General features: G+C 41.4%; 63 protein-coding genes and 3 riboswitches (2 of these 66 only partly in view). Of the genes, 47 read left to right on the forward strand and 16 right to left on the reverse strand.

The window, feature by feature from the left end:
• Window positions 1-1,048 carry the 3' portion of an MFS transporter gene (locus LQ216_RS10090; RefSeq protein ID WP_230129182.1) on the forward strand. It extends 164 nt beyond the left edge of the window, so the window shows 1,048 of its 1,212 coding nt (coding positions 165-1,212); the start codon falls outside the window, past its left edge; it ends in the stop codon at window positions 1,046-1,048.
• Between the two features lie 587 nt (window positions 1,049-1,635).
• On the opposite strand, the gene thiE is transcribed toward LQ216_RS10090, so the two are convergent.
• From thiE to tenA, 5 genes are read right to left on the reverse strand one after another with little or no spacing between them, the layout of a single operon-like run.
• The gene (thiE, locus tag LQ216_RS10095; protein WP_230129183.1) at window positions 1,636-2,259 is read right to left on the reverse strand and encodes a thiamine phosphate synthase; all 624 of its coding nucleotides are present in this window, start codon (window positions 2,257-2,259) and stop codon (window positions 1,636-1,638) included.
• Window positions 2,237-3,055 (reverse strand): hydroxyethylthiazole kinase, encoded by an 819-nt coding sequence (thiM, locus tag LQ216_RS10100; RefSeq protein ID WP_230129184.1) that lies wholly within the window; start codon window positions 3,053-3,055, stop codon window positions 2,237-2,239. The genes thiE and thiM overlap by 23 nt, the downstream gene beginning before the upstream one ends.
• Window positions 3,056-3,070: 15 nt before the next feature.
• Entirely contained in the window at window positions 3,071-3,868 is a 798-nt protein-coding gene (gene thiD, locus LQ216_RS10105; RefSeq protein WP_230129185.1) for a bifunctional hydroxymethylpyrimidine kinase/phosphomethylpyrimidine kinase, read from the reverse strand.
• Window positions 3,837-4,358: an energy coupling factor transporter S component ThiW gene (gene thiW, locus LQ216_RS10110; protein ID WP_230129186.1), complete on the reverse strand. Its 522-nt coding sequence runs from the start codon at window positions 4,356-4,358 to the stop codon at window positions 3,837-3,839. Before thiW ends, thiD begins: the two co-directional genes overlap by 32 nt.
• Window positions 4,359-4,381: 23 nt before the next feature.
• Entirely contained in the window at window positions 4,382-5,071 is a 690-nt protein-coding gene (tenA, locus tag LQ216_RS10115; protein WP_230129187.1) for a thiaminase II, read from the reverse strand.
• Window positions 5,072-5,156: 85 nt separating this feature from the next.
• Window positions 5,157-5,255, reverse strand: a riboswitch (TPP riboswitch).
• Between the two features lie 56 nt (window positions 5,256-5,311).
• Window positions 5,312-5,418, reverse strand: a riboswitch (TPP riboswitch).
• 139 nt (window positions 5,419-5,557) lie between these two features.
• A riboswitch (SAM riboswitch) is annotated at window positions 5,558-5,662 on the forward strand.
• Window positions 5,663-5,796: 134 nt separating this feature from the next.
• On the opposite strand from tenA, the gene LQ216_RS10120 reads away from it, so the two are divergent.
• Window positions 5,797-5,961, forward strand: coding sequence for a Fur-regulated basic protein FbpA (locus tag LQ216_RS10120; protein ID WP_230129188.1), 165 nt, complete (start codon window positions 5,797-5,799; stop codon window positions 5,959-5,961).
• 99 nt (window positions 5,962-6,060) lie between these two features.
• On the opposite strand, the gene LQ216_RS10125 is transcribed toward LQ216_RS10120, so the two are convergent.
• The 3 genes from LQ216_RS10125 to LQ216_RS10130 form a co-directional block, all read right to left on the reverse strand.
• Complete coding sequence (locus LQ216_RS10125) at window positions 6,061-6,852, reverse strand: PAS domain S-box protein (protein WP_230129189.1); 792 nt, start codon at window positions 6,850-6,852, stop codon at window positions 6,061-6,063.
• Window positions 6,853-7,010: 158 nt separating this feature from the next.
• Entirely contained in the window at window positions 7,011-7,142 is a 132-nt protein-coding gene (locus LQ216_RS20360) for a hypothetical protein (protein WP_290369259.1), read from the reverse strand.
• A 13-nt stretch (window positions 7,143-7,155) separates the two neighbouring features.
• Entirely contained in the window at window positions 7,156-8,373 is a 1,218-nt protein-coding gene (locus tag LQ216_RS10130) for a helix-turn-helix transcriptional regulator (protein WP_230129190.1), read from the reverse strand.
• 218 nt (window positions 8,374-8,591) lie between these two features.
• On the opposite strand from LQ216_RS10130, the gene LQ216_RS10135 reads away from it, so the two are divergent.
• On the forward strand, window positions 8,592-8,762 hold the full coding sequence (locus LQ216_RS10135; protein ID WP_290369260.1) for an aspartyl-phosphate phosphatase Spo0E family protein: 171 nt from the start codon (window positions 8,592-8,594) through the stop codon (window positions 8,760-8,762).
• A gap of 319 nt (window positions 8,763-9,081) precedes the next feature.
• Here LQ216_RS10135 and LQ216_RS10140 read toward each other — a convergent pair whose 3' ends face one another.
• Window positions 9,082-9,582, reverse strand: coding sequence for a GNAT family N-acetyltransferase (locus LQ216_RS10140; protein ID WP_230129191.1), 501 nt, complete (start codon window positions 9,580-9,582; stop codon window positions 9,082-9,084).
• Between the two features lie 146 nt (window positions 9,583-9,728).
• Here LQ216_RS10140 and LQ216_RS10145 point away from each other — a divergent pair, with 146 nt between their 5' ends.
• From LQ216_RS10145 to LQ216_RS10170, 6 genes are all read left to right on the forward strand, one after another.
• Window positions 9,729-10,433 (forward strand): GDSL-type esterase/lipase family protein, encoded by a 705-nt coding sequence (locus tag LQ216_RS10145; protein ID WP_230129192.1) that lies wholly within the window; start codon window positions 9,729-9,731, stop codon window positions 10,431-10,433.
• Window positions 10,434-10,590: 157 nt separating this feature from the next.
• Entirely contained in the window at window positions 10,591-10,878 is a 288-nt protein-coding gene (locus LQ216_RS10150; protein WP_230129193.1) for an AbrB/MazE/SpoVT family DNA-binding domain-containing protein, read from the forward strand.
• Window positions 10,871-11,302: a PIN domain-containing protein gene (locus LQ216_RS10155; protein ID WP_230129194.1), complete on the forward strand. Its 432-nt coding sequence runs from the start codon at window positions 10,871-10,873 to the stop codon at window positions 11,300-11,302. Before LQ216_RS10150 ends, LQ216_RS10155 begins: the two co-directional genes overlap by 8 nt.
• Window positions 11,303-11,382: 80 nt before the next feature.
• Window positions 11,383-11,877 (forward strand): DinB family protein, encoded by a 495-nt coding sequence (locus LQ216_RS10160; protein WP_230129195.1) that lies wholly within the window; start codon window positions 11,383-11,385, stop codon window positions 11,875-11,877.
• A 126-nt stretch (window positions 11,878-12,003) separates the two neighbouring features.
• On the forward strand, window positions 12,004-12,594 hold the full coding sequence (locus LQ216_RS10165) for a M15 family metallopeptidase (RefSeq protein WP_230129196.1): 591 nt from the start codon (window positions 12,004-12,006) through the stop codon (window positions 12,592-12,594).
• Between the two features lie 81 nt (window positions 12,595-12,675).
• Window positions 12,676-13,188 (forward strand): acyl-CoA thioesterase, encoded by a 513-nt coding sequence (locus tag LQ216_RS10170; protein WP_230129197.1) that lies wholly within the window; start codon window positions 12,676-12,678, stop codon window positions 13,186-13,188.
• Window positions 13,189-13,314: 126 nt separating this feature from the next.
• Here LQ216_RS10170 and LQ216_RS10175 read toward each other — a convergent pair whose 3' ends face one another.
• Entirely contained in the window at window positions 13,315-13,950 is a 636-nt protein-coding gene (locus LQ216_RS10175; RefSeq protein ID WP_230129198.1) for a Bax inhibitor-1/YccA family protein, read from the reverse strand.
• Window positions 13,951-14,121: 171 nt separating this feature from the next.
• Here LQ216_RS10175 and LQ216_RS10180 point away from each other — a divergent pair, with 171 nt between their 5' ends.
• Both LQ216_RS10180 and LQ216_RS10185 read left to right on the forward strand, forming a co-directional pair.
• Window positions 14,122-14,298, forward strand: a complete 177-nt coding sequence (locus tag LQ216_RS10180; RefSeq protein WP_230129199.1) for a hypothetical protein — start codon at window positions 14,122-14,124, stop codon at window positions 14,296-14,298.
• 381 nt (window positions 14,299-14,679) lie between these two features.
• Window positions 14,680-15,723 (forward strand): M42 family metallopeptidase, encoded by a 1,044-nt coding sequence (locus LQ216_RS10185; RefSeq protein ID WP_230129352.1) that lies wholly within the window; start codon window positions 14,680-14,682, stop codon window positions 15,721-15,723.
• Between the two features lie 43 nt (window positions 15,724-15,766).
• Here LQ216_RS10185 and LQ216_RS10190 read toward each other — a convergent pair whose 3' ends face one another.
• The gene (locus LQ216_RS10190) at window positions 15,767-15,886 is read right to left on the reverse strand and encodes a 3-methyladenine DNA glycosylase (RefSeq protein WP_230129200.1); all 120 of its coding nucleotides are present in this window, start codon (window positions 15,884-15,886) and stop codon (window positions 15,767-15,769) included.
• A 141-nt stretch (window positions 15,887-16,027) separates the two neighbouring features.
• On the opposite strand from LQ216_RS10190, the gene LQ216_RS10195 reads away from it, so the two are divergent.
• The 5 genes from LQ216_RS10195 (at window position 16,028) to LQ216_RS10215 (ending at window position 22,159) form a co-directional block, all read left to right on the forward strand.
• Window positions 16,028-16,327, forward strand: a complete 300-nt coding sequence (locus LQ216_RS10195; protein ID WP_230129201.1) for a DUF3817 domain-containing protein — start codon at window positions 16,028-16,030, stop codon at window positions 16,325-16,327.
• A gap of 196 nt (window positions 16,328-16,523) precedes the next feature.
• Window positions 16,524-17,330: a cyanophycinase gene (locus LQ216_RS10200; protein ID WP_230129202.1), complete on the forward strand. Its 807-nt coding sequence runs from the start codon at window positions 16,524-16,526 to the stop codon at window positions 17,328-17,330.
• A gap of 2 nt (window positions 17,331-17,332) precedes the next feature.
• The gene (gene cphA / locus LQ216_RS10205; protein WP_230129203.1) at window positions 17,333-19,948 is read left to right on the forward strand and encodes a cyanophycin synthetase; all 2,616 of its coding nucleotides are present in this window, start codon (window positions 17,333-17,335) and stop codon (window positions 19,946-19,948) included.
• 313 nt (window positions 19,949-20,261) lie between these two features.
• Window positions 20,262-21,740, forward strand: coding sequence for a UDP-N-acetylmuramoyl-L-alanyl-D-glutamate--2,6-diaminopimelate ligase (locus LQ216_RS10210; RefSeq protein ID WP_230129204.1), 1,479 nt, complete (start codon window positions 20,262-20,264; stop codon window positions 21,738-21,740).
• A 92-nt stretch (window positions 21,741-21,832) separates the two neighbouring features.
• Entirely contained in the window at window positions 21,833-22,159 is a 327-nt protein-coding gene (locus tag LQ216_RS10215) for a DUF3243 family protein (protein WP_230129205.1), read from the forward strand.
• 123 nt (window positions 22,160-22,282) lie between these two features.
• Here the strand turns inward: LQ216_RS10215 and LQ216_RS10220 are convergent, their stop codons facing one another.
• Window positions 22,283-23,152: a glycerophosphodiester phosphodiesterase family protein gene (locus LQ216_RS10220; protein ID WP_230129206.1), complete on the reverse strand. Its 870-nt coding sequence runs from the start codon at window positions 23,150-23,152 to the stop codon at window positions 22,283-22,285.
• A gap of 116 nt (window positions 23,153-23,268) precedes the next feature.
• Here LQ216_RS10220 and LQ216_RS10225 point away from each other — a divergent pair, with 116 nt between their 5' ends.
• The 8 genes from LQ216_RS10225 to LQ216_RS10260 all read left to right on the forward strand — a co-directional run bounded on the left by LQ216_RS10225 (window position 23,269) and on the right by LQ216_RS10260 (window position 26,739).
• Entirely contained in the window at window positions 23,269-23,487 is a 219-nt protein-coding gene (locus LQ216_RS10225; RefSeq protein WP_230129207.1) for a DUF1659 domain-containing protein, read from the forward strand.
• Between the two features lie 34 nt (window positions 23,488-23,521).
• Complete coding sequence (locus tag LQ216_RS10230) at window positions 23,522-23,740, forward strand: DUF2922 domain-containing protein (protein ID WP_230129208.1); 219 nt, start codon at window positions 23,522-23,524, stop codon at window positions 23,738-23,740.
• An 80-nt stretch (window positions 23,741-23,820) separates the two neighbouring features.
• Window positions 23,821-23,979 (forward strand): YvrJ family protein, encoded by a 159-nt coding sequence (locus LQ216_RS10235; RefSeq protein WP_230129209.1) that lies wholly within the window; start codon window positions 23,821-23,823, stop codon window positions 23,977-23,979.
• A gap of 70 nt (window positions 23,980-24,049) precedes the next feature.
• On the forward strand, window positions 24,050-24,394 hold the full coding sequence (locus LQ216_RS10240) for a hypothetical protein (RefSeq protein WP_230129210.1): 345 nt from the start codon (window positions 24,050-24,052) through the stop codon (window positions 24,392-24,394).
• Between the two features lie 279 nt (window positions 24,395-24,673).
• Entirely contained in the window at window positions 24,674-24,898 is a 225-nt protein-coding gene (locus LQ216_RS10245; RefSeq protein WP_230129211.1) for a hypothetical protein, read from the forward strand.
• A complete protein-coding gene (locus tag LQ216_RS10250; RefSeq protein WP_230129212.1) occupies window positions 24,876-25,100 on the forward strand; it encodes a hypothetical protein in 225 nt (74 codons plus the stop codon). The genes LQ216_RS10245 and LQ216_RS10250 overlap by 23 nt, the downstream gene beginning before the upstream one ends.
• A complete protein-coding gene (locus LQ216_RS10255) occupies window positions 25,078-25,383 on the forward strand; it encodes a hypothetical protein (RefSeq protein WP_230129213.1) in 306 nt (101 codons plus the stop codon). Before LQ216_RS10250 ends, LQ216_RS10255 begins: the two co-directional genes overlap by 23 nt.
• 45 nt (window positions 25,384-25,428) lie before the next feature.
• The gene (locus tag LQ216_RS10260; RefSeq protein ID WP_230129214.1) at window positions 25,429-26,739 is read left to right on the forward strand and encodes an MFS transporter; all 1,311 of its coding nucleotides are present in this window, start codon (window positions 25,429-25,431) and stop codon (window positions 26,737-26,739) included.
• Window positions 26,740-26,789: 50 nt separating this feature from the next.
• Here LQ216_RS10260 and LQ216_RS10265 read toward each other — a convergent pair whose 3' ends face one another.
• Both LQ216_RS10265 and LQ216_RS10270 read right to left on the reverse strand, forming a co-directional pair.
• The gene (locus tag LQ216_RS10265; RefSeq protein ID WP_230129215.1) at window positions 26,790-27,209 is read right to left on the reverse strand and encodes an organic hydroperoxide resistance protein; all 420 of its coding nucleotides are present in this window, start codon (window positions 27,207-27,209) and stop codon (window positions 26,790-26,792) included.
• Between the two features lie 220 nt (window positions 27,210-27,429).
• Window positions 27,430-27,633, reverse strand: a complete 204-nt coding sequence (locus LQ216_RS10270) for a cold-shock protein (protein ID WP_230129216.1) — start codon at window positions 27,631-27,633, stop codon at window positions 27,430-27,432.
• Between the two features lie 342 nt (window positions 27,634-27,975).
• Here LQ216_RS10270 and LQ216_RS10275 point away from each other — a divergent pair, with 342 nt between their 5' ends.
• From LQ216_RS10275 to LQ216_RS10310, 9 genes are all read left to right on the forward strand, one after another.
• Window positions 27,976-28,431, forward strand: coding sequence for a hypothetical protein (locus tag LQ216_RS10275; RefSeq protein ID WP_230129217.1), 456 nt, complete (start codon window positions 27,976-27,978; stop codon window positions 28,429-28,431).
• Between the two features lie 91 nt (window positions 28,432-28,522).
• Window positions 28,523-28,648, forward strand: coding sequence for a hypothetical protein (locus LQ216_RS20365; RefSeq protein WP_290369261.1), 126 nt, complete (start codon window positions 28,523-28,525; stop codon window positions 28,646-28,648).
• A 414-nt stretch (window positions 28,649-29,062) separates the two neighbouring features.
• Window positions 29,063-30,640 (forward strand): peptide chain release factor 3, encoded by a 1,578-nt coding sequence (locus LQ216_RS10280; protein WP_230129218.1) that lies wholly within the window; start codon window positions 29,063-29,065, stop codon window positions 30,638-30,640.
• A gap of 166 nt (window positions 30,641-30,806) precedes the next feature.
• Entirely contained in the window at window positions 30,807-31,406 is a 600-nt protein-coding gene (locus tag LQ216_RS10285; protein WP_230129219.1) for a glycerol-3-phosphate acyltransferase, read from the forward strand.
• Window positions 31,381-32,991 carry an aminotransferase class V-fold PLP-dependent enzyme gene (locus LQ216_RS10290; RefSeq protein ID WP_230129220.1) on the forward strand — a complete coding sequence of 537 codons (1,611 nt, stop codon included), beginning with the start codon at window positions 31,381-31,383 and terminating at the stop codon, window positions 32,989-32,991. The genes LQ216_RS10285 and LQ216_RS10290 overlap by 26 nt, the downstream gene beginning before the upstream one ends.
• Window positions 32,988-34,832, forward strand: a complete 1,845-nt coding sequence (locus LQ216_RS10295) for an LTA synthase family protein (protein ID WP_230129221.1) — start codon at window positions 32,988-32,990, stop codon at window positions 34,830-34,832. The genes LQ216_RS10290 and LQ216_RS10295 overlap by 4 nt, the downstream gene beginning before the upstream one ends.
• 153 nt (window positions 34,833-34,985) lie before the next feature.
• Entirely contained in the window at window positions 34,986-35,687 is a 702-nt protein-coding gene (locus tag LQ216_RS10300; protein ID WP_230129222.1) for a sigma factor-like helix-turn-helix DNA-binding protein, read from the forward strand.
• A 30-nt stretch (window positions 35,688-35,717) separates the two neighbouring features.
• Entirely contained in the window at window positions 35,718-36,299 is a 582-nt protein-coding gene (clpP, locus tag LQ216_RS10305; RefSeq protein ID WP_230129223.1) for an ATP-dependent Clp endopeptidase proteolytic subunit ClpP, read from the forward strand.
• 235 nt (window positions 36,300-36,534) lie between these two features.
• Window positions 36,535-36,834 (forward strand): hypothetical protein, encoded by a 300-nt coding sequence (locus tag LQ216_RS10310; RefSeq protein ID WP_230129224.1) that lies wholly within the window; start codon window positions 36,535-36,537, stop codon window positions 36,832-36,834.
• A 134-nt stretch (window positions 36,835-36,968) separates the two neighbouring features.
• On the opposite strand, the gene LQ216_RS10315 is transcribed toward LQ216_RS10310, so the two are convergent.
• On the reverse strand, window positions 36,969-38,147 hold the full coding sequence (locus LQ216_RS10315) for an FtsW/RodA/SpoVE family cell cycle protein (protein ID WP_230129225.1): 1,179 nt from the start codon (window positions 38,145-38,147) through the stop codon (window positions 36,969-36,971).
• A 212-nt stretch (window positions 38,148-38,359) separates the two neighbouring features.
• On the opposite strand from LQ216_RS10315, the gene LQ216_RS10320 reads away from it, so the two are divergent.
• The 5 genes from LQ216_RS10320 (at window position 38,360) to LQ216_RS10340 (ending at window position 44,342) form a co-directional block, all read left to right on the forward strand.
• Window positions 38,360-39,460, forward strand: coding sequence for an SDR family oxidoreductase (locus LQ216_RS10320; RefSeq protein ID WP_230129226.1), 1,101 nt, complete (start codon window positions 38,360-38,362; stop codon window positions 39,458-39,460).
• Between the two features lie 12 nt (window positions 39,461-39,472).
• Window positions 39,473-41,044, forward strand: a complete 1,572-nt coding sequence (locus tag LQ216_RS10325; RefSeq protein ID WP_230129227.1) for an aldehyde dehydrogenase family protein — start codon at window positions 39,473-39,475, stop codon at window positions 41,042-41,044.
• 340 nt (window positions 41,045-41,384) lie between these two features.
• Window positions 41,385-42,149 (forward strand): TerC family protein, encoded by a 765-nt coding sequence (locus LQ216_RS10330; protein WP_230129228.1) that lies wholly within the window; start codon window positions 41,385-41,387, stop codon window positions 42,147-42,149.
• 304 nt (window positions 42,150-42,453) lie between these two features.
• Window positions 42,454-43,206 (forward strand): RNA polymerase sigma factor SigI, encoded by a 753-nt coding sequence (gene sigI / locus LQ216_RS10335; protein ID WP_230129229.1) that lies wholly within the window; start codon window positions 42,454-42,456, stop codon window positions 43,204-43,206.
• Between the two features lie 2 nt (window positions 43,207-43,208).
• Window positions 43,209-44,342, forward strand: a complete 1,134-nt coding sequence (locus LQ216_RS10340; RefSeq protein ID WP_230129230.1) for an anti-sigma factor domain-containing protein — start codon at window positions 43,209-43,211, stop codon at window positions 44,340-44,342.
• A 61-nt stretch (window positions 44,343-44,403) separates the two neighbouring features.
• Here LQ216_RS10340 and LQ216_RS10345 read toward each other — a convergent pair whose 3' ends face one another.
• Window positions 44,404-44,604 (reverse strand): alpha/beta-type small acid-soluble spore protein, encoded by a 201-nt coding sequence (locus LQ216_RS10345; RefSeq protein WP_230129231.1) that lies wholly within the window; start codon window positions 44,602-44,604, stop codon window positions 44,404-44,406.
• Between the two features lie 216 nt (window positions 44,605-44,820).
• Between LQ216_RS10345 and LQ216_RS10350 the strand changes: the two genes are divergently transcribed.
• From LQ216_RS10350 to LQ216_RS10390, 9 genes are all read left to right on the forward strand, one after another.
• Window positions 44,821-46,176 carry a TrkH family potassium uptake protein gene (locus LQ216_RS10350; RefSeq protein ID WP_230129232.1) on the forward strand — a complete coding sequence of 452 codons (1,356 nt, stop codon included), beginning with the start codon at window positions 44,821-44,823 and terminating at the stop codon, window positions 46,174-46,176.
• Between the two features lie 526 nt (window positions 46,177-46,702).
• Window positions 46,703-48,145: a PTS mannitol transporter subunit IICB gene (locus LQ216_RS10355; RefSeq protein WP_230129233.1), complete on the forward strand. Its 1,443-nt coding sequence runs from the start codon at window positions 46,703-46,705 to the stop codon at window positions 48,143-48,145.
• A 464-nt stretch (window positions 48,146-48,609) separates the two neighbouring features.
• Window positions 48,610-50,730: a BglG family transcription antiterminator gene (locus LQ216_RS10360; protein WP_230129234.1), complete on the forward strand. Its 2,121-nt coding sequence runs from the start codon at window positions 48,610-48,612 to the stop codon at window positions 50,728-50,730.
• Between the two features lies 1 nt (window position 50,731).
• Window positions 50,732-51,169: a PTS sugar transporter subunit IIA gene (locus LQ216_RS10365; RefSeq protein WP_230129235.1), complete on the forward strand. Its 438-nt coding sequence runs from the start codon at window positions 50,732-50,734 to the stop codon at window positions 51,167-51,169.
• 1 nt (window position 51,170) lies between these two features.
• A complete protein-coding gene (locus tag LQ216_RS10370; protein WP_230129236.1) occupies window positions 51,171-52,310 on the forward strand; it encodes a mannitol-1-phosphate 5-dehydrogenase in 1,140 nt (379 codons plus the stop codon).
• Window positions 52,311-52,730: 420 nt separating this feature from the next.
• On the forward strand, window positions 52,731-53,939 hold the full coding sequence (locus LQ216_RS10375) for an acyl-CoA dehydrogenase (protein ID WP_230129237.1): 1,209 nt from the start codon (window positions 52,731-52,733) through the stop codon (window positions 53,937-53,939).
• A gap of 33 nt (window positions 53,940-53,972) precedes the next feature.
• On the forward strand, window positions 53,973-54,746 hold the full coding sequence (locus LQ216_RS10380; protein ID WP_230129238.1) for an SDR family oxidoreductase: 774 nt from the start codon (window positions 53,973-53,975) through the stop codon (window positions 54,744-54,746).
• 92 nt (window positions 54,747-54,838) lie between these two features.
• Window positions 54,839-56,452 carry a long-chain fatty acid--CoA ligase gene (locus tag LQ216_RS10385; protein ID WP_230129239.1) on the forward strand — a complete coding sequence of 538 codons (1,614 nt, stop codon included), beginning with the start codon at window positions 54,839-54,841 and terminating at the stop codon, window positions 56,450-56,452.
• A gap of 88 nt (window positions 56,453-56,540) precedes the next feature.
• Window positions 56,541-56,860 carry the 5' portion of a TetR/AcrR family transcriptional regulator gene (locus LQ216_RS10390; RefSeq protein ID WP_230129240.1) on the forward strand. The gene runs 247 nt beyond the window's last position, so the window shows 320 of its 567 coding nt (coding positions 1-320); the start codon lies at window positions 56,541-56,543; the stop codon falls past the right edge of the window.

Below are 56,860 nucleotides of genomic sequence, written 5' to 3' on the forward strand. Positions count from 1 at the left end.
TAACTCAATTGGAATGGCCGTTGGAGCGTTTGTGTTTGGAATACTCGCCGACCGCATTGGCAGGAAATCAGTTTTCATGATTACACTCTTGTTATTTTCCATTGGCAGCGGTGTTTCTGCACTTGTAAGCTCACTTGTTCTATTTTTGATTCTGCGGTTTATAATAGGGATGGGGCTCGGTGGCGAACTACCAGTCGCTTCAACACTCGTATCGGAAAGTGTCCCGGCTGAAAAACGGGGCAGAGTGGTTGTTCTATTAGAAAGCTTTTGGGCAGGAGGCTGGTTAATTGCTGCTTTAATCTCTTATTTTGTTATTCCGGAGTTTGGTTGGAGGATCGCTTTAGTACTAAGCGCGCTGCCCGCTTTCTATGCCCTTTATCTGAGACTTAACTTGCCCGATTCGCCAAAATATCTTTCACAGCAAAAACAAAAGAAACCGACGATATGGCAAAATATCAAAAGTGTGTGGGCGAAGAAGTACCGGCGGCAAACGATCACGCTGTGGATCCTCTGGTTTTGCGTTGTTTTTTCTTATTACGGCATGTTTTTGTGGCTCCCAAGCGTGATGACAATGAAGGGGTTTAGCATGATTAAGAGTTTTCAATATGTACTGATCATGACCCTTGCTCAGCTGCCGGGCTATTTTACAGCCGCATGGTTTATTGAAAAAATGGGCAGAAAGTTTGTCCTGGTTACATATTTGATTGGTACAGCGGTGAGTGCCTATTTCTTTGGAAATGCTGAAGAATTGTCTTGGTTAATTATTTCCGGTATGTTCCTTTCTTTCTTTAATCTTGGCGCATGGGGTGCGTTATATGCGTACACCCCGGAACAATATCCGACTTCCATACGAGGCTCGGGAGCTGGCATGGCCGCTGCTATAGGTCGTGTAGGTGGAGTGCTTGGGCCGCTGTTGGTTGGCTATATGGTGACGCAAAAGTCATCGATTACAAACATCTTTACAATTTTTACGATTTCCGTTTTAATTGGAGCGCTTGTCGTGTGGTTCTTCGGTAAAGAGACGAAGAATACTGAGCTTGCGGATTAATTGAGACAGGCAGTCCCGGTAGTGACTGCCTGTTTTACTTATATAGAGCAGAAATCCGGATTATTGAGCAGAAATCCAGATTATCGAGCACAATTCCGTATCATCGAGCAGAAATCCAGATCATCGAGCACAAATCCAGATCATAGAGCATAAATCCGGATTATCGAGCAGAAATTCAGATTATTGAGCAGAAAACCGAATTATCGAGCACAAATCCAGATCATCGAGCAGAAATCCAGATCATCGAGCAGAAATTCCGATCATCGAGCAGAAATCCGAATTATCGAGCACAAATCCAGATCATCGAGCAGAAATCCGAATTATCGAGCAGAAATCTAGATCATCGAGCAGAAATCCAGATTATCGAGCAGAAATCCGAATTATCGAGCACAAATCCAGATCATAGAGCAGAAATCCAAACTATCGAGCAGAAATCCGGATCATCGAGCAGAAATCCGGATCATCGAGCAGAAATTCAGATCATTGAGCAGAAATCCAGATTATCGAGCACATATCCGGATCATCGAGCATAAACATTCAAGAAGTTTTCAATCCATGACAGAGTTAATCCTCAGGAGGATAACCTTTTACTTCCATAATCTCAATTGTTCAGCAGCCTTTCTTGGATCTTTAGCTCTCATAATCTCTGATACAACGGCAATTCCGGCAATGCCGCTGTTTGAAATGGTGGAAATATTCTTAAGCGTGATTCCTCCTATTGCCACAGCCGGAATATCGACCGCCCCGCAGATTTTCTCTAACATGCCTTTTTGAAGAAGATTTGCATCTTTTTTTGTCGAGGTAGGAAAGACAGCTCCGACTCCGATGCAATCAGCCCCATTATATGCAGCATCTAAAGCCTGCTCTACACTCTGAACAGAAACGCCAATAGCCATTTCTTCAGGAACGATTTTTTTCACCGCCGTAAGTGGCAGGTCTTTCTGACCGACATGAACTCCTGCAGCTCCAACTGCTAGAGCAATATCCACTCGGTCATTAATGATAAGCGGAACGGAATGGTGGTCAAGCATTCCTTTTAACCGAGCTGCTTTTTCATAGAATACATTGCCATCAGATGCCTTTTCCCTGAGTTGGACAACCGTTACCCCGCCAAGAACCGCTTTTTCCACAATGTTCATTAAGCTCTCAATGGGGACGGATTCTTCCGTAACGAGATAGAGACTCCAATCAATGGGCTGGGAGCGGCTCACTTAGCTTCACCTCTTTTTCCCATGTTTCTCCCGTCATGAGAGAAATGCAATCAATCAGCTTGATCCGAAACGTACCGGTGCCCTCATTGTCATTCAATCTAGTTGCTGTCATCTCGCCTGAAATGCTCATGGTGGAAATCCCGGCAACCGCAGCAGAAAAAAAATCCTCCGTTACGCCGGCAATCGAACCAATGATTGCTGTGCTCATGCAGCCGCTGCCGGTGATTTTCGTAAGTAAAGAGTCGCCGTTATCTACTAAAACCGTCCTTTCCCCATCACTCACAGCATCCTGTTCTCCACTGACAACACAGACACATTGAAGTTTTTTTGCCGCGGATCCTGCCAGACCGGAATTAGCCATTGCAACGTTACCTGAATCGACTCCGCGCGTATGGACATTTCCGCCTATTAAACTATAAATTTCACTTGCGTTGCCTCTGACAATGCTCAGTTTTACTTCTTTGATAAATTGATTTGCCAGCTTTGTCCTGTATTGTGTTGCGCCAACGCCGACCGGATCAAAAATAACCGGGGTTTTATTTTTATTTGCTGCCTTTCCGGCCAAGAGCATCGCTTCAAAGGTTTCATTATCGATTGTTCCAAAATTGATGACTAATGCATTAGCCAGCCTCACCATATCCTCGGCTTCCTCGGGGCTTGATGCCATGACTGGTGAGCCTCCGATAGCAAGGGTGACATTGGCACAATCGTTCATGGTTACATGATTGGTTATTTGGTGAACAAGCGGGTTTTGTCTGCGAACTTTTGCGAATAATGGAGTGATAATTTCTTTCATCGTTTTCTCCTTTCTTCAGTGGTTGACTTTTTCAAGGTCTTTGTAGAAATGGTTTAACGGGCCATGGCCTTTTCCGATTGAAAAACTGTTTTGTATCGCCCCTGTAACATATACTTTTGCGGTTTTGATTGCATCAGGCAAAGTCAGTCCTTTTGCGAGATTGGCGGCGATTGCCGCAGAAAGGGTACAGCCGGTTCCGTGTGTATTGGACGTCTGGATTCGTTCACCTTTAAGCCAGGTAAAAGTTTCTCCGTCATAAAAAAGATCATCTGAGTTTCCCGTAAAATGTCCGCCTTTGATTAAAACAGCCTGCACACCTAATTGATGGATTGCTTCCGAAGCGCTGTAGATATCCTGTTTGGTTTCGATTTTGCGGCCTGTTAGTTCTTCCGCTTCCGGAAGATTTGGCGTGACCAGGGATGCGAGCGGGAGCAGTTTATTCTTAAGCTCTGACACAGCATCCGCTTCTAGGAGATGGTGACCGCTTTTGGAAATCATGACAGGATCAAGGATAATGTGCTTAGGCTTATAAATTGTGAGCACCTCCGCCACCGCCTTTGTGATTTCCGCTGATCCCAGCATGCCAATCTTGATTGTGTCAGCGCCGATGTCGTCCAAAACGGCTTCCATTTGATCACGAATGATTTTTATATCGATGTGCTGTACGGAGCGGACTTCCATAGTATTCTGGGCTGTAACGGAAGTAATGACTGACATTCCGAATACACCGTGGGCAGAGAATGTTTTCAGATCCGCTTGAATTCCGGCACCGCCTCCTGAATCAGAGCCTGCGATTGTTAATGCTGTTTTCATAGATTTTCCCCTCCAAATAACTATTCTTCAAAAATATCTTTAATAAAATAAAGGCAATGGCTGCGCCGGTAACGGAACTGAGCATAAAAGCAGGCAGGAATCCAAATAGTGCCACCTTTTCGCCTAAGAAAAGAATAGCAAGCGGGTAACAGGCAAGTGCCCCGAGAAGGCCTGTGCCCACAACTTCCCCCAACGCGGCAAACGTGATGTTTCTTGTTTTTTTATAAAGATAAGCAGCAAGAAGGGCACCGATCATGCTGCCGGGAAAAGCAAAAATTGAGCCGGTTCCCGTCATATTCCGCAACAGGGAAACGGTAAAGGCCTGGGCCAGAGCATAAGCCGGTCCGAGCATAACGGCTGTCAGCACATTGGCTAAATGCTGAATTGGAAAGATCTTGGCGGGTCCAACAGGAATAAACACAAACGAACTCGTCAATGCGGTTAATGCTGTTATCATCGCGGTGATTGAAAGCTTTCTAATATTGTTCAAAGAGCTCATCTCCTTTTAAGTGATTAAACGGGCCAGTTTTCCAGTCGGTACATGTTCTCCCAAAATAAATATTCGAAGCGGGAAGTGGTTAGAAAATGTTTTTCGAGCCTGGCCAGTTCAGCCTCAGGAAGGCCATCTGTGAGACGATCCATCAGCTCGATCAGCCATTGGGAGGTGGATGCAAATTCATCAGAAGCATACGTATCGATCCACCTCTTATAACGGTTTGAATCAAGCCCGTCTCCGTTTTTCTTTTTAAGAAGGACGCCAATTTCGCGGTAATCCCAGGCGCATGGAAGCAAGCAGGCAACGAGATCGGCGAGTGTTCCGCTGTAAGCCGCATTTAGCATATAGCCTGTGTAAGCGATGTTGATCGGTGTTGGTTGCGTTCGCTCCAGTTCCTCGCTCGAGATTCCGAACTCTGCGGCATATTGGCGATGTAGGTCCATCTCAAAATGCATCGTTTCATGAAGAATGTGTGAGAATTTCGCCATCGTGTCCAAAGTGTCAGCCTTTGCAGCCCCAATAGCAAAAAGTCGCGAATAATCAACTAAATACACATAATCCTGCTTCATATAAAAGGCAAAAATATCTTCGGGAAGCGAACCATCTCCGATTCCTTGTACAAACGGGTGAAGATGGTTTTTATCCCAAATCGGCTGCGCTGATTCGAATAACCTTTCTGAAAAATGCTTCGTTTTTGATGATTGCATCTTAATTGCCTCCTATTAGAAAATGGTTTTATAAAAAAAGCCGCCTCCATTTTTGGAAGCGGCCTTGAGTCAGAAGGGGATATGCCCTCGTCTCAGCCTGCTTCCCTACGCTGGTATAAACCAGATCAGGTGCAAAGGGTTTAATCATCGATTTCTCAGCCAAACGGCTCCCCCAGCAGCTAAACTATTAAATTAATATAAAAAAACCCCGCTTTCTGAACAAAGGAAAGCGGGGTGTTATCCATCGATTGGCCACTTTCCTACGCCGGCATCACCCGGTTCAGGTTCAAAGGGTCTAGAACAATTGCTCAATCTCAGCCCCATTCGAGGCTCCCCCAGTGTTACAAAAATATGTAATTAATGCCATCTTAACATATTAAACTAAGAAAGCAATAATATTTAATTATTATGGAGATAATATAACGGAGCTATATTTTCATCCGTAAATGAGTGGTACAAACTTTCCACAACTTCATATATCAACTTTCTTTATCCAGAGAGGCGGAGGACTTGGCCCTATGAAACCTCGGCAACAAACCCGCATGCGAGCACTGTGCCACTTCCATCAAGCAGGCGCTTGAAAGATAAGAAGAGCCGGACGGTCATGTTTAGCCTCTTCTTATCCAGAAGGGGCTTTTTTACTTTAATGTTTCAACGCCTATTTGAAAAGGTATATGACCTTGGTGGAAAAATGAAACGTATTCTTACAGAACGGAGTGTTACAAATGGCAGAATTACTACCTAGAATCGAGCAACGAAAAACAGAACTGATTGAGCAATTAATTTCCCAAGGGATCTATAAAACAACAGGTGAAAGGCATCTGTATGATGCCTCATTAAAGGTATTGGAAGCGGAATATGAGCGGGTTTTGAACCGGTGCGTGAAATAGACTCTGAAGATTCCATGGTACATGGAAGGATGGCCGAATAAAATAAAAAATTCTATCCAGATAAAACGATCTTTTACAGCATATTAGGCTAAAATGAATTTATTTTTTAACCCCTAAATAATGCAAAGCCTGTTGTACAGTAGCCATTGTTTTCATGGAAAATAAATTGAGTCCTAGCTCAGTCGCTGCCTGGGCTAATTCGGGTCTTATTCCGGTTATTATCGAACGGACACCAAGCATTTGCATAACAGCATTGATTTTAAGCAGGTAATCGGTTACCACTTCATCGAAGTTATATATGCCTGAAAAGTCTATAATCAAACATTCAACAGCTTGCTGTTGGATTTTTAAGGGGATGTCTTCCATGAGCTGGTTTGCTCTGTCCGTATCAATCGAGCCAATCAGAGGAAGAACGGAAATTCCGTCCAATACAGGTACGATAGAGGCTGATACTTCATTAATCTCCCTTAATAGTCTTTTGTGATTTCTCTCTGCTTCTTTACGTTTTGTAATATCTCTAAAAACAGATTGGATAGCCTTTTTATCACCATATATAACAGGATGACAATATAGTTCGACATCAACAAGTGAGCCATCTAATCTTGATATGACATGTTCGATAAGTTCGCCAGGTACATTTTCACCCATGGCCTTTTGAATTCGCTCTTTAATTGCGGGTCTATCATTCTCTTGAAAAACATCGAGCACTTGGGCACCAATGATATCTTCCTTAGTGGCTCTTAAAAAATTTGCTCCAGACTGATTAATATATAAGATTTGGTGATGTGCGTGTATAACGATTGTTTCTACCGAATATTCAATGATTTGACGATACATATTTTCTTTTTCCATAAGTTCCTGAAACTCTTTATTAGATTCATTCTTTTCCAAAAAGTTCACTCCCTTATGAAAAGCTTAAACTAATTCAGCGCATTCGACAAGAATTTCAACAAGTACCTTTGTACCTTATCGCACTCATAAGTAACATGAATCATAAAAAAAGCGGCCTATTATAGGCCGCACAATCCTTCATATGGATTTTTTATTGGTTATAGTGGCGGGTCTATTGGATGTTGATAAATTGTTGTTTTCTTTGCTGCAAAGTCTGTTGTCGTTCCGACTGTCCCAATGAAAGCGAAACTGCAGGCAGTCAGTGCAAGTGCAAGAATCAGCTTTTTCATTTTCTTTCCTCCTTTACGAAAAGTAATCTATTGCAGCTTCAAACTGTCCTGAATCCTGTAAATATTTTGCGAGGATCCTGGAGAAGGCTTGAAGGTCATGCCTGTGTCCACCTGTTGATTTAAGGAAAGGGAGCACTTTTTCTTCGAGATAGCGGTACGCTTCTGGTTCCTCATTATTCAACAGAAGTAGATAAAAGGAAGCCAATAAGCGGTATCTAGGGTTAATGGTCTCTTTAGATATCGCCAGGGTTTCGTTAAATGCCTCAACTGATTGCTCAATACGTCCCAACGAGTAATAGGTTTCTGCCAGTGAATAAAGGGTGACAAGGTAATGGGGATTTTTATGATCTTGTAAATCCAAGGATTTTCTGAAAAATTCGACGGCTTCCTCCATAAGGTCCATTTTTCGCTTTAAAAATCCAATATTATGATAGACCTGGGGTATGAGAGATGAATCTCCAAGGAGTTCTGTATTTCGTTCCAGATGCTTAAAGCAATCCAGTGCCTCCGGATAGATTTCAGAATGGGTATAATTAATGCCAAGGACCATTAAGGTATGAAGCATTCTCTTGAAGTTGTATTGACTTGAATAAAGCTGAAGAGCCTTTTTTCCATAGAGAACAGCATGGCCGGGTTGCTCGATATTCCCCTTTACCATTGCCAGATGATAATAGACTTCAGAGCTGACATACATATCGTGATTTTGATTATGAACTAATTGAATGAGAAGCTCATCGGCTTCAGGGTACCTCCTTTTTAAAATTAAATATATGGCAAAGTAGGAATTAAATATGTATGTTTCATGTTGGGAAAAGTTCATTTTTTGTTTACTCAGCCATTTTCTTTGCTCTTCTGCAAGTTCTAATAGGTTGAGTAGGAGATAATATCTGAATTTATAGAGTTCAAAAAGGTAGATAAATGAGGTAAATGTAATAAGCTCGCTGGATTTATTCAGTTTTTCAAATGTCAGCTTCGCTTTATCCTTCTGATAGAAGTTTATATGTTCGATGAATTCATCTAACAGAATTTTAATTTCATTTTTTTTCATCTCAATATCAACGATATTTATGCCAAGTTTTCTGAGAATCAATGAAATCGTTTCTTCATTTGCTTCTTTCCCGTTATTTTCTATCTTGCTTAAATGAGGGACTGAACAAATACCCTGGGCCAATTCACTTTGGGTCAAGTGGGCTTTTGTTCGGTAATATTTAATCAGAGAACCAATTTTCATATTCCCCCGCCTCCTCTTTTTTTCTATTATAGAACCTTTTTCAGATTTTCCCAACTTCCAAAAGTAGGATTTTTTTGAATAGGTGGATAATTTATAGTATAGTAAATAATCCGAGTGGCAATTTAAAGAGAGTGATTTTGAACTCAGACACCGGAATTTTTTACATCAATGCGGTAATTTTCATATTAAATTTCAAATAAAAGAGAGGGTACCTAAGAATGTTATATACTGAGTCCAAGCATAATCATTCAATAGAGGAAAAACGACAGGAAATGATGAAACTTGCTAATGTTTTAGGTTATACAAGCCCGGATACAATTAAAGCCAGCCAAGAGTTGGACAGACTTATGAACACCAAACAATCCCTCATCCTTTCAATAAAAAAATAATGCTATATAAGTTGAACTAAAGATTACGCATTAATAAATTTTTGGCTCATTTAAGCTCCAACAGGATAGGCCGGGGAGAAAGCGAGCTTTCTCTCGGCCTATCCTGTTGGAGCAACCTTTCAGCTTTGCTGAAAGGCATGTGAAACTCTGGTTTCACATGAATGAGCCAAAATTAAATCATTAATTCAACTTATATAGATGATCGAAAAGCTGTCCCGATTTGCAATGGGACAGCTTTTTTTATTGTTGATATTTAGCAACTAACCTAGGAGCTATTCCTTTTAAGATCATTATCCCACTAACTGAGTTCTCGGATCCGCTATATTCGTTTTCCAAGTATAATCAAGTCTCTTTCTATGCCATCAAGCTCTGCTACTTTTGGAAGATGGGCATATTCTTCAAATCCGAATCCGGAAAATAGTTTGAGGCTCGGTAAGTTGTGCCCAAAAATAAATCCGAGGACCGTTTTTATCCCCAGTCTCGGGCTCAGCTTGATAGCTTGATCCAGTGCCCATCGGCCGACGCCCATCCCCCTGAATTGCTCATCTATATAAATACTAATTTCTGCTGTCGCTTGGTAGGCAGGCCTTCCGTAAAAGGATTGAAAACTGATCCAGCCGCATATCTCGCTCCCGGATAATATGACATAAAGAGGGCGGGTTTTTCCGTTATGTTCATGGAACCATGCTACCCGTTCTTCTACTGTGACCGGTTCGGTATCGGCCGTGACCATCTTAGACGAAATCGTTGAATTATAAATAGCGATAATCTTTGGCAATTCCTCAATGGTTGCCTCTTTTAACGTGAATTTTCCCTTCATATTTAGACGCCTCACAGTTCTTCTTTAATCGGTAAGAATATCATACATCTATCCCTGATTTTTTGATAGTGTTGGTTACAGATCAGTCTGTACCGGGTATTAGTATGGAGAAAGACCATCGCAGACACCTGCAGAAGGAGTTATACGTGAAAAAACTATCGATTGTATTAATTGCATTTATTATCACTTCAACGGTTTGGTTCTCTGTTTATTCCAAAAGCAAGAGTGATGATCCTATCATCATGGCATTTGGCGATTCGCTGACATACGGATATGGCGATAAAAATGGAGAAGGATATGTAGACGGTTTAGAGAGTGAGTTAAATGATCCCGGAAGCGATGATACATTCAGAATCTGGAATTACGGGATTGTGGGGCAGGAAACGGATGGCGTTTTAAAACAGTTGGACGATGTCCGGATCAAAAGTAAATTGGATGATGCCGATTACTTTATCGTGTTTATCGGAACTAATGACTTAATTAATAGCAATGGCGGAGATTTAACACAAATAAACGAGAAAAAAATCAAGAAAGCAAAACCAGAATATAAAAAACACCTGGAGGAAATTCTCCATATTCTTGAGAAAGAGAACAAAGACGCTCCCATTTTGGTTCTCGGATTGTATAATCCATATCAAAACCAGGAGCAAATCGAAAAACATATCGATGAATGGGATCGGTTGATTATTGACACGGTGAAAGAAGATGGGCGGGTGACGTTTATCCCGACCAATGATTTGTTTAAAAATAAAGAGAAGACAGCATACTTTAGCGATCAGCTTCATCCAAACGAACGAGGGTATAAGTTAATTACCGAACGGATTTTGGATAGGTATCAATTCAATAGATGATAAAAATGCCCGTTCTGAAGAACTGGGCATTTTTAGATAGGAGCAAGGAATAGTGAGTTATCTTGTGACTTGAATAGGAATGATTTATTTATTTTAAGTAATGCTATATAATAAAGTAAGGATGAATACTAAGTAATGAGAAAAAGGTGAGTAAGAAATGGATGAACTATTATCGGGTAAAGTTACTGAAAAAGGACAAGTCACCATCCCCATACAAGTACGTGAAAAGCTAAATATAAGATCTGGTGATCGGCTCGCATATTTAATTGATGATCAAGAAGAAGAGATAAGGATAAAAGTAATAAAGCAAACCACTGTTGAGGACGTTTTCGGAATTTTTAAAGTAGATAAATCATTAACTTTTGACATAGAAAGAGAAATAGCGCATGAAAATGTTTCTGCTAAATACAGACAAAGCATTAAGGGAGACAAAGAAATTGAGTAATCGGATGAGGCTGGATGCTAACGTTCTATTGAGAGTTGCTACGGGTGCTCCAGAAGAAGTGGCTATCAAAGCAAAGCAGTTATTCCAATCAGTCGCTAAACAAAATATCAAATTAATAGTTCCAACTCTGGTTGCTGCTGAATGCTGTTGGGTACTAAGCGGCGTGTATGAATTTAATCGATTTCAAATCAGAGACGGATTATCAAAGATTTTTAGTTTGCCTTTCATTGAATTAGAAGATTCTTTTGTATTAAAAGCATTAAATGATTATGCTGAAAAAAATATTGATTTTATAGATGCATATTTAGGCAACTCTTCAAAAGAAATTCCAATCATCACATGGAATGAGAAACACTTTAAAAGGTTGCCATGTGAATTTTTCACCCCTGAACAAATGCTAGACAATTTAAAGAGCGAAATTTGATATTATTGTATTCTGAATAAAGAAACAGATATAATTTTGGGGAAGCACTTTACGTGAGGACCTAAGAAGGGGGAAAGAGTATGCAGGAAAATATGTCAATCCGCGAGGAACTATTAAAAAGTGTAGACGGTTTATCAGACCAGCAGTTAAATGAAAAAGTAGAAGCGGGTAGCTGGACGATCATGCAGGTTTTGGAGCATCTTTATTTAATGGAAACGGTTATCGCAATGGGCATTTCTAAAGAGCTGGCAAATGATCAAAGCGAGCCTGCTCCATCAAAGCCTATCCATTTATCGGTTAACAGAACAACAAAAGTCGAGGCGCCTTCATTTGTAATTCCTTCAGACAACTTTATCATCCTCGAAGAAATAAAGAAAAAATTGATTGAATCTAGAAAAACACTGATTCAAGTTACTGAAGGTATTTCCCCGCAAGACTTGGAGCAAAAATCCTTTCCTCATCCCATATTTGGTCCATTAAACTTAAAACAATGGATTCCATTTGTAGGCTTTCATGAAAAAAGGCATCTCGGCCAAATTGAAGAATTAAAGGAAAAATTGACTGATTTAACCTAGATACCTGCCTTAGTCCACCTGATTATCTAGGTGGATTTTTTCAGGTAGATCCCCTCATCCAGAATTACTTGGAATTATTTTTCCCTGACTTCCCTTTGTACTTGTGAAATAATAAAAGGAATAAATATGTTTGCAATCTTAGAATTGACAGAACGGAAGGAGTATATAGTGCTCGGTAAATTTATCAGAATTATATTTTTCATTTCACTGATTATACTGTTGCCAGTATGGTTGGTTTACTATTATCTTTTCCCTCCCGACCTTGAAGAAGTTGAGTTGCCTGACAGCCTTCATCCGGTAGTGGCAGAAAAAAGGGACATTCTTGTTAGAAGGACCAGTGAGACAGGCATTCCCATTCTCATCACTGCCGGCTTCAGGTTGAGTGAGGAACAGGATGAATTATACGAACAGGGAAGGTCACAGCCGGGGAACATCGTGACGAATGCTAAAGGCGGTGAATCGCTTCATAATTTTGGACTCGCCATCGACTTTGCCTTACTTAACAAAAAAGGGGAAGCGATTTGGGATATGGAGTATGATGGCAACGCAAATGGTAAACCAGACTGGGATGAAGTAGTAGCCATCGCGAAGGAAGAAGGCTTCGAATGGGGAGGAGATTTTATGGGACAATTCAAAGATTATCCTCATTTTCAAATGGATTTCGGCTTAAGTCTTAGGGAACTGCAGCGGGGACATAGGCCTCCCGGGAGTGAGTAGGCAGCTTGTAACAGTTACAAGCTTCGGTTATGTTATTAAGGAAAAGAGTAAAGAATTTAAAGATGAAGGAGTTCAGTATCGATGGAAGAAACAAAACATAACAGGGATTCGCTGGTCATTAAGACGAGCATTGTCCTTCCGCCTGATACGAATAATTTAGGGACGATGTTCGGAGGTAAATTGATGGCTTATATTGATGATGTAGCTGCCATTTCCGCCATGCGTCACTCGAGAACAAATTCAGTAACTGCCTCAATGGATTCCATCGATTTCCTGCATCCGATTTATGAAGGAAACTCAGTTTGCCTCGAGGGGTTTGTCACATTTACTGGACGATCCTCCATGGAGGTCATGGTGAAAGTGATCGCTGAGGATTTATTGACAGGGGAGCGCAACATTTGTGCGATATCTTTTTTAACATTCGTGGCGATTGATGTAAATGGTAAACCAACACCTGTTCCAAAGCTAAACCCGCAAACCGAACTGGAAAAGAATCTCTATGAAACAGGAAAGCAAAGAGCCGAGATGCGCAAAAAAAGAAGAAAAGAAACGGCATTAATCGCAAGCACATTCGGATCAGATCTTCCATGGTAAATAAAGAAAACTCGTCGATTTACGAGCCGTAAGGCAGAGACGTAGTTGCACTTATGCAGAAAGGAAATTTTATCCTTTTCTGCTAACAAAAGGTGTCCTGCATTTTTTTGTATGGACACCTTTTTATTAGTCATCGCTTGATAAAATTCCGAAAAATCGAAGGATATTCACGAACAGATTGATAAAATCAAGATAAAGATTCAATGCCATTAACGGCACCTCTTCAGCACTCACTCCATATTGTTTCATTCGGTTAAAATCATATAAAACATATCCGCTGAAAACGAGAATCCCGATAAAGGAATATACCAGCATCGCAGTCGAGCCGAGCGGTGAAAAGATGTTGAAAATAGAAATCACGATCAACGCAAGCAACGCAGCCATCAGCATACCACCGAGGAAGGTTAAGTCACGCTTGGTTTTCGTTGCATAAAGCGCCAAACCTCCGAAAACTACAGTCGTCGTCACCCCGGCCAGCAACACTACATCAGCGCCCGCTGCCGCGGCATAGTAAGCTACGATAGGATATGTGGTGATTCCTGAAATAAAGGTAAAGGTGTAAAGAAAGGTGTAGCCAATTGCCTTTTTTCTTCTTAAAAAGAAAGCAGCAACGAGCATGACCAGCTCAAGAATGGCCAGTGGCAGAAATAAAGCGGGCGGGACATACACCCCGATTGCCATCCCAAGTACTGAAACTGCCAAAGAAAGTGCAAAAATTCTTAGCACAGAAGGCATATGACTATCTGCCGTTTGAGTATACATGAAAATTCCCCCAATGTTCTATTTACATTTTCTACGGATGTGGATTCAATTAAGTTTCACTTATTATAAATTTTACGAAAGACCCACCTCCAATTATATCGTCGGAAAAGAATAGTTTTACAGGTCCGTTATTAGGATAAATAGGTAGAAACAGGAATGAGGGGTGAGGATATGGAAATAAGGAATCCGGAACAGACACTAAGAGAAATGGAAATCATTCTTACAGATGCACTTCACCGCAATCTAAATCCTTTGGAGCAGGAAATTGTAAATGATGCAGTGGCCTATCAGGATGAAAAGCGAATTGCATTTTTAGAGCTCATAAAGGAGTTGATTAACAAAACGTAATTTGCGAGCGGTTAACTGAATTTGCGAGCGAAGATCCGAATTTACGAGCGGTTATCTGAATTTACGAGCGAAGATCCGAATTTACGAGCGGTTATCTGAATTTACGAGCGGTTATCCGGATTTACGAGCGGTTCTCTAAATTTACGAGCGGTTATCCGGATTTACGAGCGGTTATCTGAATTTACGAGCGGTTATCCGGATTTACGAGCGGTTATCTGAATTTACGAGCGGTTATCTGAATTTGCAAGCGATAATCCAAATTTGCGAGCGATATCTAAATTTGTTTTAATATAAGAAAACCTGCCGATCGGCGGGTTTTCTTTCTAAAATACATATAAAAACATTATAATCAGAAAAAAAGAAGGAGGAATCATTTTGACAATTATCAACGAAAAAGAAATCGTTACATACATAAAAGATTTAGTTTCAATACCGAGTCCTTCGGGTTATACAGAAGAGGCGATTTCATATGTGGCCTCGTTTATGGATGAAAGAGGGATTTCTTATCAGATCACCAATAAGGGTGCGTTGATTGCTTCGTTAGTAGGGGATGACGACAGTAGGCACAGATTGCTTACGGCCCATGTAGACACACTAGGTTCAATGGTGAAGGAAATCAAAAGCAACGGTCGGCTTCGTTTGACAATGATCGGAGGCTTTCGTTGGAATTCAGTTGAAGGGGAGTATTGTAAAATCCACACAGCAGACGGAAACGTATACACCGGTACGATCCTAATCAATCAGACGTCCGTGCACGTATATAAAAACGCGGGGGATGCCAAGCGTGATGAGACTACTATCGAAGTAAGGATAGACGAGCCAGTAAAGACAAAAACTGAAACGGAAGCATTGGGGATTTCTGTAGGTGATTTTGTTTCCTTCGAACCAAGAGTGGAGGAAACAGCAAGTGGGTTCTTGAAATCAAGACATCTTGACGATAAAGCGAGTGTCGGAATTTTGCTTCACCTCATTGAACTTGTTCAGAAAGGCACGATTCGATTGAGCTATACTACTCATTTTCTGATTTCCAATAATGAAGAGATCGGGTATGGAGGAAACTCCAATATCCCCGCTAAAACGGTTGAGTATATCGCGATCGATATGGGGGCGATCGGTGAGGGACAATCGACAGACGAATATAGCGTCTCCATTTGTGCCAAGGATTCCTCGGGACCTTACCACTATAAATTGCGGCAGCATTTAATCTCCCTGGCAAAGGAAAACAAAGTGGACTACCGTGTGGATATCTACCCATATTACAACTCGGACGCATCTGCTGCAATTCGGGCGGGTCATGATGTAGCCCACGGCTTAATCGGTCCGGGCATCGATGCTTCCCACGCCTTTGAACGGACACATGCCAGCTCACTCGGGCACACCGCCAATTTGTTGCATCATTATTTAGAATCCCCGCTCATAAAATAATGATGGTAAAAGCCTGCTCAAATTCGAGCAGGCTTCTAAGTCGCTATTTTTGGGGAGGATCATTTTTATCAGGATCTCTTTGGGCACTGATATCTTGGTTCTGGTCTTTCTTTTTATCCTGTTCCACAGAATCGTTCTCATTTCGTTTGTTGTTCTCTGCCATGCTTGTTTCCTCCTTTAATCATCTATAGTCTGTTTTACCCTAACGGAGCTATAAAAAACGTGATGCTAATCCAGAAAAAATAAGTAACTTTTATAAAATCAGGTTATAATTAACTTATTGCGTAAAAAATGGAGGATACATATGTTACAATCACCAATCAGGCTGTTTCGTTTTATGGGATTCATCGAAGGAGGATCGCTACTTTTATTGCTGGCGATTGCTATGCCTTTAAAGTATTTTATGGATATGCCGATTGCCGTAAGAATTGTCGGTTCCTTGCATGGTCTGTTTTTCATCGTGTATATATTGGTTATCGCATATACAGCTTTTAAAGTCCGTTGGTTTTGGAAGTGGGTCATTGGAGCGGTTGCCGTCGCATTCATTCCATTTGGCAATTTTATATTAGATTCCATTCTCCAAAAAAAGATTGAAAAGGAATAAAGAGGCACCCGCTGAGAAAAAATCCGGCGGGTGTTTTTTATATAAGAAATTGTCAGATGAAAAATATGAATGTTTCATTAGCGATTTATACATAATACAAAGTATGCATTTTCAACAGAGACCTCAGAGAAACGTTAACTGAGATCCTGTTTTGTTGGAGAGTTTTATACTATCAATAGTAAAGGTGAGAGCATTCATGAGTCCTGGTGAATTATTGATTATTGGCGGAGCAGAAGAAAAATTCCATGGCGGAGAGGTTTTGAGCAAATTTGTCGAGTTGGCAGGGAGACAAAACCGAGGCATTGGCATTCTTCCGACAGCATCGAAGATTCCTGAAGACGTTAGTTCTGATTACATCCAAACATTTAAACAGCTTGGTGTAGAACGGATTGAAGTGATTGATGTAGATTCAAGAGAACGTGCTGAAGATCCGTCCATCACGGGACTTGTTGACTCACTTTCCGCTATCTTTATTACAGGCGGCGATCAGAGCAGGCTTTCCGAACTTATTGGCGGTACGAAATTGCATGAAACCTTAATGACGCAATGGAAAAAAGGCATGGTTCTGGCAGGGACGAGTGCGGGTGCATCGATTATGGCTAAACAAATGATCGTAGCAGCTGACACATTGCTGAATGATGACAAACTAAAAGTTGAATTAGGCATTGGGTTTGGATTTATGGATCATATGCTTATTGACCAGCACTTCTCCCAGCGGGGAAGGTTTGACCGATTATTGAGCGCCATCGCGGAAAACAAAGAAATCATTGGAATCGGCATCGATGAAAATACAGCCATTTTAATCAGTGATAACAAATTTGAAGTATTTGGCGAACATCAGGTTCTCGTTATAGACGGAAAGAGCAGCAATTACATTAACATTAAAACATCCGAAAATGGCAGCGAGGAGCTGACAATTTCCGGATTTCAATTACACACACTTACTGAAGGCTATAGTTTTGATCTCATCAAACGAAAATTAATTCTCAAAAAGGGGATATAAGAATGAAAATCAACCTTGTAAGGTATTTGAAAGGTCCTAACTACTTTTCATATAAACCGACGATGTTTATAGAAGTGGATATAGAGGATTTGGAGCTACAGCCATCAGATACAATACCTGGTTTTAACGAAACCCTTGTAAAAACATTGCCGGGTTTGAAAAAGCATACCTGTTCGCCGGGGGTTGAAGGCGGATTTATCCAGCGCTTGACTCGCGGAACATGGATGGGACACATATTGGAGCATATGGCAATCGAGCTCCAAATAGCAGCTGGTATAGATGTCAAACGCGGGAAGACCATAACCGGCGAAAAGCTTGGCATATATTATGTCACTTTCAACTTCAAAGAACCTAAATCAGGGTTTCATTCCTTCAAGGCAGCCATGGAAATTGCCGGGCGCATTTTAGCGGGAGAAAAAAATATCGATGCTACAGCCTACATTGATCAAGTAGCAGATCTTTTTTATAAAAATAAACTGGGACCGAGCACCGAATCCATCTATAACGCCGCGATTCAGGCGAAAATACCGGTAGAGAGAATTGGGGATGACAGCCTGCTCCGTTTGGGAACAGGATCGAAACAAAAATTTGTACAAGCCACGATCAGCAGCCAAACATCGAATATTGCTGTAGAAAATTCATGTGATAAGCAAATGACGAAAGAAATCTTAAAGAGCTGCGGCCTCCCGGTTCCGCATGGAGAAGTAGTATCGTCCATGACGGAAATCTTTAAAGCGGCAGACAAAATCGGGTTTCCGCTTGTTATTAAGCCACTGAACGGAAGGCAAGGGCAGGGAGTCATTACCAATATAAAAAATAAAGCCGAGCTTTTCAATGTTGTAAATTGTCTTGAAAAACATGTGGATAAATATATACTTGAGCGGCATTTTGAAGGCAATGATTACCGACTGATGGTAGTGAACAATGTCTTTATTGCCGCGAGTCTACGGGTTCCGCCGTTTGTAATCGGAAATGGAAAGGACACAATCCTGGACTTGATTAAAGAAGAAAATGAGAACCCGCTTAGAGGAAACGGACATGAGAAACCGATGTCAAAAATTCCATATAATCATACCGTAACCTGTTATTTGGAAAAGCTGGATTTAACCCTTAACTCTGTGCCTGACAAGGGTAAGATCATTCAGGTTGTCGGGAATGCCAATTTGTCGACCGGCGGAAAAGCGATTGACGTCACTGATCAAGTACATCCATCGATCAAGGAAATTGCGATTACAGCGGTCAAAGCGATTGGTCTTGATATTGCCGGGATTGATTTCATCTGTAAAGATATTTCAGAGCCGTTTAATAAAAATACGATGGCGATTATCGAAATTAATGCAGCTCCTGGCATCAGAATGCATCATTATCCAAGTGAAGGTAAAAAGCATGATGTCGGAAAAGCGATTGTCAATTATCTCTTTAAAAGCCGGAAGGAATCAGCCATTCCGATTATTTCCGTGACGGGGACAAACGGTAAGACGACTACTGCGAGGCTCGTAAGTTTTTTTCTTTCGAAAGAAGGCGTGACCGTTGGAATGACGAATTCTGACGGAGTTTACATTAACAACATAAGCATTGACGCCGGAGATTGCAGCGGCCCCATCAGTGCGAGGAAAATCTTAAGCAATCCCGCTGTCGATTTTGCTGTGCTCGAAACGGCAAGGGGCGGCATCCTTCGGGAAGGTCTTGCCTTTCGACATTGTGAAGTCGGAATTGTCACGAATGTCTCGGAAGATCATCTCGGCATTGATGGCATCCAAACGTTTGAACATTTAGTCAAATTGAAGCGGTTGATTCCCGAAGTTGTGATAGATGACGGTTATTGCATCTTAAATGCGGATGATGAGAATGTGGCCAAAATGGCTGAGCACACGGACGCACAAGTGATATATACGTCGGTTTGTCAGGATAATCCTTACATCAGCGGGGCAATAAATGATATGAAAAGGGCCTGGTTTGTTGATGATAAGGGCTGGATCGTCTATGCTTCAAAAGGAATTCTGAGGAAAATCCTGCCCTGTAAAGAAATACCGATAACGATCGGGGGATTCGCCAAGCACAATATTTCCAATCTGCTTCAAGCGATGGCCGCAGCCCATACCCAAGGAGTTTCATTGAATGAATTAAAAGAAAAAGCCCTTTTATTCACTCCCAATGTTGACCTTTCAAAAGGAAGGTTCAATAAAAGGGAAATGAAAGAACGGACGATCATTGTTGATTATGCCCATAATGTTTCTGGCATGGAGGCCATCTATGATACTGTAAAAGAATTTCCAAGTAAAAGGGTGATTACCGTCCTGGCTGGGCCTGGTGACAGAAAAAACGAAGACATCAAGAACATGGCCTATGTCGCAGCCGAGCAAAGTGATCTTTTGGTTATAAAGGAAGATGATGATCTGCGCGACAGAAAGCAGTATGAAATGGCCAATCTCATCCAGGCTACCGCCATGGAGCGTCACCTGAGCAAACAACAGGCCCTTGTCGTTCTTAATGAGCTGGACGCCTTTAAGAGGGCATGGGAGCTTTCAAAGCCGGGTGACCTGCTGCTGTTCTTCTATACAGACTTTGGATACGTAAATCAATTCTTTGAACTGGTTGGGAAACATCAGCTGCAATAAATCAGACCAGAGCAGCATAATAAAGAATTGGGACTGTTTGCTTTTTGTCAAACAGTCCTTTTGCATTTTGAGAAACACAAAACCCCGTACAACTATTATCAAAGACGTGCCAACCTCAAAAAAGATCCGCCTTTCGAAAAAAATTATCCATTTAAATAAGGTGAAAAGTTTCAAGGAGGGTAAAGAGATTAAATCTGTGCTTCTTTTTTATAAAACAAACGCCTGTAAATCCATAAATTCCTTTGTTAGAAAGGGGGCTAGATGGGAAAACGAATAATATAACATCTACGAAAAAACCTGAAGGAGTGTACCGATGGGAATATCACAGCTTCTCGATTCCATTAAGGAACTCACAGTGCAGATATCAGCTATCCCAGAAATTGATATTACCGGTATTGAAATGAATTCACAAAAGGTTCAGGATGGATTTATTTTTATTGCCGTGCCCGGGTATACTTTCGACGGACATCATTTTATCGAGGACGCGATTCAAAGAGGGGCCGCTGTCATTGTCGGTGAGCAAGGCTTGGATCTGGCAGTGCCATATATACGAGTAACGAACAGCAGGAAGGCGGTTGCTAGACTAGCTAGTGCATTTTATGGATATCCAGCCGGTAAGCATAAATTAATCGGGATTACCGGAACGAATGGCAAAACGACCGTTTCTTATATGTTAAAGCATATTTTTGATGTGGCCGGTCTTTCTTGTTCTTTGTTAGGAACGGTATCATACATAATCAACGGGGAAAAGGTGAAGTCTGGCCATACGACTCCAGATGCCATTCAGCTGCAAAAGCTGTTGGCAAAAAGCAATGACGAATTCGTGATTATGGAGGTTTCTTCACATTCCTTGGATCAGTTTAGGGTGGAATGTCTTGAATTTGACTTAACGATATTTACAAATTTAGGCCATGACCACCTTGATTACCATCAAACTATGGATAATTATTTTTCAGTAAAATCGAGCCTGTTCCATAACTATTTAAAAAAAGATGGAAAAGCGATTATCAATCACTTCGATGAATGGGGAGTTAAACTTACCCAATCCTTACTAGTCAAACAAATTGATGTTTTCACGATTGGTAATCCACCTCGCAACGATATTTGTATCGATGAAATTGAAATAGCAGAAGGAAGTCGCTTTAGACTTACAGATGGAAGTAACCAGCACCGAGTAAGCCTGACATTTCCCGGAGTGCATAACATGTATAACGCAGCCCTCGCTTTTTCAGCAGCTAAGATCGTAGGTATACCGGAAGAAATAATCATAAAAGCGTTAGCGACGTTCGATGGTGTCCCCGGGAGGTTTGAGATATATACTCATCCCTCCGGAGCAACGTTTGTCATTGATTATGCACATACCCGTGATGCGGTGGAATATTGCCTTAAAACAGCCAAATATTTAGGGGCCAAACACATTTCACATATTTACGGCTTTCGAGGAGGAAGGGATACAACAAAACGAGAGCAAATCGTTCAGACTTCAGCTGTGATGAGTGACAATTTCACCTTAACCTTTGACGACTTGAATGGGGTGGGGGAGGATTCCATGGAAATCGAACTAATGATGCTTGCTCATCGGTTCGGAAACGGGAAAGGAAAAGTAATACCGGACAGAACGCTTGCCATTTTATATGCCTGGATGGATGCCAGGGAAGGAGATTGGATTTTCATTACCGGTAAAGGTCCTGAATCATACAAAGAATTGTTTTCTTTGCCGGTGTCATCAGACAGGGAAATGATCGAAACGCTCATGCAAGTTGAAGGTGAATATGGAACTTCTTTTATGTAATATCGAAAGTCTCTATATTTGCCATCTTAAATGTTTGACAATCCCTGAATTCGGGCATTGAATACACATACCAGCGAAAGGAGAGATATGTTATGGATAATTCTTTTAATACGAACAATACTGCGAGTGAAGGAAATGTTGAAGAGAAATTACAGTCTATGGGCGAAGAGAAAAAGGACGAGGTTCTATCCAGTTTTGAGACGTTTAAAAGCTATTTAAGTGACAAAGTTTCCAAAGGAGAAAGTCTGGGCATGAACGAGGAACAACTCGCGAAAACGGCTCAAAAGGTGGCAGATTATCTCGCTGATCATGAAGAACCGCGCAACCGCGAGGAAAAGCTGCTTCAGGAGCTTTGGAAATCCGGCAATGAGGAAGAACAGCATAAGCTTGCTCATATGCTTGTAAAAATGGTGCAGTAATTAAAAAGTCATATCGATTTTTAGTTTAATAAGATATTTCCCCCTGTTCGTTTTTAACGATCAGGGGGATTTGTTTTTTAATAAAAAAGTTAAAACTTCCTATCTGCATCAATAAAGCTAGGCTTAATTTCTGCATTTAAGGCTTCCCAATCGGTGAGTTTTCTTTAAATAATCGGGGAAGTCAGTAGCAATTCCATCAAGGTTCATCTTTTTGAATTTCTGTATTTGCTTTTCATTGTTGACGGTCCAGGTAAAGGCCTTCATTCCATTTAAATGAATCCTTTCCTTTAGCCTTTCATTCATCATCGTTTGCTTCGGGTTGACGAATTGCGCAAATGTCGATAATGCTTTTAATTTCCTTTCCGAAATGCCAGCCGGATTATGCTTTATCAGCACACCCGCCGGTATTGATGGTAAGAAAGAATGAAATTTTTTGACTGAAGCTGTGTCAAATGACTGAACCATAATTGAAGGATTTTCGCCATTGTGCAGGTTTCTTTTTACTATTGTCTCGGCCAGCTTTTTTTCTATTCCCGGATAGAGGGAAGGGCTCTTAAGTTCAATGAGTAAGCCTGTATGAGGCAAGACTTTATCGAATAATTCCTCAAGTGAAGGAATTCTTTCTTTCTTGAAGTCAGGATGAAACCAGCTTCCGGCATCTAGCTGCTGCAATTCGGCAAAATTATAATCCCTTACATAACCCTTTCCATTGGTAGTACGTTCCAAGGTAGGATCATGGATGACGACAAGATAGCCATCCCTGCTTAACTGGACATCGATTTCAATATAATCTGCGCCAAGCTCAACGGCTTTCTTACAAGAAGCCATCGTATTTTCCGGGCAATAGCCCGATGCACCCCGGTGGGCTATTATTAGCGGGGCAGAGGCCGGATTCCGATTTAGTTGGTTTTTAAGTGGTCTTTTTATTGTAGAAAATGCGGTGACAACAATTATCAGTATAAATAATCCCGCTGAGATAATCACTAGCTCCATACCGGATTTCTCCTTCTATTGGTTTCTACCCGATAACAGGCTTTCTAACATTTTTCATAAACATGCTACTTTTCCTTTCTTTCAAGTTATATAAAAAGCGAAAGGAGGTGAGCAGCATGGCAACCCAAAGCTTATATGCAAGCACATTAAGAATCACGTTTGAAACGGGCTTAAACGAAAAAGGTGAACCAATGCTTAAAAGAAAGGCGTTTTCAAACGTAAAGACATCGGCAACTGCAGATCAATTATTGCAAACCGCACAATCCTTGGCAAATCTGCAAATGCATACACTCGTTGAAATTGCACGTCAGGACACGGCAAATATTATCGTCTAATTTTCTTTATAAAAAGGAACAGGAGGTGAAATAGATGGCAAAAACACTGGAATTGATTTTTGTTACCCTGGAAGGAAAAACGGCATCCATTGCAATTGAGGAGCCAAAGGAGCCGGTAGATGTCATTGCAGTAAAGGCAGCAATGGACGCAATCCTTGCGGCTAACGTATTTTCCTCTCCATCGGGCAACTTTGTAGGCAAAAAAGGAGCGAGAGTCGTTGAAAGAAATGTAAGTGAGTACGAAGTCATCTAGTTAAAAAGGCTGGGGCATAGAACAGTTATGGCCCAGCCTTTCTTTAGGGAAAGAACTCATGTCAAAGGTAGGTGAATGAAATGGAACAACTGCTACCGTTTATCGGGGATGTCGGCTTTCCTATTGTGGTCACTCTTTATTTGCTTCACCGAATCGAGGCAAAGCTGGATGCACTCAACGATACGATGACCAATCTTCCTAACAGCTTGCGGGATGAACTTCAGGATAAATTCGGCTAACCGCACACCGTGGGGGGTCATGGAATCTATACCATGGCTCCTTTTTGCTGTGTAAATCTCTACTTAGTTCTTGGGAGAACTCCGCCTAAGGCTCGCTAATTTATTTGGTATCGAGCAGAAATTTCAGTTATCGAACAGAAATCAAAATAATCGAGCAGAAATTAATCAAACAGGAAACAAAACGAAAATTTCCGCAACGAAATCTGGACCTGGCAACAAAACAAAAATTTCGGCAGCGAAAGTCCCTGTTCCGGCAACAAAACCAGTTAAACCGGCAACTAAACGAAAATTTTGGCAACGAAATCTGGACCTGGCAACAAAACAAAAATTCCGGCAACGAAAGTCCCTGTTCCGGCAACAAAACCAGTCAAACTGGCAAGTAAACGAAAATTTTGGCAACGAAATCTGGACCTAGCAACAAAACAAAAATTCCGGCAACGAAAGTCCCTGTTCCAGCAACGAAACTAGTCAAACCGGCAACAAAATGAAAATTTTCGCAACAAAATCTGGACCTGGCAACAAAAAGAAAATTCCGGCAACCAAGGTCCCTGTTCCGGCAACGAAACTAGTCAAACCGGCAACAAAATGAAAATTTCGGCAACGAAATCTGGACCTGGCAACAAACGAAAATTCCGGCAACGAAAGTCCCTGTTCCGGCAACAAAACCAGTCAAACTGGCAACTAAACGAAAATTTTGGCAACGAAATCTGGACCTAGCAACAAAACGAAAATTCCGGCAACGAAAGTCCCTGTTCCGGCAACAAAACTAGATAAACCGGCAACAAAACGAAAATTCCGGCAACGAAATCTGGACCTGGCAACAAAACAAAAATTCCGGCAACCAAAGTCCCTGTTCCGGCAACAAAACCAGTCAAACTGGCAACAAAACGAAAATTTTGGCAACGAAATCTGGACCTAGCAACAAAACAAAAATTCCGGCAACCAAAGTCCCTGTTCCGGCAACAAAACCAGTCAAACTGGCAACAAAACGAAAATTTTGGCAACAAAATCTGGACCTGGCAACAAAACAAAAATTCCGGCAACGAAAGTCCCTGTTCCGGCAACAAAACCAGTCAAACTGGCAACTAAACGAAAATTTTGGCAACGAAATCTGGACCTAGCAACAAAACAAAAATTCCGGCAACGAAAGTCCCTGTTCCGGCAACGAAACTAGTTAAACCGGCAACGAAATCTGGACCTGGCAACAAAACGAAAATTCCGGCAACGAAAGTCCCTGTTCCGGCAACAAAACTAGTTTTAAACCGGCAACAAAATGAAAATTTTCGCAACAAAATCTGGACCTGGCAACAAAAAATAGGACTGGAAACAAAACGAAATTTCCGCAACGAAATCATGACTAGCAAAATTGTACACAAGATTATAAATAAGAAGGTTTTTTTGTAATTATATGGAATCCTATATAGAGATTAGAAAAAAGGGGTGGTTTATATGGAGCCTAAGATTGAAACGGTACCAGTCAAAAAGAAAGGGAATATAGCACTGTTCCTTTCAATGCCAGTATTGTCGTGGGCTTTATATGATTTTGCGAACACGATTTTTTCATCGAATATTAATACGATCTTCTTTCCGTTTTACCTGCAAGAGGTTGTCGGAGGCAATGAGGTACTCGATCAGATTGCCAGCACGTTTATTTCTTACGCGAATGCGATAGCAAGCCTTTTCCTTGTCATCTTCACTCCGTTATTTGGGGTTATGATTGACCGTACAGGTAAGAAGAAAAAATATATTATGATTTTTACGGTCATTGCGGTTCTTGGTACATTGTTTATGGGAGTGTTCGGAGGTCTTAAGCTAGACGGCGAGGTGTTTGGTGTACCGATGTCCCTGGCGCTTGTTATTATCCTGTTTATTATCGCTAAATTCTTTTATCATTCAAGCCTGGTGTTCTATGATGCCATGATTACAGACATTGGAAAAAAAGAGGATTTGCCGCTCATTTCGGGGTTCGGGGTGGCAGTAGGGTATATCGGGACGTTGGTGGGCTTAACCATTTATCCGTTTGTCGGAGAAAACGGGTCTCATCAAGCTTTCATTCCAACTGCTTTATTATTTCTTGCCTTCTCGCTGCCGTTATTTCTTTTCTTAAAAGAGAAACAGACAGTCCAAAGCGAAAGAATGCCATTTTTTTCAGGATACAAGGAAATTCTTCAGACGTTTAAGGAAATGAAAACTCATCGTCCTGTATTTACTTTTATGATTGCCTATTTTTTCTTGAATGACGCAATCGCCACGACGATTGGAATGATGGCTGTTTATGCAAAAGCGGTAGTCGGATTTTCATCAGGGGGATTCATTTTATTGTACCTTGTTTCAACGGTCTCCAGCATTATCGGGTCCTTCATCTTTGGTTATATTACGAAGGCGAAGGGGTCAAAAAAGGCGATTACCTATGTTGGTTTTCTATTATTGGTCGCTCTTGCGATTGCGGTGGCTGCCCCGAACGCAGCCTGGTTTTGGGTCGCGGGCAGTATGTTCGGTATCGCTCTTGGTTCTATGTGGGTAACTTCACGAACATTTATCGTCGAGCTGACACCGGAGGATAAGCGGGGTCAATTCTTCGGATTGTTTGCTTTCTCCGGGAAGGTCTCCTCGATTGTCGGCCCTTTCGTATACGGTACAATCACGCTGATCTTTGCGGATTTAGGTAATGTGGCCAGCCGCTTGGCTTTAGGATCTTTGATGATTATGACATTAATCGGGCTGCTCATTCTTGCCAGAGTGCGGGTGGCCATAGACTAAAGAAAAGGCAAAGCAGCCTGATTGGCCGCTTTGCCTTCCTATAATAATGATCACACCACAATAATCGTTACATTAATATTATCTCTAGTCGCCTTTGAATAGGGGCAGACCTGATGAGCTTTCTGGGCGAGGCTTTCCGCTTCTTCCTTGCTTACCCCGGGAATGGAAACATCCAATCTTACGGCCAATTTGAAGCCGTCGTCTGCTTCGTCTTTTCCTATTGTTACATTGGCGGTTACTTGGGTATTGTCTGCCTTTACCTTTTCTTTTCGAATTACCAGATTTAAGGCACTGTCATAACATGCTGCGTAGCCAGCGGCAAATAGCTGTTCCGGGTTTGTTGCTTTTTCCCCAGAGCCTCCCAGTTCCTTAGGCATTCTGACCTGGAAATTAATGATGCCGTCCTCTGATTGCACATGGCCCTCTCTTCCCCCGGAAGCCTTGACTGCGGTTGTATATAAAGGTTTCATTCATAACATCTCCTTATCGATAAGATACATTATTTTTCCCTAATCATTTTTTTTATAAACACGGCCGATAAAGCTCTATAAGATATCTTTGTTTGATATTTGGCTAATTCGTGTGAAACCCTGGTTTCACACGAATTAGCCAAATAACAGTATTTTAACAGCGTCAAACAAAAAGAATGCTACCCGAAAGTAACATCCTTGTCTAATGGTTTGGTTAAGATTACAATTTAACAACGTTTTTAGCTTGAGGTCCGCGGTTGCCTTCTTCGATTTCGAATTCAACTTCCTGGCCTTCGTCAAGCGTCTTGAAGCCATCTCCTTGAATCGCGGAAAAGTGTACAAATACATCATTTCCATCTTCTGCTTCGATAAATCCAAAACCTTTGTCGCCGTTGAACCATTTTACTTTACCTGTTACTGTCATGCAATAAATCCTCCTAAAATAAAAACAATATTTAATGTGTCAATTTTATTTTTCTTTTCGAAAAATAATGATTCACACATTATCAAGCATCATAGGCGTGATATATTTTTTCCTCTGCTGTTTGATAATATGTGAATGTTCAATCCTCTTCTATTCTCTCCTGTCAGTAAACTCTTATGCAGTAAATTTATTACCTTAGAACAGCTAATAATCTTTTACCCCAAATTAGAAATTCTAAACCTATTTAAGAAAAATTTTTAAAAAAATATCTAAAATATGGAGTTATTTGAATGTTTAAGATCTGGGGTAACGGATAGACTTGCGGATAAAGGAGGCTTACATATGAAAAAGTTACTTGTAATGATCATGACCGCGGTGTTTTTTTTGGGAGGCTGTATGTCGGAACAGGACCAAGGTAAAGAGTTGAAAACATCGAAAGATATTGAAGTGATGCAACAGACACATGCATCGGATAAAGCTAATTCTGAAGAAAGCGACGACATTGTGCTTGGGGTAGATAAAGTGCTGTCAATCATTAAAGAAGTCGAAACTGCAATGGAAAACTCGGCAGATCCAAAACGGCTTCATGCAATCGGTCAACAAATGGAGGAAGAATGGGACACTATTGAGAAGAAGGTAGAAAAGAAGTTTCCCGTGGATTACAAAAGCATTGAAGAAAGCTTATATCCTTTAATAGCTGAGTTAGGAAAATCACAGCATGATTTAGCCAAGATCAAAGATTTAAGTGATCAGACAAAAGCCAAGCTTGATCTTTTTAAAATAAAAGCGAAACAATAGCGAAGCATTCTTCGCAAAAGATCCACCTTCCTGATTATGTTTTCCCGCCTTATGAACCGGGTAAGGACATAGTAAGAAAGGATGATGAAAGATGGCAAGAGGTATTATGAAACGATTGATGGTTGCCGCTGTTCCATTGGTAATTAACGAGGTTAGAGAGTATATGAAAAACAAGAAGAAGACGAAAAGAATCCAAAAAATGAATATGATGAAGTAAAAGGCGCTTATAGCAAGCGTCTTTTATTTTTTTTTGAAGAAAGTATAACTTTTATAATTTTGACAGAAGTCTAGCTACGACGTACAGGACGTACTAGTGCCGACGTTGCCACACGACGTGGCGCTCTTAGTCGTTCTTATTTTCCTTACAGGGCGCTTGCGCTTTTCTAATATAGGTGAAACGATATTTCATCCTTGGGATATAGCCAAGGGAGAAGGCATTGTGATATATTACTTTAAGTGTGAAATGTAACAGAAACTGCACCTGATATATATTATTATTGTAACTTAGTTGAAAACTATTTGAATGATACGTGAAGAGAGAAGGCAAAAAATCCGATGTAAAATTTCGTTGCCCGTGTGGCTACATGTTAAATATATATTAGGACTTTAAATAAAGGTGGGTATTTATTTTATGGATAATACATTACGTGATGAGGTTCAGTCTCGAAGAACTTTCGCGATTATCTCTCACCCGGATGCCGGGAAAACGACCTTGACGGAGAAGCTGCTATTATTTGGGGGAGCGATCCGTGATGCTGGTACGGTGAAGGCAAGAAAAACAGGGAAATATGCGACAAGTGACTGGATGGAAATCGAAAAGCAACGGGGAATTTCAGTAACATCCTCTGTTATGCAATTTGATTACAGTGGATTTCGGGTCAATATTCTGGATACACCGGGTCACCAGGATTTCAGTGAAGACACGTACCGAACGCTGATGGCGGTCGATAGCGCGGTAATGATTGTCGATGCCGCTAAGGGGATTGAGGATCAGACGATTAAATTATTTAAGGTTTGTCGAATGAGGGGCATTCCAATTTTTACGTTTATTAATAAAATGGACCGACAGGGTAAATCACCGTTGGAATTGCTTGCAGAGCTCGAAGAAGTTCTTGGCATCGAGTCTTATCCGATGAACTGGCCGATCGGAATGGGGAAAGATTTTGTCGGGATCTATGACCGTTTCAATAACAGAATTGAGCAGTTCAAGAGTGATGGAGGGAATCGTTTTCTGCCGCTTGATGAAGAAGGAGAACTGGCTGGTTCGCATGAGTTAAAGGATTCCCAGCTTTATGAACAAACACTTGAGGAAATCATGCTGTTATCTGAAGCAGGCAATCAATTTTCCGAAGAAAGAATTGCGAAAGGGGAACTAAGCCCGGTCTTTTTTGGAAGTGCTTTGACTACATTTGGAGTGCAAACTTTTCTTGATGCATATTTGAAGTTTGCACCAGCCCCACAGCCCCGCGAGGCGACGACCGGTGAAGTAAATCCTGTCGGTGGAGATTTTTCCGGATTTATTTTCAAAATACAGGCTAATATGAACCCTAAACACCGGGATCGGATCGCTTTCTTACGTATTTGCTCCGGCAAATTTGAACGGGGAATGAGTGTTTTTCTGAGCAGAACCGGAAAGCCCATCAATCTTTCGTCATCCACCGGGTTTCTCGCGGATGATCGTAATACGGTCAACGAAGCGGTGAGCGGGGATATTATCGGACTTTATGATACGGGGAACTATCAGATTGGCGATACGATCACGACAAGTAAAGATATGTACCAGTTTGAACGCCTGCCACAGTTTACTCCGGAGTTATTTGTCCGGGTCACTGCGAAAAATGTGATGAAGCAAAAGCATTTTCATAAAGGGATCCATCAGCTTGTTCAGGAAGGGGCCATCCAGCTGTTTAAAACAGTAAGAATGGAAGAATACCTTCTTGGTGCTGTCGGACAGCTCCAATTTGAAGTGTTTGAGTACCGCATGAAGAATGAATACAATGTAGAAGTGGTCATGGAACGGGTCGGAAGCAAGATCACACGCTGGGCCGAGGATGAGAAGATCGATGAAAATCTTCACAGCTCAAGAAGCATCCTCGTTAAAGACCGTTATGACAAATACGCTTTTCTTTTTGAAAATGAATTTGCCTTGCGCTGGTTCAATGATAAAAACCCGGATATAAAATTGTATAATCCAATGGACCTAAGATAATCGAAAAAGACTCGTGCCTTAAGCTGGCACGTGTCTTTTTTTAATGCCACGAGGGTCCCACTGTCCCTAATATTTTACCTGTTATGCATAGGGATTATGTTATATAATGGAAAGATAAAGAGTCATTTGGGGAAAGTAGGTAAAAGTTATTCTGAATTCATTTATTATGATCATTTCTTATGCACTTGGGAGTGTGAATGGCGCTTATTATGTAACCAGATTTATGGCCGGGAAAGATATTCGTCTTCTTGGAAGTGGAAATGCAGGTGCGCGAAATGCTGGTAGGCAGGTTGGAAAAAAGGGTTTTGTTTTGACGTTGATCATTGATATTAGCAAAACCATGCTTGCACTTTTGATAGCGAACTTTCTTACGGATGGCGATGATATGGCGCTCATCTTAGGCTCAGCAGCGGTTTTGCTTGGCCACCTGTATCCTGTTCAGCTCCGCTTTCGCGGCGGGAAAGGGGTAGTCGTTTTTTTGTCAGCCACCCTATTTCTAGTGCCGGAAGCGATACTCGTTACTGGAATAATAATGGGAGTCGGTTATCTGTTGTTTCGTAAATTTACTGTTCTAGGGCTCGTCGCTTTATCGACTATCCCTATTTCTTCATATTTCTTCACTAAGAATTGGGTTTATATAATCGGCTTGCTATTATTGCTTATAGGAGTCATCCTTTCACACACAAAGAAGGGAACCTCGGGGTCCCCCCCATCTTCAACTACGCAAAGGAGCGATACAGATGGAATCATTAGATCTTATTTATAAAATAGCATCAGAACGTGATGAGTTTGAACAGATCCACAAATTGAATTATCAAACCTTTGTCGAGGAAATACAACAGCATAACCGAAACGAGCAGTCCAGTCTGGTTGACCGTTTCGATCATGAAAATACATATATTATCGCAAAGAAACAAGATGAAGTCGTCGGCATGATATCCGTGCGGGCAAAGCGTCCGTTCTCCCTAGACGAGAAAATAAACAACCTTGATGATTTTCTTCCTGATGGAGCCGTTCCATGCGAAGTCAGGCTTCTTTCCGTTAAAAAAGAATTCAGAAAAAGCTATGTCTTTTATAAACTGGTCGAGCTATTGGTATCCTACTGCCTTGAGCAGAAATACAATATGGCAGTTATTTCAGGTGTTGATAGACAAATTAAACTATATAAAAGAATCGGGTTCCAGCCATTTGGTAGTTTGATAGGACAAGGAGATGCAAAGTTTCAACCGATGTTTTTGACTAAAGAACAATTTGAAAATTCCACGAAGGCTTTTAAGCGGATGATGAATCGAAAGGCATCAGTCGCGAAGCAGCTGAATTTCCTACCGGGTCCAGTTCCTGTTCATGAAGAAGTCGAAAGGGCTTTTGCGAGTCAGCCTATCTCTCACCGTTCGCTGATTTTTCTTGAAGAAATGAAAGAGGTTCAGAGTAAGCTTTGCCACTATGTGAATGCTAACTTTGCTCAAGTGATTGTCGGCACAGGCACGCTCGCGAATGAATTCATTGCAGCACAACTGACGAGAATACATGGAAAAGGACTGGTGCTTTCGAATGGGGAGTTCGGCAATCGGCTCATCAATCATGCGCGGCGATCCCAGCTCGATTACCATACGCTCGAAAAGGAGTGGGGTGAGCCGGTAACGGTGGATGAAATCGAAAACTATCTCCGAAATCATCGCGAAATAAAATGGCTTTGGACTGTCCATTGCGAAACGTCGACAGGTTATTTATACGATTTGGCAGGAATACTGGACGTCTGTAAAAAGTATGGCGTGGAGCTTTGTCTTGATGCATGCAGTTCGGTTGGAGTAATCCCGGTTGATTTAAAAGAAGTTTATATTGCGGCGACAGTGAGCGGAAAGGGTTTAAAATCATATCCTGGATTGGCGGTTGTGTTTCATAGGGATGAAATCACACCTGATCAATCGCTGCCGCGCTACATCGATCTCGGTTTATACTTTGTTAATGGTAGCGTGCCTTTTACTCATTCTTCCAATCTTGTTAAAGCGCTCAATGAGGCCCTCAACTGGCACCATGCGATTATTCTCCCTTCATCAGAAAGAATAAGGGAATACTTTAAGGAACAGGGGCTGGATGTTATGGGTGATCATACGTATTCACCAGGCGTGGTTACGATTTGCCTTCCGCCGGATATTTCCTCCAGGGAGATTGGTGACAGGATGAAGCAGAAAAATATTCTTTTAAGCTATGAAAGTGATTATTTGTTGCAAAGAAACTGGATTCAGGCTGCTTTTATGGGCGTTCAGGATATGGAATCGCTGCCATATCTCGCTGCAGTGATAAAACAAGAAGCCAACGGGATTATGAAAGAATGGCCGGCCGCTCTATGAATAGCAGGAAAGGAATAAAAAGAAGTTCATATACCCTTTTACTTTTTTGCCTGCTCACGCTGTGGCTGAAAACGGTTATGGTTTCTTTTATTGGCTTTGAATTGCCGGTACATGGTGTAATGGACATTTTGCTTATCCTTGTTAATCCGATTGGATCTTTGATATTCCTGCTTGGATGTAGTTTTTTCTTTCGCCGCAAGCTGAATCGCAGAGTATTGATCACGATCATGGTTTTGGTCACCGGACTTCTTTATGCTGATTTATTATATTATCGCTTTTATATCGATTTTGTAACGGTATCCATTCTTTTTCAATTTAAAAATGTGGGAGGTATCGGACCGAGTACATTTGAATTGATGAAAGGCTGGGACCTGCTCCTGTTTGCCGATATTTTCGTCGCCTGGTGGCTTAGTCGATCAGGGGATAGTGACGTGTTACCTATTCCTTCAAAAACGAAGCAGCGATGGATTATTGCGGGAGCTGCAATGATCTTACTAACGGCTGGGCTTGGTCTAAGTTCATTCTCACATGCATCCTATAATCGCAGCGAGATGGTCAAAACAATCGGCCCGTACAATTATCATCTCTATGATATCGCAATCGGATTCCGTTCGCCGATTGACCGGGCCTTTGCGGACAAATCGGATGCTTCTACTATGAAAGAATATCTGTCAGGGAAGGAAAAGGAAAAGTCTGATTTATTCGGGGTTGCTAAGGGTAAGAACCTCGTATTGATCAGCATGGAATCAACGCAGGATTTTGTTATTAATCAAAAAGTAAATGGGGAAGAAATCACGCCATTTTTAAATAAGCTGGTTAAGGAGAGCTATTACTTTAATCAGATTTACGACCAAACGGCGCAGGGCAAAACGTCCGATTCGGAGTTCATGATCGATACCGGACTTTATCCGCTGTCTGGCGGTTCTGTTTTTGTCCGCAGACCCGAAAATACATTCCAAAGCCTTCCTAAAATCCTGAAGGAAAACGGGAATTATTATGCCGCTTCCTTTCACGGAAACGATCCATCGTTTTGGAACAGGGAGCAAATGTATGCCGCGCTTGGTTATGACCGTTTTTTCTCAAAACCGGATTATCACGTAACAGACGATAATTCAGTCAATTACGGCATTAAGGACATTCCGTTTTTTGAACAATCGATTGAGCATCTCGAAGACCTTCCCGAGCCTTATTACGCAAAGCTGATTACCTTGACGAATCATTTTCCGTTCTTGTTGAATGAAGAAGACCAAATGATTGCGGCTGCAAATACGGACCAGGGGGTTGTGAACCGATATGTGACGACCGTACGCTATCAGGATGAAGCGATTAAAAGCCTTTTCAGCGGGTTGAAAGCGAAAGGAATGTATGAAGATACCGTGTTTGTTCTCTACGGGGACCACTATGGCATTTCAGAGAAATATGAAGCAGCATTAACTGAAATGCTTGGTGATGAACCTAATGAAGTCAATCATACGAAATACAGGCAAGTACCACTCATCATTCATATTCCTGGGCAGTCCGGCAAAACCATCGATACCATAGGCGGGGAAATCGATATCCGGGAAACCTTGCTCTCTTTATTGGGAATTGAGACCGGGGAATTTATGTCATTCGGGCATGATTTGTTTACAAGAAACACCGAACATCCCGTCATTTTCAGGGATGGAAGTTTTGTCAGCGACCAGGCAATCTATAAGGACAATAGTTGTTTTGATAAAAAAGCGGGCGAGCAAGCAAGCCTCAAGGACTGTGAGAAGCATCAGGAATCAGTAAGGAATGAGCTTGGTTTATCGGATGAAATTATTTATGGCGATTTATTGAGATTCATGGATATTCACTAACTTTTCTTTCAACATATACGTATAAAGAGGTTTCCCCGAGCAAAAAAAGAACGTAATGCAAAGAGGACATTTTTATAAAAATTACACTCCCCGTATCTTTTCAAACCATTGAAACGTTTGAAAGATAGAGAGGTGATAAAGGAGTGAGCAACAATGAGCGAAAAGCTTGGTGAGTGGATAGGAATTAACCGGAAAACAGAGGAAAACAGCATTGTGGAGTTGTATCCGTCCTTGCAGAAATACTGCCGATTTCTTTCGCAAAATAAATGGGATGGTGACGATATCGCCCAGGAAGCGATCCTGAAGGCTATCAGTCATTATAGGAAGGATGTCAGTCCGGCGCTGTTAAATAAAATCGCCTATAACCATTGGATTGATACGCTTCGCAAACGAAATAATGAATTGCTTGAAGACATGCCCGAATTGGCACAAACGGGGCAAGAAGACAAAGTAAATGCTGTAATGGAAGCGATTGAGCTTTTAAGAAACCATTTTACCCCGAAGCAAGCGGTTATTTACACCTTAAAAGAAGCGTTTCAGTACCGTGCAAATGAAATTGCGGATATTCTGGAAACAACGGAAATGGCGGTAAAGTCTGCGTTACACCGGGCAAAAACTAGACTGGAAAATAAAAAGCTGAAGGAAGAAACGCGTACCCTGGAGGCGTACTGGGATGAAGAAACAGACATACAGCTTTCGTCACTCATCTACGAAGCTTTGAAATATCAGGACCCTGAAATCCTGATCCAGGCCATCCCGTCGATTAAATCCTTAAAAGCTGATAAAACCACTCCTATGCTCATTCGTTCTTTTGCCAAAAATGCTCCTTCAAACGCCCTCTGTATGGCTGCATAGCCAAGAAGTACAGACAGGGAGGAATATTTTATGAGTGCAATACCTTATGTAATCGAACAATCAAGCCGCGGTGAACGGTCTTATGATATTTATTCCCGTTTATTAAAAGACCGGATCATCATGATTGGCGATGAAATCAATGATGCCCTTGCGAACAGTATCGTTGCCCAGCTTTTATTTCTGGAAGCAGATAATCCGGAAAAAGACATTTCACTTTATATCAATAGTCCGGGCGGGTCGACTTCAGCCGGATTCGCGATTTTTGATACGATGCAATATATTAAGCCGGATATTAGAACCATCTGTACAGGAATGGCCGCTTCTTTCGGGGCGATGCTGCTAATCGCCGGCACCAAGGGAAAACGCAATGCCCTTCCGAATAGCGAAATCATGATCCACCAGCCGCTTGGGGGAGCAAGAGGTCAGGCTACGGAAATCGAGATTTCCGCGCGAAGAATCCTGAAGCTGAGGGAACATATTAATTCAATTATTTCCGAACGGACCGGCCAGCCAGTGGAAAAAGTAGCCAGGGATACGGACAGGGATTATTTCATGAGTGCGGAAGAAGCGAAGGAATACGGGATCGTCGACGAGATCATCCTGCCTAAATGACCGAAAGAAATAGAGGCGATAAACAGGTGCTGCAAACGCGGCTCCTGTTTTTTTCTTTAAATATGCTAGTGAAGGAAAACTTTGGCTGGTGCTACACCTGATACTTGATGTAAAGTCTTATAAAAATGGAAAGTTTTTTAGGGAAAGGATATACATGGTAAAGGGATGTAATTTATGTGGGATTCATTTCAAGCTTTATGAACAAGGATGCTTTTACATTGAGGATAAGCACCGAATGAATATCCGGGAGTGTTTTCCTGGTGGATTTCAAAAAGATACAGGCTTCTTTATACCTTATGATTCCAAACCCATGCTTTCCGAGGTGATCGCTACCTTGATTTCATTACCTGATGTGGAATTGCTTCAATGCACGTTAATAAAAAAGATGGAGAAGCCGTTATTCGTCTATCCCTTCAAAGAAATTGCGGAAAGGATTGAAAAGAACGAGATCGTACAAATCATACAATCGACTGACTTCAACGGATATTTCCAGCCGATTGTGTCGCTTAAGGTCAGAAAAGAGGCTATCGCTTGAAGTCCATTCTTGTCGATGCGGTAAATAAAGCGAGAAAACTTCCTCTTGTGGCTGAAAATGGAATTCTCATTACTGATGAGATATTATTAAAAAAATATTTTAAAAAAAGCAGTCGGAAAACTCCGCCTGCTTTTTTACATACTTTTATCAGCTTGCTGCACTACTTCCTTTTGTTCCAATAAGTTCATCCGCATGATCACATTTTGCATAAGACCGACGGATATCATTAACAGCAGCAACGATGAGCCTCCATAGCTGATGAATGGGAGGGTGATTCCAGTAATCGGAATCAATCCGGTAACACCGCCAATATTGACGACAACCTGTATCCCAATCATGGAGGATATGCCAATCAACAGCAGGCTGCCGAATGGGTCCTTGCATCGCGCCGATAATACAAAGCCTCTTAATACGATGAAGCCAAGGGTCAGCAAAACAAAAAGTACACCGAAAATGCCAAGCTCTTCAGCAATGATGGCGATGATGAAATCTGTATGCGCCTCCGGCAGATAGCCGTATTTTTGAACGCTATCACCGAGTCCGACCCCCATTATCCCGCCTGAGCCAATCGCGAGTAATGAGTTTGCCAGATGATAGCCCTCGTCATTTTCTTTTTCGAACGGCTCGGTAAGGCCGGTGAATCTCGATAGTCTTTCCTCTGAAATGACTTCGGAAGAATTTCCGGTTATCACTACAGCAAAGCCAATGATGCCCGCCACCAATAAAAATATCAATACCAGTTTTACTATACTTTTCAGGTTCATCCCGGAACAAAGAATAATCGTGGCTGCAATGGCCAGTACGATTAAGGCGCTTCCGTAGTCAGGCTGAAGGATGATCAGGAAACAGATGCCTGCCAGAAAAACAATTGGAGGGATGACCGCTTTATCAAGATTATTGATCCTGTCCTGTCTTTTTCCATAAATCGCCGCGAGATAGATGATAATTGCAAGCTTTGAAAATTCCGCAGGCTGCATGCTCCTCGCGCCTAGCTTGAACCAACTCGTAGCACCTCCGGCAGTGTGTCCGAAAATGTATACGACAAGGAGAAGCATGGCAATGCCTCCCATCATGACCATCAGGAATATTTTATGTTTATATAATTTATATGGCAGTATCGAGACAAAGAGCATCACGATAAAAGATAATATTAAGGCATTCTTTTGATTTTGAAAAAAGAAATCCATTTCTTTTTCGTAACGGGCCACTGCTGTAATCATACTTGAACTGTAAACCATGACTAATCCAAATAGGGAGAGCAGCACAACAGCTATGAATATGGGGTAATCATAAGCTTTAAATATTCTTTTCAATTGTGCATTCACCTCTTATGTATAAAACATACTTTGAAAGTACTTATTCTTATATAGTAACGGAAAAACCTGCTTAATCATAATAAAATTTTTCTCCATTTTTATTTTAAATAACTAACTTTTTCAGAATTTTCTAACTACAATTTGACTAACGAAAGAAGTTTTACTATTATGTACGTAATCGTACTAATAATTTTTTAGGGGGAATTATAATGGAACATGTCTATTTTTTTACCGGTTTTCCTGGATTTATATGCAATCAGCTGATCAGAGAGCTCTTAAAAAGAGACGATTATTTTACAAAGGCCTATATGCTCGTTCTGCCAAGCCAAAAAGAGACTGCCGCCTATGAGATTACAAAGATTAAACAAGAAATGCAGGGAACGATTGCCGAATTTGTGATTGTAGAAGGAGATATTACAAAAGAGGGGCTTAAAATCCCGCGGGAAATGAATGATCATTTTCGATCGGAAGTGACCCACGTATTTCATTTAGCTGCGATCTACGATTTAGCGATTGATGAGAAAACGGCTCAGCTTGTAAATGTAAGCGGTACCAAGAATGTGAATGACTGGGTCCGTGGATTGGATAACCTTGAGAGGTATGTGTACTTTAGTACAGCATATGTTGCCGGTATCCGCGAAGGTAAATTATACGAGCATGACCTTGTCGAACCCGAGGCTTTTAAAAATCATTATGAAAAGACCAAATATGAAGCAGAAGTTTTAGTGGAGGAAATGAAAAAGGAGAAGCCGGTAACCATTATAAGGCCGGGAATCGTAAAAGGCCACTCTGCGTCGGGTGAAACGATTAAATTTGATGGCCCATACTTCATCTTAAACTTCCTTGACAGGTTAAGCTTCCTGCCGATATTCCCGAAAATTGGTAGGGAAACTGGATGCGTCGTCAATATGGTTCCTGTTGATTACATTATACAAGCAACTTCTTATCTGGCATTATATAAGGAAGGAGCTGGCAAAACCTATCACTTAACTGATCCGAATCCTCATACAGCAACCGAGATATATGAATTATTTGTCAATGAACTATATAAGCGGAAGCCTAAAGGTACGCTTCCTCTAGCCGTAAGCAAGGGGCTTTTGTCCATCAAACCGGTGAGATCGTATTTGGGAATTGAAAAGGAAGCTTTGGATTACTTTACGTGGAAGGGCGTATTTGACTGTACCCAGGCCCAGACGGATTTAAAAGGATCAGGAATCGTTTGTCCAAGGTTCAGCGACGGTGTCCCTGCGATGGTTGACTTTTATTTGAAAAATAAGAAAGAGCAGAGGTACCAAATTCAAATTAGATAGGGGAGAGCGGTTATGATCGACTTAAATACGAAGCAAAAGGTGTACTCTCCGGCAACAGGTGAGGAAATCGGGGAAATGGTCGAAACGCCACTTACGGAAATTGCTTTTTTATATAAACGCGCGAATCAGGCTTTTCAGTCCTGGTCACAAACGACTGTTTCGGAAAGACTCGTCTATTTAAAGAAATTACGGCTCTTGATGGTCGAAAAGATGGATGAAATGGCGGAAATCATTTCAAAGGATACGGGCAAGGCAAAGACCGAGGCAATCGTCGCTGATATCATGCCGACTTTGGATGGAATCCTCCATATAGAAAAGCATGCCCGGAAATCACTGGCCCGAAAAAAAGCATCCACACCGCTCATACTTATCGGAAAAAAATCGTTTATTGATTATATGCCTCGCGGAACTGTACTTGTGATTTCGCCGTGGAATTATCCGCTTATGCTGGCGATGGTTCCGATATACAGTGCAGCGGTCGCGGGGAACTCTGTCATTGCGAAGCCGTCAGAAATAACACCCCTTGTCGGGCAATATATGGAACAGCTGTTTTTGGAGGCTGGTTTTCCGGAAGGGGTCATTCAATTTGCCCATGGCGGAAAGGAAGTAGGGGCAGCGTTATCAGAACAAACTCCCGATTATATCTTTTTTACCGGTTCGGTAAGGACAGGGAAAATCATTGGGGAAATGGCGGCGAAAAAACTGATTCCTTGCACGCTGGAGCTCGGTGGAAAGGACCCGATGATTGTTTTTGCGGATGCCAATTTAGAACGGGCGGCGAATGGGGCTCTATGGGGGGCCTTCACCAATAGCGGGCAGACCTGCATGAGTGTTGAGAGGGTTTACGTAGAGCGACCTATCTATGAAGACTTCCTCGCTATGCTGAAGAAAAAGACAAAAGCACTTAAGCAAGGGGCGACACTTGCTGATGATGTCGGTTCCATGACATTTCCACAGCAGGTGGATATCGTCGCTGACCATATCCAGGATGCCCTTGCAAAAGGAGCCGTATTGGAGACAGGCCAGGACCCGAATCAATGGAAAATCGACAACAAGCTGTTCCTTCCGCCAACGATATTATCAAATGTGGATCATTCGATGAAAATCATGACAGAAGAAACCTTTGGTCCTGTATTGCCTGTCATTCCTTTTGACACGGAAGAAGAAGCGGTCAGGTTTGCCAATGATAGTGAATACGGACTGAATTCAAGCGTGTGGACATCCGATGATTCGAAGGCAAACAGAGTGGCTGCAAGGTTAGTCACCGGTGCTGTCGTTATTAATGATGTACTCGTGTCCGTCGCTAATCACAGCCTGCCGTTTGGTGGAGCAAAGCAAAGCGGAATCGGCCGGTACCATGGCGATAACGGCCTCCGAATGTTTTGTCATGAAAAAGCGATTGTTAAAGACTCAGGTACGAGGAAGTCTGAGATCCAGTGGTACCCTTATAAAGGGAAATACGAACTTTTTTTATCCTTATTCAAAGAGTATTTTTCAGGGAAAACGAATTGGGCTCGATTCGGACAGATTTATCTTAAATTGCTGAAAGGGTCTGGGGGGGCCCCTCCTGCCAAAAAACGATAGACAAGTTTGATTAGTATCTCAGAACAAACTTAAATTTGGCTTTTTAAGATAAAATAGTGTTAAAAAAACATTTCGGCTTATATACTGTTATAAAGAATATTATGTTTCTTACTCAAAGGGGAGTAGCGTTAGGGTTCGCCCTAAAACAAAGTCGTCATCTCATGGACATAAGTCCATCGGCTTTGTTGACATGGCTTCATGTTCAGCAAGACCTTTGCCTATCAACGGCAAGGGTCTTTTTATTTTTGGTGAAAAAGGAAATTTTAATTTTATTTCTGTTTTGCCTGTTGAAGTTTATTGCTTCTGAGAAAAGGAATATTAACAAATGGAGGTTGATAACATGGAAGCATCATTATTGTTGGAATACGGCTGGGTTTTACTGGTCCTGGTAGGCCTGGAAGGGATTCTCGCGGCCGACAACGCGGTGGTCATGGCTGTCATGGTAAAGCACCTTCCGAAGGAACAGCAGAAAAAAGCCCTGTTTTATGGGCTGCTCGGAGCATTTGTATTTAGATTCTTGAGTCTGTTCCTCATTTCCTTTCTTGTCGATGTGTGGCAGGTGCAGGCGATTGGAGCACTTTACCTGTTGTTTATTTCGTTTCAGCACATCTATAAACGATTCACCCATAAGGAAAAGGATAAACTGCATGAGCCGAAAGCGAACTCCGGCTTTTGGATGACCGTCTTCAAAGTGGAACTAGCCGATATCGCGTTTGCGGTCGACTCCATGCTTGCGGCAGTAGCTCTTGCTGTAACCCTCCCAGAATCTGGTTGGTTTGAAGTCGGTGGTATTGACGGCGGGCAGTTCACGGTTATGTTCCTCGGCGGAATGATTGGCTTAATTATTATGCGTTTTGCTGCAAGTGCATTTGTGAAGCTGCTTCATAAGCGTCCATCTCTTGAAACAGCTGCTTTCTTTATCGTCGGATGGGTTGGCGTCAAGCTCGCGGTATTCACGCTGGCACATCCTTCCATCGCTGTTCTTGAGCAGCACTTTCCCGAATCAACGGGATGGAAGGCGACTTTTTGGATCGTCTTGATCGGAATCGCTGTTGGAGGGTTCCTATTCTCTAATAAAAAAGACAGTGAAACACAAGAAGTATAAGTGAAAGACTAGCCAAATCAACAATCAGCATATCCGTTATGACAATCAAATAAGTGATAGTCCCTGAATGGGGAGAGCTCGCATATTCTGGTAATTTGCGGGCTCTCTTATTTTAGAACAAAAAAAGGATAAAGAATTCACAAAGATACCCCTAAATAAAATCTTTCGGGAAACGTATTGTTTTTTAAAAATAGTAAAAAGTTTATTTTTGAATATAAATAGGTCTTTTGGTTCTGTTTATTTCCAAGCTTACCCTTAAAAATATAATTGTCACTTCTATGTTATAATGTGGCATAGAAATGGGGTGAGCTTTTTGCTGAGCGGATTATTTTCAGCATCCAAGAAAAAACAGTCATTAGAAGAGACGGTTTTAAAAATACAGGATGGAGATTTGTTTCTCCGTAACGAATTGATTGGCTCATTCAAACCATTCATTGCTAAAACGGTTTCTTCTGTATGCAGAAGATACATTAATGAATCGGACGACGAATTCAGCATTGGCCTCATTGCTTTTAATGAGGCGATTGATAAATATTCATCCGATAAAGGAAGTTCGCTGCTAGCATTTGCGGAAATCCTTGTAAAGCGTCGGGTGATTGACTATATAAGAAACCAGACAAGACGGCGCCAGGATATTATACTCGATCTTTCTTTGGAAAATAATGAAGAAGATCAATCCCAAACGTTTCTTGAAACGGAAAAATCGATGCAAGAGTACGAAAAGCTCAAGGAAGTGGAAAAGCGCAGAGAAGAGATTGGGCTTTATCAAAAGCGCTTATCAGAATTTGATGTGTCTTTTTCTGATTTGGTGGAGAATTCCCCGAAGCATTCCGATGCCAGAAAGGGAGCGATTGCCATCGCGAAAACCCTTGTCAGTGATCCGGCCATGAACGAAATTCTATTGACAAAAAAACGCCTGCCGATTAAGCAACTTGAAGAAAAGGTAAGTGTAAGCAGGAAGACGATAGAGAGAAACAGAAAATATATCATTGCGGTTGCGCTTATCTTAAACGGAGACTTTTTGTACTTGCATGACTATTTGAAAGGGGTGATTTAGGAATGAAAGGCATTATTTTAGAGATGGATAATCATTATGTTACCCTTATGACCCCTGAAGGGAAATTTTTAAAGGCAGAGAAGGAGAAACGTCCTTATGAAATTGGCGAGGAAATTTCATTTAGACCCTTTCACCCGAGAAAATACAGCATCTCTAACTTTTTTCATTTTTCCATAAAAAAGACCTCTATCATAAGTGCAGCAGCTGCGGTTGCGCTTACGCTTAGCATCTTACCCGGCATGTTTGACAAGAAGGTCTCGGCATATTTGACAATAGACATCAACCCAAGTATTGAATTGGGTTTAGATGATCAACTAAATGTTATCGAGATCAAAGGTTTGAACGCGGAAGGAAAAGATGTCGTGAAGCAGCTTTCCGATTGGGATAACAAAAGTGTCAATACTGTCACGGATGAAATCGTTAAAATGACCAAAAAAATCGGATACTTTAAAAACCAAAAACAAATCGTCGTCTCTACGACTGTGATGGATAAAAATAAAAAGCTGGATAAAGATTTAAAGCAGGAGATTTCAAAGACGGCGGCGCTTGTTCCCGAGACAAAAGTGAAGGTCCTGAATGCTACCGAGAAGGATCGGGAAAATGCTAAACAGGAAGGTGTTTCAACCGGCAAGTACATAGAAGAAAAGCAAGCTGTTCAAGAGAAACAAGAGACAGAAAACACCCAGCAAAAACCTAAAGCACCCTCCAAAAAGACGTTCGAAAAGAGGGAAGGAAGACAAAAGACCGAGGCAAAGGCTAAACCGCAAAAACAAGTGCAAAGAAATGTTGATTTGCCTAGAAGGATCGAACCGGAGCGGGGCAAGCAGCCAAAAAATGAGGCACCTCGTTTTTCAAGAATAAAGCCAATCGAAAAACCTGTGACACCTTCATTCAAAAAAAATGAACAAAAGCATCGTGATCAAAATGATTTCCGGAAGAAAGGAAATGAAGGGGAAAAGACCCGCGGTAAAGATCGCTTTAAACATAAGCCTATTGAACCTAAAAAACCGGCTAAGCTTAAAAAGTCGTCAAATAAAGAATGGGGCATTTCAGAGGGCAAGCATTTTAAACAAAAGAAGCATTCGAACGATAGACGCGACCATGGAGATCTAAAGTTTCTTACGCACGACCGTTAACAGGAAACACAAGGCTGTCATCCGGCGATGACAGCCTATTCCATTTCTTATGTCTAATGTCTTATTGTCTGTTTTTCAATTCGGATTGAGCTTGTGCAACAAGACGTTTAGTAATTTCGCCGCCTACTGATCCGTTTGAGCGTGATACGGTTTCAGAACCAAGTTGTACACCAAATTCCTGGGCGATTTCATATTTGATTTGATCCAAAGCTTGCTCGATACCAGGCACTAAAAGTTGGTTTCTGCTGCCTCTGCTAGCCATTATGATTCTCCCCTTCTCTTATTAATAACAGTGCTTATACCACTGTATGAGTAGTATGAGGAGGTGTGGATTGTTTTACTAAAAATAAATATGGGAATACATCCTATAATTACAAGCGGAAATTAAACATCCCACACAATCTTTTAACAATGTATAATGGATTGTAGATTATTTAGTACATAATAAGAACGTATTTGTATCGAAAGGAACATCTCAATGTTAATTTCATTTAAAAAAACAATTCGCCGATTGAGTCCCGCTCAAATCATTATCGGTTATTATTTTGTGGCAGTTACTGTCTCAACGATACTCTTAAGTTTGCCTATAGCTACTAAGCCGGGAATACAATGGACATTCATTGATGCATTGTTCACAGCGGTGAGTGCCGTAAGCGTTACTGGTTTAACCGTCGTCAATACGGCAGATACTTTCAGCACACCGGGCATTTTTATCTTGATGTTCGTCCTGCAGTTTGGCGGTATAGGCATTATGACATTGGGTACTTTTTTTTGGTTAATCATGGGAAAGAAAATTGGCTTAAAGGAACGGCAACTGATTATGACTGACCAAAATCAGACGAGCCTTTCCGGTTTGGTAAAGCTCTTGATTCAGCTCGTAAAGATTATTGTTATTATAGAATTGATAGGTGCTTTTATACTTAGCCTTTATTTTCTGAAATACTTTCCAGCTTGGGATCAGGCATTTTTACATGGTTTATTCCTGTCAGTAAGTGCCACGACCAATGCGGGGTTTGATATAACCGGACAGTCGTTGATTCCATATAAAGAAGACTATTTCATCCAGTTCATCTCCATCCTGCTCCTAATACTTGGAGCGATTGGCTTTCCTGTGCTGATCGAGACGAAGGAATATCTTTCAAACCGGGCCAGAACCTATAAATTCCGCTTTTCCCTTTTTACAAAAATAACATCGGTTACTTTTTTTGGTCTTGTCCTATTCGGTACATTATTCATTTACTTACTGGAGTTCAATGGATTTTTAAAAGGGAAGGCCTGGCATGAATCGTTTTTTTATTCCCTTTTCATGTCGTCCAATACGAGAAGCGCCGGGCTTGCAACGATGGATGTCGGCGACTTTTCCGAACCGACGCATATTTTGATGAGTATCATGATGTTCATTGGGGCATCCCCCAGCTCAGTTGGCGGCGGTATCCGGACAACAACCTTTGCCATTATGATCTTGTTTTTATGGAATTTCGCTAAAGGAAGCCGATCGATCAAAGTATTCGGTCGGGAGATATGCGAGGAAGACATTTATAAAGCGACGGCCGTCATGCTAATGGGTATCTTCCTCTGTGTCGCTTCGATATTCATCTTAACAATAACAGAGGATTTCCCGCTAACCCATATTATCTTTGAGGTCTGTTCGGCCTTCGGTTCCGTAGGGCTATCATTAGGGATCACCCCGGATTTGAGCGTCACCGGGAAAATTGTCCTCATGATTATTATGTTTATTGGTCGTGTCGGTATCGTCTCCTTCCTTTTTATAATGGGAAGAAGAGAGAAAACGGACAATTATCATTATCCTAAAGAAAGAGTGATTATTGGTTGAATGAAGAGGAGACTAGGTAAAATCTCTTCTTTTTGGCAGAGGCTGACTCCAAAATGTTTAATATTGAACCTAAGGAGTCAGCATATTTTACTAACTTGTATTTCGTAAACCTTTTATCAAGTTTGTGGATTTATCATCGTTTTCGCAAATTTATTATCGAGTTTTCGATTTTATTATCAACTTTGCCACTTATATTATCAACTTAACTCATATATCGATTTCTCGACAATACCCACTGTATTTCGACATATTTAACCACGCGAAATAAAAGGGTCCAAATTTAAGTTATCTGTAGTGATCTTTTGGATCGCCCATACATGCAACTTCGTCTCGGTCTTCTCCTTAAATGCTCGTCAATCGACGAGCTTTCTTTATATTAAGTCATCATTTAAATCATGACAACAAGTCATGTGACAAAATAGGTTTTTCTATCAATTGAGGAACTGTTGTAAACGCTTTATTATAAGAGGAGAAATACATTATTTCATTTGAAATTATTTTAAAGTTGAAAGGGGTTTAAATAGAAATGGCGGGAGAAGAAAATTCAAACTCAGCAGTTAAAGTGAAAATACAGCGCTTTGGAAGTTTTTTAAGCGGCATGATCATGCCCAATATCGGTGCGTTTATCGCCTGGGGTTTTATTACTGCCCTATTTATTGAAACAGGCTGGCTACCGAACGAGGACCTAGCCAAGCTTGTTGGTCCAATGATAAATTATTTACTGCCTATCTTAATCGGGTTTAGCGGGGGTAGACTCGTTTATGATTTAAGAGGTGGTGTAGTCGGTGCAACCGCAACGATGGGTGTTATCGTTGGAGCGGAAGTCCCGATGCTTTTAGGAGCTATGATTATGGGTCCTATAGGCGGATTGGCTATTAAAAAGTTTGATAAAGCTGTAGAAGGAAAAATTAAATCAGGATTTGAAATGCTGGTAAATAACTTTTCAGCAGGGATTATTGCTGGTATTCTTACATTAATTGCTTATAAAGGTGTCGGACCAATTGTTCTTGCCTTGAATAAAGCATTAGCGTCCGGTGTACAGGCAATTATTGACGCACAACTTTTACCGCTTGCAAGTATTTTCATCGAGCCAGCTAAAGTTCTATTTTTAAATAACGCAATCAACCATGGTATTTTAAGTCCAATTGGTATTGAACAGGCTGCGGACGCAGGTAAATCTATTCTATTCTTACTGGAAACTAATCCTGGCCCAGGTTTAGGTATATTATTAGCCTATATGATTTTCGGTAAAGGGATGGCAAAGCAAACAGCCCCAGGTGCTACAATTATTCATTTCTTAGGTGGTATCCATGAGATTTACTTCCCATACATTTTAATGAAGCCAATACTGCTTTTAGCGGCAATTGGCGGCGGGGCAGCAGGTGTATTCACCTTCTTGATTTTTGATGCAGGATTAGTGGCAGCTCCATCACCAGGAAGCATTTTCGCTCTAATGGCGATGACACCAAGAGGAAATTACTTAGGAGTTATTACAGGCGTGCTGATAGCTACGATTGTATCGTTCATCATTTCTTCAATCATCTTGAAATCGTCGAAGCAAACAGGTGAGGAAGATTTAGCAAGTGCAACTCAAAAAACATCCGAGTTAAAAGGAAAAGAGAGCAGAGCCTCTGCGCTTATCAAAACTGAAGCTAAACAAGAAACAACACAATCTGGCGTTGACAAAGAAATAAATAAGATTATTTTTGCGTGTGACGCTGGTATGGGTTCAAGTGCAATGGGTGCGTCGATCCTCAAGAACAAAGTCCAAAAAGCAGGATTAGACGTATCTGTTTCCAATACTTCGATTAGCAACTTACCAGCTGATGCTGATGTTGTTATCACTCATAAAGATTTAACAGATAGAGCAAAAGCAAAATTGCCGAACGCAACACATATATCGGTGGAAAACTTTCTAAACAGCCCGAGATATGATGAGCTATTGGAGAAATTAAAAGAAGGTAAATAATGAGCAAGCCTGGTTCCCAGAGGAATCAGGCTTTTTTTATCAGGAAAGTATAACTTTTATAATTAAAAAATGTCCCAACTACGCAGGATTGATTATCCAAACTCAAGATTTATTATTCGAGTTGAAATATTGATTATCCGAACTCAAGATTTATTATTCAAGCTGAGGTATTTATTATCCAAACTCAAGATTTATTATCCGAACTCATATTTTATTATCCAAATACCAGAATTACGTTTGCCACAGGATGTGGCAGATTTCAGCCGATGTTCCTTGCTTCAGGGCGCTTGCGCTTTTTTAATAAAGTAATTAAATTTTGTCAACAATGAAGAAGGCGAAAGTGAGTTATCTCTTGATTGTTTTAAGCAATATAATCGTTTTATTATTAAAATAGAAGTATATTACTAAATGATTGGCCATTATGGTCGTAGATTTAGTCTTTGTTCCATATGGGAGTGAGAAGTATGTATATTTCTGCAAGAGAAAGAATTATGCTTGAAATTTTATTGGACAAAAGTGAAGAAATGACTGTTAAGGATCTTGCGGATGACATGGATGTAAGTGTCCGCACGATTCATAGAGATTTAAAAGGTCTGGAAAGCACGTTAAAAGATTATGAGCTGCAGTTAGTAAAGAAGTCAGGTGTTGGCATTCAAATCATTGGGGAGGAAGACAAGGCCGAAGAATTAAAACTCGCCCTTCTCCATGTAACCTATAGTGAATACACTCCTGATGAAAGGCAGACAATGATCTTATGTGCATTATTGGAATCCAGAGAACCTGTAAAGCTTGTAGCCATTTCGAATGATCTCAATGTAACGATAGCCACAATCAGCAATGATTTGACTAAATTGGAAAATCGTCTACATGAACTTGATTTGTCGCTGATTAGAAAAAGAGGGTATGGTGTTGAAATTGTAGGGTCTGAAACAGCCAAGCGAAAAGCAATGAGAGCTGTTATCGCTGAAAACCTTAACGAAGTGGAATTTTTATCTTTGGTGAAAGAAAACATTCAAAAGAAATCCACCAAACAAATAGACTCCATCTCTGAGAGGCTTTTAGGTCTTGTGGAGAAGAATAAACTTTTTATTGTTGAAAAAGCTATTGAAGAAGTGAATACAGAAATCTCTTATTCAATGGCGGATAGTGCTTATATAGGGCTTGTTGTTCACCTTGCACTAGCGATTGAGCGAATAATCCAGGGGGAAAACATTAATATCGATCAGGATTATTTGGAAGGCTTGCAATCAGTTGCTGAATATAAAATGGCCAAAAAAATTATCCGAAAACTGGAGAAGGCCTTCAATATTGATATTCCTGATGCTGAGATTGGGTATATTACCATGCATCTTCAAGGGGCAAAATTAAGGCATGATAAGGAGTATTTATTAGAAGATTCCAGTTTGCAAATTGCTATAAAAGCAAAAAGCCTGATTAAATATGTTGAGGAACAATTGCAAATCGATTTATTAAGCAATGCTTCCCTATTCCAAGGCCTGGTCACTCATTTGAAGCCCGCGCTTTTTCGGGTGAAACAAAATATGGGGATAGCAAATCCCCTGATGCAAAAGATTAAACAAGATTATGGAGATTTGTTTAACATCGTTAAAGGCGGCGTTAGTAAGGTTTTTTTAGATTTAATTGTTCCTGATGAAGAAATCGCCTATCTAGTTATGCACTTTGGCTCTGCTTTGGGGAAAACGCGGACCGCTGATTTAAAAGCATTAGTTATTTGTTCTACCGGTATCGGTACCTCAAAGATGCTTGCGACAAGACTAAAGCAAGAATTACCGGAGATTGGAACACTGACAAATGTCTCCTTATTTGAATTGAATCGTATTCAATTAGAAGAGTACGATTTGGTGATCTCTACTATAAACTTGCCTGCCTTCGATAAGGAGCATATTGTAGTAAGCCCGATTTTAACGAAAGAAGAAATCAATCGGTTAAGAAACTATATAGACAAACAAACAGAGGATCATGCTAGGACTCGAAAAGTACCGTTAGCTGATATCGATTTTCCAGTGCATCAAAGTGCCGAGCAATTAATAATGAGCTTGAGAAACTTATCTCAATATACGGATACGATAGCAACCGTCTTAGAAGGATTTAGCGTGATGAATGTATCACAGTTTGAGAATATGGAAGGTATTTTAGCACGAGCCTGTGAGTACTTAAATGACAGTGGTGTTATAGAGGATCCCGGTTTAGTGAAAAACGCTCTGTTAGAACGTGAAAAGCTTGGCGGGTTAGGGATTCCGGGTACTCGGCTAGCATTGTTTCATGCTCGCAGTGACCAGGTGTTACGTCCTTCTTTCAATCTTTTAGCGTTGGAGGACTCTCTAAGTGTTAAAGCAATGGATCAGACGGATATCGAAACTGACAGTATTCTTTTGTTGTTATCACCTGAGACGTTTTCAAGCCAAGGATTAGAGGTATTAAGCTTCATAAGTTCCATTATTATTGAGAATGAGCATAGCATTGCGTTATTTGAATCAAAAAATGCCAATTCCATTTCTTCCTATCTAGCAGCTAATTTCGAACAATTTTTTAATGGAAAATTAAAAGAAATGAGGAATGATTAAAATGTCTCTACCTATTTTATCTACTGAAAATATTCTATTAAATGCTGAAGTAAACGGAAAAGAAAATGCCATCAGATTGACGGGACAAGTATTAGTTGAAAAAGGCTATGTAGAACCAGCTTATATTGAGAAAATGCTTGAACGGGAAGAATTAACTTCCACTTATATGGGCAATTTCGTAGCCATCCCCCACGGTACAGAGGATGCCAAGAAATCTGTTAAGGAGTCAGGCATTACGATTATACAAGTTCCCGAAGGAATAGATTTTGGCGGTGGCAATATTGTGAAATTATTGATTGGAATAGCCGGCAAAGGGAATGAGCACTTAGAAATACTATCGCAAATTGCCATTGTTTGTTCGGAAGAAGAGAATGTAATAGCTATTGTAAACGCCACATCCAAAGAAGAAATCATGGCTTTTTTTGAAGGAGTGAACTAATATGCAAGCCGTTCACTTTGGAGCAGGGAATATTGGAAGAGGGTTTATCGGTGCACTCTTTTCACAATCCGGTTATCATGTTACATTCGTTGATATTGCTGAGGAAATCATTAATCAGTTAAACGAGGATAAGCAGTATCAAGTAAAATTGGCTACTGACCAACATGAAGAAATGACGATTAAAAACGTGTCAGGCTTAAATAATTTGACTCAGGAAAGCGAAGTCATTGAAGCCATTAAGCATGCAACCTATCTGACAACCGCGATCGGGCCGAATATCCTGCCGCGCATTGCTCCATTGATTGCAAAGGGCCTGGCAGAACGGGTAAAGACAAGCGACGAGAAAATATATGTAATTGCCTGCGAAAATCAAATATCGGCAACAGATTTATTAAAAGGATATATCTTTGAGCATTTAGATGAAGAGACCAAAGCGAGTCTAGCTAACAAAGTATACTTCTTCAATTCAGCCGTTGACCGCATCGTACCGCTTCAAAATAATCAAGGGTCCTTGGATGTACTGGTTGAACCTTATTATGAATGGGTTGTGGAAGCGAAGATAAGCATCCCCACTGTTGAAGGGATGACGATTGTTTCTGATTTGGCCCCTTTTATTGAAAGAAAGCTCTTTACGGTCAATACAGGGCATGCTGTCATCGCTTACCTGGGTTATTTGCAAAACAAACCGACAATCGACCAAACTCTAACTGACGAAGAGATTACAAAGCAAGTAAGGGCTACGCTCAACGAAACCGGAGCATATTTAATTAAACAATACGGCCTGGATCGTGACGAGCATCAGCAATACATCAATAAAATAATCAATCGATTTAAAAATGCCTATTTAGACGATGGCGTTACAAGAGTTGGTCGCTCCCCGATTCGCAAGCTTGGACCGAATGACCGCCTTGTCAAACCTGCTGTGGAAGCGGAAAAAGCAGGGCTGGCATTTACTAACCTGGCAAAGGCCATCGCTGCAGCCCTGCTCTTTGATTTCGCAGAAGATGAAGAAGCGGTAAAAATGCAAACGATGATTAAAGAACATGGTGTTGCCCATGTGTTAAAAGAAGTGAGCGGATTAGAGGAGAATAGTGAAATTACTCTAGAAGTCGTAACCCATTATAACGCATTAAAGAAATAAAAAATCTTGTATATTTTAATGCCCCTGGATAACATTCCAGGAACTCTATTAATGATCTGGCCAATGCAATTTTATTGACGGGGTACTGATTAAGGTTATCGGTAAATAAAAATGCATCGCAAAAATAATTTTATTTTTTGGCTCTGTTAAATTCCATTGTTGATTTTCAAATGGTCATGGAATCTACTCGCTTTCCGCGGACGAACTGGCAAGCCTCCTCACTCGTACCTCGCTGCGGGGTCTTGCCAGCCCGTTTTTCCGCAGGAGTCTCGCAGATTCCCTTCCCAAAAACAACATTATCGTTTAACAGAGCCTATTTTTTTAAAATTTTCAGTTTATTAGTTGAATATTTTTTTAAAAACCGTATACTTATGAGTAAGAAACATACCAACCGGTTAGTTTGTGTGAAGGAGGGATAACTTGGATTTTGCTTATTCAGATAAGGTAAAGGGTCTACAGGAGAAATTAACTCAATTTATGGAAGAGTATGTTTATCCGAACGAAAGTGTTTATGAACGTCAGTTGAATGAGCAGAGCGATAGATGGAGTGCGATACCCCCTGTAATGGGAGAACTGACCGCAAAAGCAAGGGAAGATGGACTATGGAATTTATTTCTCCCTGAGAGTGAGTATGGAGCAGGACTAACCAATTTGGAATATGCCCCGCTGTGTGAAATTATGGGACGTTCTTTAATCGGCCCGGAGGTATTCAACTGCAACGCTCCTGATACCGGAAACATGGAAGTGTTAGTGCGTTATGGAACCGAAAAACAAAAGGAACAATGGTTAAATCCGCTGTTAGATGGAGAAATTCGCTCATGCTTTTCGATGACCGAGCCGGACGTCGCTTCATCGGACGCAACGAACATCGAGACGCGAATTGAGAAAGATGGGGACCATTATGTCATCAATGGGCGTAAATGGTGGTCATCCGGTGCTGGAGATCCACGCTGCAAAATTGCCATCGTGATGGGGAAAAATGACCCAAAAGCAAACCGCCATGAACAGCAATCGATGATTTTAGTGCCTCTGGACACTCCTGGGGTAAAAATTGAACGCATGCTCCCGGTCTTTGGTTACGATCATGCACCGCATGGACACGCAGAGATTACATACGAAAACGTAAAGGTACCCGCCGAAAATATGCTGTGGGGAGAAGGAAAAGGATTTGCGATCGCACAAGGAAGGCTTGGGCCCGGCAGAATTCATCATTGTATGAGGTTGATCGGCGCTGCGGAGCGAGCGCTTGACGAATTATGTAAGCGTATACAAAAACGTGAAGCGTTTGGTAAGCTGCTGTCGAAACAGGGAGTCATCCTGGAATGGGTGGCGGAATCCAGAATCGAAATTGAACAGGCCCGTCTGTTGACATTAAAAGCGGCTTTCATGATGGATACCGTCGGCAACAAGGAGGCCAAAGCAGAAATCGCAATGATCAAGGTTGTCGCTCCTTCGATGGCACTCCGTGTTCTGGACCGTGCGATACAAGCATTTGGCGGGGCAGGTGTCTCAGGAGATACGCCGCTTGCCGCACAATGGGCAAATGCGCGTACATTGAGGCTCGCGGACGGACCGGATGAAGTCCACAAAGCCCAGATTGCCAAGCTTGAGCTTCGTAAATATCTATAAGTTCCGAACCAGAATCGAAAGGCTGTGAAATTAATGAAGGTTATGGATCTATTTGATCTAACGGGAAAAACAGCAATCATTACCGGAGGAGGCAGAGGGCTAGGAGAGCAAATCGCTAGGGGCTTGGCTGAAGCAGGCGCAAATGTCGTGTTGTGCTCACGGAAAAAGGAAGCGTGTGAGGAAGTCGCGGAGGAGGTCCGGAAGTTAGGAGTTAAAGCGATCGCGTTAAAATGTGACATTTCAAATCCCGATGATGTCCAGGCAGTAGTGGATACGGCAAAAAGCGAATTTGGATCAATTGACATCCTTGTCAATAATAGTGGCGCAACATGGGGGGCACCTGCAGAAGAAATGCCTCTTGAAGCATGGAATAAAGTGATAAATGTGAATGTCACCGGGACGTTCATCATGAGCCAAGCAGCAGGTAAGGTCATGATTGAACAAGGCGGCGGAAAAATTATTAACATTGCATCGGTGGCGGGACTTGGGGGCACTGACCCGAGGGTTATGGACACAATCGGCTATAACACAAGCAAGGGTGCTGTTATTACTTTTACGAAGGATCTCGCAGTTAAATGGGGGCGGCATAATATAAACGTTAATGCGATTGCACCCGGGTTTTTCCCGACCAAAATGTCTAAGGTCCTGATTGAAAAGGGCAAGGATCCCATCCTTGGTTCAACCCCGCTAAAACGTTTCGGGACAGAGGATGATCTAAAGGGAGTTGCCCTGTTCCTGGCATCAAACGCCTCGAATTATGTGACAGGCGATGTATTGGTGGTCGATGGGGGAGGCCACGCCATGTAAAGTGAATTTTTATGAAATGAAAGAAATTTTGCGACAGCGATGCTTATGCTTTAGGTTCTAAATAACTATCATTTTGATATGGAGGTTTTTTAATGAGAAAAAAATCCTGGCTGTCAGCATATCCAGATTCGGTTGCAAAGGAAGTTGAGATCCCTGATATTACCATTCCGCAAGTTCTCCAAGAAACCACAAAAAATTATCCTACAAACAATGCCATCACTTTTTATACAAAGAAGATCTCCTATCAAGAATTGTTATTCGCCGTGAATTTATTTGCCTCTTCCCTGCAAAAAAACGGCATTCAAAAAGGAGACCGGGTGGCTATCATGCTGCCGAACTGTCCACAGTATGTTATTGCTTATTATGGCGTTTTATCTGTCGGCGGCATCGTTACACAGGTCAATCCGATGCTCGTTGAGAGGGAAATCAAATATATCTTGAATGATTCAGGCGCTGAGACGATTATTGTGTTTGATGCTTTATATCCAAAGGTAAAACAGGTCCAGCCAACTACGAATCTTAAAAATATCATTGTTGTAAGTCTGCAGCCATCTGAACATGATTTCGCACCGGATCATACATTTGACGGGTTTTTAAAAGAAGGAAGCGGGCAGGTTACGCCTGTCGATATGGAACCAGAACATGATATCGCGGTCTTGCAATACACCGGGGGAACGACGGGTCGTTCCAAGGGAGCGATGCTGACTCATCGGAACATTCTTGCAAATGTGATCCAATCCTATGAGTTTTTCAAGCATGAATTGGAATTTGGAAAAGAGCGTGTATTGACGATTATTCCTTTATTTCATGTTTTCGGGATGACCTCGGCTATGAATTTAGCGATTTACACAGGCGGGGATTCGATCATGCTTCCACGATTTGAGCTGGAAGAGGTATTAAACACAATCAAGAAAGAGCAGCCGACCATTTTTCCGGGTGTACCAACGATGTATGTGGCAATCACGAATCATCCGAAGGCTGAAGAGTATGGGATTGATTCCATCCGTTCATGCAACAGCGGAAGCGCTCCGATGCCGGTTGAGTTGTTAAAGGAATTCGAAAGCAAAACAGGATCGCAGATTCTCGAAGGCTACGGGCTGTCCGAAGCATCTCCAGCAACGCACTGCAATCCACCTTTCGCTGAAAGAAAGCCTGGAAGCGTTGGAGTCGGCTTCCCTTCGACCGACTACAAGGTGGTCGATTTGGCTACAGGGGCGGAAGAGGTTCCGGTCGGGGAGCTTGGTGAATTGGTCATCAAAGGCCCTCAGGTCATGAAAGGCTATTGGAATATGCCGGAAGAAACGGCTGTTACTTTAAAAGATGGTTGGCTTTATACGGGCGATATCACGAGAATGGATGAAGATGGCTATCTTTACATCGTGGACCGTAAAAAGGATTTAATCATTGCAAGCGGATATAATATCTATCCGCGCGACATAGAAGAAGTCATTTATGAACATCCTTCCGTTCAGGAGGCTGTCGTAATCGGCATTCCGGATGCTTACCGTGGAGAGACCGTAAAAGCGGTCCTTGTTCTAAAAGCGGGAAAAACCGCAACTTCTGAAGAAATTATCGAGTTTTGCAAAAAGAATATGGCTACTTATAAAGTTCCGAGCGTTGTTGAATTCCGGGAACAGCTTCCTAAAACAAACGTCGGCAAAATTTTGCGCCGCGCTTTGAGGGAAGAAGCTACTGCTGCAAAGTAATTCGAAAAAAGGATCCTTATAATAAGAACGGCATCGGGTATGGTATAATTTCAGTGACATTTTGCAGGCAGATTGTGAGGATACTTGAGTGAAAGAGAAAATTACGGAGCATAGCATTCGGCTATTTGAAAAAAAGGGATTTAGCGAGACATCGATTCAGGATATAGTGGATTCCATCGGCGTAACAAAAGGAACCTTTTATTATTATTTTTCCAGCAAGGAAGAATTGCTGTTGGATATCCATCTTCGTTATATTGATGAGCTGCTCAGCCATCAGGAGGGAATTCTGCGGGATGAAACAAAAAGCAGTAAGGAAAAGGTATATGATCTTGTTTATATGCTAATTAACAGCATCAAGAGCCAGGGTTCAAGTGCCAAAGTGTTCTTTCGTGAAATGCAAAATCTGAG

Source organism: Bacillus sp. CECT 9360, from assembly GCF_918741275.1.
In the GTDB taxonomy this organism is placed as follows: Bacteria; Bacillota; Bacilli; order Bacillales; family DSM-1321; genus Peribacillus.

What these genes read in the sequence shown, in the direction of transcription:
- LQ216_RS10310 (WP_230129224.1), top strand. Translation starts at nt 36,535, where the DNA reads ATGAATATCCGGGAGTGTTTTCCTGGTGGATTTCAAAAAGATACAGGC.
- LQ216_RS10215 (WP_230129205.1), top strand. Translation starts at nt 21,833, where the DNA reads ATGGATAATTCTTTTAATACGAACAATACTGCGAGTGAAGGAAATGTT.
- LQ216_RS10285 (WP_230129219.1), top strand. Translation starts at nt 30,807, where the DNA reads ATGATCATTTCTTATGCACTTGGGAGTGTGAATGGCGCTTATTATGTA.
- LQ216_RS10355 (WP_230129233.1), top strand. Translation starts at nt 46,703, where the DNA reads ATGGCGGGAGAAGAAAATTCAAACTCAGCAGTTAAAGTGAAAATACAG.
- LQ216_RS10385 (WP_230129239.1), top strand. Translation starts at nt 54,839, where the DNA reads ATGAGAAAAAAATCCTGGCTGTCAGCATATCCAGATTCGGTTGCAAAG.
- LQ216_RS10140 (WP_230129191.1), bottom strand. Translation starts at nt 9,582, where the DNA reads ATGAAGGGAAAATTCACGTTAAAAGAGGCAACCATTGAGGAATTGCCA.
- LQ216_RS20365 (WP_290369261.1), top strand. Translation starts at nt 28,523, where the DNA reads ATGGCAAGAGGTATTATGAAACGATTGATGGTTGCCGCTGTTCCATTG.
- LQ216_RS10220 (WP_230129206.1), bottom strand. Translation starts at nt 23,152, where the DNA reads ATGGAGCTAGTGATTATCTCAGCGGGATTATTTATACTGATAATTGTT.
- LQ216_RS10210 (WP_230129204.1), top strand. Translation starts at nt 20,262, where the DNA reads ATGGGAATATCACAGCTTCTCGATTCCATTAAGGAACTCACAGTGCAG.
- LQ216_RS10175 (WP_230129198.1), bottom strand. Translation starts at nt 13,950, where the DNA reads ATGTATACTCAAACGGCAGATAGTCATATGCCTTCTGTGCTAAGAATT.
- LQ216_RS10295 (WP_230129221.1), top strand. Translation starts at nt 32,988, where the DNA reads ATGAATAGCAGGAAAGGAATAAAAAGAAGTTCATATACCCTTTTACTT.
- LQ216_RS10380 (WP_230129238.1), top strand. Translation starts at nt 53,973, where the DNA reads ATGAAGGTTATGGATCTATTTGATCTAACGGGAAAAACAGCAATCATT.
- LQ216_RS10345 (WP_230129231.1), bottom strand. Translation starts at nt 44,604, where the DNA reads ATGGCTAGCAGAGGCAGCAGAAACCAACTTTTAGTGCCTGGTATCGAG.
- LQ216_RS10265 (WP_230129215.1), bottom strand. Translation starts at nt 27,209, where the DNA reads ATGAAACCTTTATATACAACCGCAGTCAAGGCTTCCGGGGGAAGAGAG.
- LQ216_RS10180 (WP_230129199.1), top strand. Translation starts at nt 14,122, where the DNA reads ATGGAAATAAGGAATCCGGAACAGACACTAAGAGAAATGGAAATCATT.
- LQ216_RS10165 (WP_230129196.1), top strand. Translation starts at nt 12,004, where the DNA reads ATGTTTGCAATCTTAGAATTGACAGAACGGAAGGAGTATATAGTGCTC.
- LQ216_RS10225 (WP_230129207.1), top strand. Translation starts at nt 23,269, where the DNA reads ATGGCAACCCAAAGCTTATATGCAAGCACATTAAGAATCACGTTTGAA.
- LQ216_RS10230 (WP_230129208.1), top strand. Translation starts at nt 23,522, where the DNA reads ATGGCAAAAACACTGGAATTGATTTTTGTTACCCTGGAAGGAAAAACG.
- LQ216_RS10260 (WP_230129214.1), top strand. Translation starts at nt 25,429, where the DNA reads ATGGAGCCTAAGATTGAAACGGTACCAGTCAAAAAGAAAGGGAATATA.
- LQ216_RS10275 (WP_230129217.1), top strand. Translation starts at nt 27,976, where the DNA reads ATGAAAAAGTTACTTGTAATGATCATGACCGCGGTGTTTTTTTTGGGA.
- LQ216_RS10170 (WP_230129197.1), top strand. Translation starts at nt 12,676, where the DNA reads ATGGAAGAAACAAAACATAACAGGGATTCGCTGGTCATTAAGACGAGC.
- LQ216_RS10235 (WP_230129209.1), top strand. Translation starts at nt 23,821, where the DNA reads ATGGAACAACTGCTACCGTTTATCGGGGATGTCGGCTTTCCTATTGTG.
- LQ216_RS10195 (WP_230129201.1), top strand. Translation starts at nt 16,028, where the DNA reads ATGTTACAATCACCAATCAGGCTGTTTCGTTTTATGGGATTCATCGAA.
- thiM (WP_230129184.1), bottom strand. Translation starts at nt 3,055, where the DNA reads ATGAAAGAAATTATCACTCCATTATTCGCAAAAGTTCGCAGACAAAAC.
- LQ216_RS10300 (WP_230129222.1), top strand. Translation starts at nt 34,986, where the DNA reads ATGAGCGAAAAGCTTGGTGAGTGGATAGGAATTAACCGGAAAACAGAG.
- tenA (WP_230129187.1), bottom strand. Translation starts at nt 5,071, where the DNA reads ATGCAATCATCAAAAACGAAGCATTTTTCAGAAAGGTTATTCGAATCA.
- LQ216_RS10350 (WP_230129232.1), top strand. Translation starts at nt 44,821, where the DNA reads ATGTTAATTTCATTTAAAAAAACAATTCGCCGATTGAGTCCCGCTCAA.
- LQ216_RS10130 (WP_230129190.1), bottom strand. Translation starts at nt 8,373, where the DNA reads ATGAAAATTGGTTCTCTGATTAAATATTACCGAACAAAAGCCCACTTG.
- LQ216_RS10270 (WP_230129216.1), bottom strand. Translation starts at nt 27,633, where the DNA reads ATGACAGTAACAGGTAAAGTAAAATGGTTCAACGGCGACAAAGGTTTT.
- LQ216_RS10340 (WP_230129230.1), top strand. Translation starts at nt 43,209, where the DNA reads ATGAAAGGCATTATTTTAGAGATGGATAATCATTATGTTACCCTTATG.
- LQ216_RS10160 (WP_230129195.1), top strand. Translation starts at nt 11,383, where the DNA reads ATGCAGGAAAATATGTCAATCCGCGAGGAACTATTAAAAAGTGTAGAC.
- LQ216_RS10360 (WP_230129234.1), top strand. Translation starts at nt 48,610, where the DNA reads ATGTATATTTCTGCAAGAGAAAGAATTATGCTTGAAATTTTATTGGAC.
- LQ216_RS20360 (WP_290369259.1), bottom strand. Translation starts at nt 7,142, where the DNA reads ATGAAAAAGCTGATTCTTGCACTTGCACTGACTGCCTGCAGTTTCGCT.
- LQ216_RS10325 (WP_230129227.1), top strand. Translation starts at nt 39,473, where the DNA reads ATGATCGACTTAAATACGAAGCAAAAGGTGTACTCTCCGGCAACAGGT.
- LQ216_RS10280 (WP_230129218.1), top strand. Translation starts at nt 29,063, where the DNA reads ATGGATAATACATTACGTGATGAGGTTCAGTCTCGAAGAACTTTCGCG.
- LQ216_RS10135 (WP_290369260.1), top strand. Translation starts at nt 8,592, where the DNA reads ATGTTATATACTGAGTCCAAGCATAATCATTCAATAGAGGAAAAACGA.
- cphA (WP_230129203.1), top strand. Translation starts at nt 17,333, where the DNA reads ATGAAAATCAACCTTGTAAGGTATTTGAAAGGTCCTAACTACTTTTCA.
- clpP (WP_230129223.1), top strand. Translation starts at nt 35,718, where the DNA reads ATGAGTGCAATACCTTATGTAATCGAACAATCAAGCCGCGGTGAACGG.
- LQ216_RS10290 (WP_230129220.1), top strand. Translation starts at nt 31,381, where the DNA reads ATGGAATCATTAGATCTTATTTATAAAATAGCATCAGAACGTGATGAG.
- LQ216_RS10370 (WP_230129236.1), top strand. Translation starts at nt 51,171, where the DNA reads ATGCAAGCCGTTCACTTTGGAGCAGGGAATATTGGAAGAGGGTTTATC.
- LQ216_RS10320 (WP_230129226.1), top strand. Translation starts at nt 38,360, where the DNA reads ATGGAACATGTCTATTTTTTTACCGGTTTTCCTGGATTTATATGCAAT.
- LQ216_RS10365 (WP_230129235.1), top strand. Translation starts at nt 50,732, where the DNA reads ATGTCTCTACCTATTTTATCTACTGAAAATATTCTATTAAATGCTGAA.
- LQ216_RS10200 (WP_230129202.1), top strand. Translation starts at nt 16,524, where the DNA reads ATGAGTCCTGGTGAATTATTGATTATTGGCGGAGCAGAAGAAAAATTC.
- LQ216_RS10120 (WP_230129188.1), top strand. Translation starts at nt 5,797, where the DNA reads ATGGCAGAATTACTACCTAGAATCGAGCAACGAAAAACAGAACTGATT.
- LQ216_RS10190 (WP_230129200.1), bottom strand. Translation starts at nt 15,886, where the DNA reads ATGGCAGAGAACAACAAACGAAATGAGAACGATTCTGTGGAACAGGAT.
- thiD (WP_230129185.1), bottom strand. Translation starts at nt 3,868, where the DNA reads ATGAAAACAGCATTAACAATCGCAGGCTCTGATTCAGGAGGCGGTGCC.
- LQ216_RS10150 (WP_230129193.1), top strand. Translation starts at nt 10,591, where the DNA reads ATGGATGAACTATTATCGGGTAAAGTTACTGAAAAAGGACAAGTCACC.
- LQ216_RS10330 (WP_230129228.1), top strand. Translation starts at nt 41,385, where the DNA reads ATGGAAGCATCATTATTGTTGGAATACGGCTGGGTTTTACTGGTCCTG.